This is a genomic window from Clostridium ragsdalei P11, assembly GCF_001675165.1.
In the GTDB taxonomy this organism is placed as follows: Bacteria; Bacillota; Clostridia; order Clostridiales; family Clostridiaceae; genus Clostridium_B; species Clostridium_B ragsdalei.
This window is the reverse complement of sequence record NZ_LROS01000004.1, coordinates 1-57,671: the sequence shown is the minus strand read 5'-3', so window position 1 is coordinate 57,671 and position 57,671 is coordinate 1. Positions and strand designations below refer to the sequence as shown.

Sequence of the window (57,671 nt, the reverse complement as noted above, 5' to 3'; positions counted from 1 at the left end):
TGTTGAAACTAAAAGGTATGGGTAAAACTGTATTTTTAAATAGCCATCTTTTAAGTGAAGTAGAAATGATTTGCGACAGTGCAGCTATTATAAGCAAAGGAAGTATTGTAAAACAAGGAAAAATCGATGATCTTTTAGAAGGAAATACTGTTTTGGACATTCATGTAGAAAATATAAATAATGAAATTTTAAATAAGCTTGAAAAAATTGATGAAGATATGACTTTCGATGGGAAAAACATTAAAATGCATGTTAAGGAAAACTATGAGGTACATGAAGCTGCTTCGTTAATTATATCAGGTGGCGGAAAGTTGTATGGACTTATTCCTCACAGGAATAGTCTGGAAGACATATTTATAAAACTTATTGAAGGAGGTGAAGAATAATGTTTATTATTGCACTTTCTACTTTTAAGGAAATTTATAGAAAGAAAATCTTTCATTTTATAGGCATATTGACCATAGTATATCTTATCCTTTTAACTATTATTTTTAAATTTACAAGTAATAATGTGACTGGTAATAATGGCATGATAGATATGATTGCTAATCTTTCTTCAACTATTTCTATAATTGGGTTTTATTTTTCCAGCATACTTGTAGCATTTTTAACTATAATGCTGTCCATAGGAATGGTTTCTTCTGAAATAGAAAATGGAACTATTTTAACCATTTTAACAAAGCCAATTAAGAGAGAAGAATATATACTTGGGAAATACCTGGGTACAGCTATTCTTATTATTTTATACAGTACTTTTCTTTATATAGCAGTAATTACTATTTCCACTGTAAATAGAATATCTATGGTAGAAACTTTTGGGACAGCAGCACTTGCTAAGGGATTCTTGTTTTTTATTTTGCAGCCTTTGACTATATTATCAATATCTCTTTATGGAAGTACTAAATTCAAAACTTTAAATAATGGGATAGTAGTAGTGGCTTTATATGTACTTGGATTAATTGGTGGAGTAATGGAGCAAGCAGGAGCATATATTGCAAATGATTCCCTTTCTACCATTGGAATAATTTCAAGTTTAATTTCTCCTTTTGAAGTAATTTATAGAAAAATGATTTCTACTATTTTTACTTCTCTAGGGACATTTAATCCTATGTCAGGTTTTGGTTTTGGTATACCAGGGAAGTCTACTACGCCAAGTGTATGGATGATGGTCTATGTATGTGTATATTTAGTATTTTTCATATTTGTGAGTATTAAAGAATTTGCTAAAAAGGATATCGGATAAATATACATGGTAGTAATTTATTTACTGCCATGTATTTATTTGTTTTACGTACATAGTCCTTGAAAAGAAAAAGTAAATTGCCTGAAGTAGAAAATAAATTCCTACTATGATCATTAAATAAAGGCTAAGGCTTGTTTGTAATATATTGCTTAAGGCCTTTATTGCAAAACTAGTATGAATAAAGGATACTGCAAAAGGGAGAAAGAACATTATAAAGCATTGAGTACTTACTATTTTTTTTATTTCATCTGAAGTCATTCCCATTTTTTTAAGAGCTGTAAATTCATGCTTATCATTTTGAATTTCATTAAATAACTTAAAATATATTATACTGCAAGTTGCTATGAAAAATAATACTGAAATAAAGGTTCCTATAAAGAAAAATGTGGACATAACTTCCATCATTTTAGAAAAGCTTAATACTCTTTCGGAAAAACTGCTTTTCATTTCCTTTGGAATTTCACTTTTTATCTTTGATACTGAGTTTATTGCTTTAAATCCATTTTTTATAGTATAACCATAATAAACTTGAAGATTAGCATCCTTAATATCAGCTTTAAGTTTGTTAAACTCATCATCGCTTACTACTGCAGTATTGGAGTTCTTGCTATCCTGATTAATTATTCCACCATTTATTTCATTTTTAAGCTTTAAGTTTATGGAAGTGTTTTCGGTATTTAATTTTAAATAATTTTTATCAGCAAATAAATCCTTATCCTTAGTTGCAATGACATTATGATAGTGAACAATTACTTCACCATTATTTAATTTAATAGATGGTTTTTTTTGCTCACTTGCTAAAGTGTTGTAATCAGTGTTGGACATAATATAGAAATCCTTTTTATTGATGAGTTCTTCAAAATTTGAGTGCTTATTTGAAGATAAGTCATTGTTAGTTGCTTTTATAAGAATAATTTTACTTTTATATTTTATTTCATTTCCATAGGATTTAAAGACTTTTTCTACTTCTTTAGGAGATATTACATTGTGTGTATTTAATCCATTTTCAATAAAACTTATATCCTGTGGGTAGTCTATTATAGTTTGTTTTTGTACAGTTTTTTGAAATGAGTATACACTTGCAGAAGCTGTTAAGGTTACAGCTGAAAGTATTGAAACAGCAAATAATATTTTTGTATTGTCACTAAGTTTATATATTATTTGAGATAATGTTATCATATTGATGCCTTTATAAAAGATTTTATTATTATTTTTAAGTTTACTTGTAACATATATGCTGAATTGAGAGTATAGCATATAGGTGCCAGTTACTACTACAATTAAAATAGGGAACATAGTGAGTACAATAGCCTGACCTGAAAAAACTGCTAAAATGTATCCAAAGCCAATTAATACTATAGATAAAATTGCCTTTTTACTAGAAAATTTAGGTACTGGCTTTGCAACCCGTGAGCCTTTTAAAAGCTCTATTATGTTATTGCTTTTTATTTTATAGCTTGATCTAAAACAAGTTATTTGAAACAATATTAAAAAACATACTGAAGTTAATATTACTGCTTTAATTGATATTGTAAGAGGAATTTCAGCATTTAAAATCAAAATAGCTGAAATTGACATAAAAAATAACTTAGAAAAAAGAGTACCAAGTATAATTCCTGTACTTATAGAAAATAAAGAAACAATTAAGTTTTCAAACATAACATAATTTCTTACTTGGCTTTTTGTCAGTCCAAACATTGATAAAAGCCCAAATTCTTTTTCTCTGGATTTTAAAAAAGTTGATATAGAATAGTTAGTAAATACAACTGTGAATATGAGTATTACAAACTCACAAAGATAAACTGTTTCTGTCATAATTGCGCCGGCTTGCCCCATGTTTTTTAAACTAGAAGCCTTAGGACTTAAAAGAAAATTTGCAAATATGAAAAATACCATAACTACAAAGGTATTACTTAAATAGTACATTATAAATTTATTTAAATTTCCCTTTATGTTTTTAACAGCAATGTTATGCAATGTCATTGTAGCGACCTCCTATTAAAGTAAGTGAATCCATGATTTCTTTGAAGAAAGCTTGACGATTACCTCCTTTTACAATTTCTAAAAAGAATCTTCCATCCTTAATCATTATTATTCTTTTACAAAAGCTGGCTGCAAAAGGATCATGAGTAACCATCATTATAGTTGCTTTTCTTTCATTATTTAAATTAGTCAAAGATTCCATAACATCCTGAGAAGCTTTAGAATCAAGATTTCCAGTGGGTTCATCTGCAAGTATTATAGATGGATTGTGAATTAGTGCTCTTGCACAAGCGGCTCTTTGCTGCTGGCCACCTGAAGTTTCATAAGGTCTTTTACCTAAAATCTTTTTTATATTTAAAAGTGAAGTAATATCATCTACTTTTTTTTCTATTTCATGAGTGTTTGTTTTATTGAGTACTAGTGGAAGTATTATATTTTCCTTTATTGATAGGGAATCTAGTAAATTAAAGTCTTGAAATATAAATCCAAGCTCCTTTCTCCTAAATAGAGCAGCTTTCTTTTCGTCAAGTTTTTCTGGATTAACTCCATTTATGAAAAGCTCTCCTGAGGTTGGAGTATCTATTGTTGCAAGAATATTTAAAAGGGTACTTTTTCCGCTTCCAGAAGGGCCCATAACTCCTACAAATTCGTCTTCATCTATGCTAATATTAAATTTATCAAGGGCTTTTACCTGTAAACTTCCTCTTTTGTCACCATAAATTTTACTTATATTTTCAGCTTTTAATACTGACATGTTATCATTCCTTTCACTTGTTAGTTTCATGGCTGCTGTTCATAACATTTCCATCATTTTAAATGAGAAATGTTAGAACTCATGAACTTTATGTATATATTATAAAAAAATTAGAGAAATCAATGTATCGATTTCTCTTTCAAATACAATTTTAATCTTACAATATTGAAAGATTAAAATTTAAACAAGTTTTTACCCTTGAAAAATACAATAGAAAAGGTGGAACCTTTACCTTCTTCCGATTCTACAAGAATTTCATGACCAAGTTTATCACATATTTTCTTTGTAAGATACATTCCCATGCCTGTAGATTCATCACTTTTTCTTCCATTTTTACCTGTAAAGAAAGCATTGAATACTCTATTTAAATCTTCTTTAGGTATGCCTATACCTTTATCACTTATGGAAAGTATGACTTTAGAATTTTCATCTGTAATTTTAAAGCTAATATACTTACTGGCCTGAATTTTGAGTTTTGAATACTTTATGGCATTTACGACTATTTGATTTATAACAAAGTAAATCCATTTTTTATCCGTTTCTACTGTTATAGCTGTATTATCTGTAAGCTTAGGAAATATGTGATTTCTTATGAGAGATTTTTTATTGTCATTAATAACTTTTCTAACAATAGATACTATATTTAAACTTTCTACATTAAAATCGAAATTAAATTCATTAACTCTTGCATTGTAAAGCATCATGTCAAGGCCATGAGATAACTTTTCATTTTCTTCTAATATACTGTCAAATACAGCTCTATTTTCTTCATTCATTTCATCTTGAAGTATAAGATTGATAACGGACACAGGAGTTTTCATTTGATGTACCCATTTATTTATGAAATTTATGTATTCTTTATGTGTTTCTTCAAATTTTATAGTTTTGTTACTGCAGATTTTATGGGTTTTAAGCAGAAGTTTTTTAAACATTTCCTGTTCGCAAGTTTTACAACTTCCTATGTTAAGTATGTCATCCAAATCTTTTCCTGAATTTAACATTGTATTTAGCTGATTATAAAAATATCTATTTTTACAATAATCGTATATCAAAAATAGTATGAAAAAGATTATTGAAATTAAGAAGGCATAAAGTATGTTATTATTCATAAGTTCAATTTTGTTTATGATTAAAGTAAGATACATTACAAGTATAACTGCAGAAGTAGCTAAAAAATAAACCACTACAAAAGGTATCTTATCCTTAAGAAAATCTTTAAAATTCATTTATTTCACCTGCTTTGTTTTACCAATTAGGTACTATTTTATAACCTTGCCCACGCTTGGTTTCAATAACTTTAGTAATTCCAAGTTCTTCAAGTCTTTTCCTCACTCGGGTCATATTAACGGATAATGTATTGTCATCAACAAAGTCAATATCATTCCATAAAACTTCCAGTAACGTTTCTCTTGAGACAATTTTATTTGCATTTTTAATTAGAGAGTATAAAAGTTGAAATTCTTTTTTGCTAAATTCTATTTTTTTACTTTGGTATTCTACTACGTTTTGATTTATATGTAAAAAAAGTCCATTTGATTCAAATATTTCACTGCTGCTGTTTTCGGAATAACTGCCATAAACTCTTCTTATAACTCCTTTTATCTTTGCAATGAGTACATCATAGGAAAAAGGCTTGGTTATATAATCATCCCCTCCATTTTCAATGGCCATAACTTGATCCATATCAGAATTTCTAGCTGAAAGAAATATTATAGGTACATTTGACACTGTTCTTATATCTCTGCACCAGTAAAAACCATCATATAGAGGCAAGTTGATATCCATAAGAACAAGATGGGGGTTATTTTTAATAAATTCAGTTTTTATATCACAAAAATCATTTACACAGCAAGTTTGATATCCATACTTTTTAAGATGATTTCTTATAAGGCTATTTAATTTTTTATCATCTTCAATTATCATTATGTTATACATTTAATACACCTCTTGAAAGTAATGTTGTGTATTTCCATTTTATCATAATATAATATAATTAATAATTCATTTTTAATTGGAATGAACAAAAATCAGAAAAGGATGTCTAAATAATGATAGAACAAAAAAATGAATGTAAAGTTATTTCCATAACATTAGTTTCTGCAGTACTTTTTTGCTCACTAATAGTTATAAGTTCTCTTTTGCCGCTTGCTAATTCTGGACCTAATGCAAATAAATTTAACTCTTTTGGCATGTGGTTATCTGTGGGTATTGTTTTATTATTGTATATAATACCTTTAATCATTTATATATTAGGAATAAGAGCAGTGAGATTTGTATTGGCATTTGTTTTGGTAATTGGAATATTATCAGACTTTTCGCTAATTGCAGTTGTCTTTATGTCTAATTTATTTGCTAAAAATTCATTATATACACTAATGGGAGTTATTTGTATTGCATCGTTAATTGTAAATGTTATTTGGTTTTTAGTAGTATTTCGTTCATCATCAAAGTAATGCCAAGTATGATTATACAAGGAAGGATAATTTTATGATAATTAATTCAGCAGCAATGATATATTTTTCACCTACGGGAACAACTAAAAAAGTTATTAATTTTATTGTGGCAGGTATGGGTATAGATAATAATAGGTTAATTGATATAACATCACCTAAAATTAGAAATTTAAATAGTTATATAATTAGCGAAGATATAATTCTAATTGGAGTACCTGTTTATGCAACACATATTCCTAAAATAGTAGAGCCTTTTTTAAGAAGTTTAAAAGGCAATAACAAGCCAGTTGTACTTATAACTCTTTATGGAAATATGGATAATGGGGTAGCTTTAAATGAACTTTATTCCATAGCTAAAGATTCTGAATTTAAGGTGGTTGCAGTAGGTTCATTTATAGGGGAACACTCATTTTCTACAGAATAAATACCTATAGCAAAAGGACGACCTGATAACAAAGATTTAAGCAAAGCTGAGGAATTTGGAAGAAATATAATAAAAAAGTTGGAAATGCTAGATAACTTAGTTATAATAAAAACAGTATTGACAAATATGGTATTAAGTAGTATTCTCTGTTTAGTAGATAAACAGGAGGACACTTATGAATAAAGAAATTACAAAAATTATAGAACAGTTTGAGAGGGTTTTTAATGAATATCAGGATCTTCGCAGGCAGCCAATTGAGTTTGATAAAGAAACTACTCTTTATAGAAGTGAGCTTCATATGATAGAGGCAATTGGAAACTATGAAAACATAAATGTCACAAAGTTATCAAAATTGCTTGGAATAACTAAAGGGGCAGTATCTCAATGTCTAGATAAGCTTTTGAAAAAGCAAATGGTATTTAAAAATCCTTCTCCGCTTACTGATAATGAGGTCGTTTTAACTCTTACTGAAAAAGGTAAAGTAGTTTTTGAAGCACACAATACATATCATAAAAAAATGTATGAAGATTTTGACAATATTCTAAAAAAATATTCTAAGGAGGCTCAGCATGCTTTAATAAATCTCTTAGCTCAACTTGAAAATTATCTAAAACAATAAATTTTTTTATTCATTATGTTTAGATACTAAACATATATAAAGAGGTGGAAAATGATGAAAAGAAAATTTGGATTTTTTAAAATAGTTGTAATTTTATTTTTTTATGTTTTACCGTTAATTAGTATTATTATAGATGTATTTATTTTTAAGAATACAATGATTGTACAGGTAGTACTTAAATGGTGTATTTTCTTTGGAGTAGGACTTAGACTTTTTACAGCGGGCTTAAAGCAGTCTTTAAATCCAGCATTTACGGCGAAAGGTATATTTAATATCACGGATGAAAAGGTATTTCCTATTGTAAGGGAACTTGGATTTGCAAATATCTGCTTTGGACTTATTGGAATAACATCACTTTTGGTTTCTAATTTTAGATATACAGCAGCATCTTTAGGAATTTTGTTCTATTTTTTGGCATTTATGCAGCATATGATTCGAAAAAATAAAAATTCTACAGAAGTATTTGTTACCATCACTAATCTTTCAATTGTACTAGAATTACTTATTCCTATGTTTATCATTCTTGTGTAATGAAAAAAAGACTGTTACACTAAAAAATAGTAAAGTTGTTAAAATGATTATAGATAAATTAATAATTTATGAGGTGATGTTGTTGAGATTAATAGCAAATTATATATCACTTTTAAGAATATTTCTTGCAATTATGATGTTATTTGTAAGACCTTTGAGTGGACCATTTTTTATAATTTTTGTTGCTTGTCAAATTACTGATGTTCTTGATGGATATGCAGCAAGAAAAACACATACCACAAGCAAACTAGGTGATAACCTTGATTCTATTGGAGATTTTATAATGATATTGGTATTAATAATTGTACTGTATCCAGTTATTAAACTGACAATTAGAATTATCATCTGGGTTTTCATTATAGCAATAATTAAAATAATATCAATGATAGTGATATTTATAAAGTATAAAACTTTTGAAATGCTTCATACTTATGGAAACAAGTTTACAGGATTTATACTGTTTGCATTTATAATATCACTTGCCTTTGTGCAATCAAATATGATTATGTATATAGTTTGTACTATTGCAAGCATTTCTGCTAGTGAGGAATTATTGATTAATTTGTTTTCAAGTGAATTACAAATAAATAGGAAAAGTATTATTGGAGTGATAAAAATTGAGAGAAAAAATATTAGTAGTAGATGATGAAGAAGATATAATATCTTTTTTAAAAGATTCATTGGAGGAAGATGATTATGAAGTTTTTACTGCCTCTAGTGGTGAAGAAGCCCTGGAAAAAATAAAGCTTTATCCAGATTTAATATTACTTGATATTATGATGCCAGGTAAAAATGGATATGAGGTATGTAATGATATAAGAGATATAGTAAGCTGTCCAATTATTTTTTTAACTGCTAAAGGAGAAGAAAGAGACATAGTTAAGGGGCTTGCTTCTGGTGGAGACGATTATATTCAAAAGCCATTTAGTTTAAGACAATTAAAAGCAAGAATACATGCTCATTTGAGAAGGGAAAAAAGAAACGCAAATAATACTGAAAAGGCCAATTTATACTTTAAAAATGTAAGTATAAACTTAAGAAATAGAGAAGTTTACTGTAATGGCCAGTTAATAATTTTAACTAAAAAGGAATTTGATATAATTGAATTTTTGTCGGTAAATTGTGGACAAGTTTTTTCAAAGGAACAGATATATGAGAAAGTATGGGGTTATGATGCTGAAGGAGATTCAGCATCGGTAGCGGAGCATGTTAAAAAGATAAGACATAAGATTCAAAACTTTGATCCTGAAGAAGAATATATTTCTACTGTCTGGGGAGTAGGGTATAAGTGGGAAAAATAAGACTAAGCCCAAAATCTGGTTTAGTCTATTTTTATGCAATAAATATAAAAAGTTTATAATTATAATTTAAAACTTTAAGAAAACTTTAAAATTGCCTCTTATAATTACCTTGTGTTTAAAAAGTATTAGTAATTAGGAGGCATTAATTTATGTCAAGTGAAAAAATTGCAGTTAAAAATGTGAGCAAAAAAATAGGGGAAAAAACCATATTGGAGAATATTTCCTTCGATGTTTATGAAGGTGATATCTGTGGTTTTATTGGACCTAATGGTGCAGGAAAAACTACTATGATTAGAGTAATAACAAATCTAATTTCACCTACGGAAGGAGAAGTAACTATAGATGGAGCTAATGTAGTCAAAGAAAGAAAAACTGCATTATTAAAACTTGGAGCAATAGTTGAAGAGCCTATATTCTTTCCATATATGTCAGGAAGAAAAAATCTTCAGAACTTAGCTATGTTAAATCCAGCTATGTCAAAGTCTGAACAAAAAGAAAAAGTGGAGGAGGTTTTAAAGATAGTAGATCTTCAAGATAGAGGCTCAGATAAAGTTAAAACTTATTCCTTAGGAATGAAGCAGAGACTTGGTATTGCACAAGCACTTTTAAACAATCCAGAAGTAATTATTTTAGATGAACCTGCAAATGGACTTGATCCAATGGGCATGAGAGATTTAAGAGAACTTATATTTAAGCTCCAAAAAGAAAAGAAAATAACCTTCTTTATATCGAGCCATTTGTTAGATGAACTTCAACAGCTTTGCAATAGATTTGTAGTAATAAACAAAGGAAAACTTGTATGGCAGGGAAGTAAATATGAACTAGAATCCATGGGCAAAAGCGGCAGATTAGAGGATGCCTTTATAAAATTAGTAAGTGGATGTTAGGAGGAAGATGTGATTATGAAACAATTATTTATTAGTGAATGGCAAAGATTGTGGAATAGGAAATCTACTTGGATTTCATTTATGCTAATACCACTGGCAATTATAATTGCTATAAAACACTATATTAAAATAGATGCTTTAATTACTCTAAATAGCCCTAAATATGTTTCTTGCTTAAATTTTCCAAGCGTAATCTTAAGAAACGAAAGCATATTGGTTTTTGATGTTATAGTAATCCTTCTTATTATCATGGCTGTAACCAGTGAGTATAGAGAAGGGCAAATGAGAATGGTAATGCTAAGAAGTTTTTCTTTTAGTGAAATTTTCAAAGTAAAGTATCTAGTTACGTTGAGTACAGTATTTTTACTTTTAATTACGAATTTTATTTTAAGCAGCTTTTTAGGATATTTAGCTTTACCAAAACAGGAAGTTAAGTTTCCTTATTATTCAAATAAATTTACAATAAATGAAAGTATGATTTACAATACAAAATACTATGTTATTTCCTTTTTAGTTTTAGCTGCTGTTATATCAGTTATTATATGTATATCAATGATGTGTAAAACTACTATAGGTGCACTTTCAGCTAGTTTAGCATTTATACTTGTGTCTATAATTTTACCAGAGATATTTTCCTTCCTTATGGATAATACTTCTCAAATATATAACATTTTGTACTTTTCTTTTATTACAAGAATTCAATATATAGGGATAGAAACACTTTTGGCACAAACGCCTCAGCAAGTGGGGATAATATTTACATCCATTGCTTTTCACATAATTGTCTTTTATTTAATTGCACATAGTTTATTTAGTGATCAAGATTGTTATTGTTAGGAGGTAACACGAATATGAAAAGATTAATAGTTTCAGAATTTCAAAGAATTTTTGAGAATAGAAGAAACCAATTACTATTAGCATTTTATTTAGGTATGATAATACTAATGTGTATATTTAGGTATATAAGTCCACAGGGCTCCTATGATGGTGTAGATTATAATGTAGATTTGAACAGACTTAATTTTTCACCTTTTGCATTTTATGAAATAAGAGTAGAACTAATATATTTAATTTTGCCTATTTTATTTATATCTTCAATCAACTATGAGCAATCCATAGGTGCTTTTAGAATGTATGTAACAAGACCGTATAAAAAATATGAATTTATAGTAAGCAAATGGGCAGCCTTAACTGTAACTACCTTTATACTAATGTTCATAGCGTTTATAATAAGTACAATTTTCGGATATCTGTTTATGCCTAATGCATTAAGTGTAAAGTTTTATAAAATACAACAGGAATTTTCAATGTCTGGAGCACTTTTATACACTGCTAAATTTTTCATTATACAATTTATAATAGCTTTATGTGTCTTATCAATATCAAGCATTATTGGATTAGTAATAAGTAATTCTATAATTTCAATTTTAGCTGTTATAGCTGCACTTGTAGGTTTGAGCTTATATATAAAGCCCTTTGAGTTTTTAGATAAAACTACAAAATATGGTTTTCATGTTTTATCAAATACAGCTCCTATGAGTTTTTACATTACTTTAATAAGCACCTTGCTTGGGGGATTACTTGTAAGTATATTTTTATGGCAAAAGAAAGATTATCTTTATTAGGAGGTGATTTTATTGAAAAAAATTGTAATTATAGTGATTTGTGCATTTATATTTATACTAATAGGTATTGGAGTCAATAACCAATATAGTAAATATAAATCAAATAAAGCTGTACAGGCTTTTAAAACTAAAGCGGTAAATTTAAAAACAGTAAAATATAATAGTGGTTTTGAAGATTTAATGCCTTTAAAACCTATATTAAAGGATAAAAGAATTGTTGCTATGGGAGAAGCTACCCATGGAACTAAAGAATTTTTTCAGATGAAACATAGAATGTTTCAGTTCCTTGTGGAAGAAATGGGTTATAATGTTTTTGCTATGGAAGCTTCACAGCCTGACTGTATGGCAGTAAATGACTACATTTTAAATGGTAATGGCGACCCGAGTAAGCTTATAAAAAATTTAGGATTTTGGACCTGGGATACTAAGGAAGTTTTAGATATGGTAGAATGGATGAAGGAATATAATAAAACACATGAAAAGAAAATTAAATTCTATGGTTTTGACATGCAGTCCAGCCATACAGCAGCTCAAAATGTTATAGATTATTTAAGAAAAGTTGATCCATCCTATGAATTAAGTGTACATGAAGTGCTTTCAAAGTTTAATGACAAAACATTAGATTATGGAGTAAAAAAGCAGCTTCCAATTGATGGAATTAAGGAGATAAAAAATGTTTTTGAAAAAAACAAAGATGAATATATAAAAAGGTCTTCAAAAGAACAATATGAGCTTTATATGCAAAATTTAAATGTCATATGTGAGTTTTATGATATGTTCGGCACAGGAGGCAGTGATTTTCAAAAAGAAACTAAAAGAGATAAATATATGGCGGAAAATGTAAAGTGGATTTTAGACCATGAAGGAGAAGACAGCAAGATAATGCTGTGGGCACATAATCTACATGTGTCAAAAGGAATAGACAAGTTTGGCGGTTCAAATTCAGATTATCCAGAAGGAAATGTAAAGAGAATGGGCTCAAATTTATATGATATGTATGGCAACAAAATGTATGTTATTGGCTTTGAGTTTAATAAAGGTGATTTAAGAGCCAACTATACAAATAAGGAAAATGGACAAGCAGTTAATGGAAAATGTACCTTAAAAGCAGTAAAAGAAAATTCAGCAGCATACATCTTCTCTAAGGTAAATCCTATTTTTTCCATTGATTTCAACACTTGTAAGAAAAATAAATATGCAAAAAACATTTTATCAAAACCTCAATATTGTCATGATATAGGTGCTGTTTTTTCTGGAGAAAATGAAAGTTTTGAATCTGAAATTTTAGACCTTCGATATGATGGATTGATATTTGTAGATACTACAAGTAGTGCAGAGCCTAACTAATTATATAGGAGCAGATTACATATGGGGAAATTAAATATAATAAAAAATATAACTTTTAAGAGACAATTTATGATTTCAGTGATTTTGGTGATTATATTAAGCATTTTTTTTGCCATAGTAGGTTTAATATTGGATATTTCTCTTATTAATAAAGGAGTAATATTAAGAGCAGGTTATTATAGTGATTTAGTACCTGGAATAAAACAATATATAAATAAGAATAAGGATAAAATATTAAATAAAGATTTTAAAAATGAACTTGAAAAAGTAATACCTACAGTTGGTATTGAATATGAAGTAGTAGATTCAACTGGTAGGCTTTCTTATGGCTATTTTAAAAAGTCTATTGCATCAGAAGTGCCTATAAGTAAAGAGCAAACAACCAAAATTAATGGACGGATAAATCCAGAAATTATAATGTCTATCCCTATTATAGATAACAAAGACTTAAAAGGAATGGTTATATTAAAATATTATATAAGAAGTAGTGCTAAAAATTCTAACTTTAACTTTATTGCTAGGTATTCAGATACTTTTGTAGTACTTTCTCCATTTGTGTATATCATATTATTTAGCATATTATTTGGTCGTAGATTTAACAAGAAATTAAATGTACCTTTAGAACAGTTAATGGAAGCTGCAGAAAGAATAAGAGTTAGGGATTTGGAGTTTAAGATAAGTTATGAAAATGATAATGAACTTGGAAAACTCTGCAAGTCATTTGAGGATATGAGAGTAGATTTAAAGAAGTCATTAGAAAACCAGTGGAAAATGGAAGAAGAGAGAAGAGAAATAGTAAGTGATGTTGCACATGATTTAAAAACCCCCATTACAATTATAAAAGGGCATGTAGAGGGACTTTTAGAAAGTAAGAAATTAGATAAGGACAAGCTATATAGATATTTAAATTTAATAAACAGAAATATAGATAGAATGTCCAATCAAGTTCAAAGGATAAATTTACTAACTAAGATTGAAAATGAAACTTTTAAACTAAGTGATAGTGAATGTGATTTAATAGCTTATATAAATGAAAAAGGTATGGATTATGATGTACTAGCACAGGGTAAAAAAATAAAGTTTGTATGCAATATTCAAGATTTGAGAAGCTCTAATGATCTAATAAAAGTGGATACTTATGTATTATCAGAAATACTTGATAACTTAGTTTCCAATAGTTTAAGATTTACTAAAGAAGATGGAAGAATAACTTTAAATTTAAAGTTAAATTCAGATAAAGTGATTTTTTCTGTTTGCGATACTGGATGTGGATTTTCAAGAAAAGATTTAGAAAATGTATTTAAAAAGTTTTATGAAGGGGATGAATCCAGGTCAAAGGAAAAAGGACATTCAGGTTTAGGACTTTATATTGTCAAAACTTTGGTAGATAAATTAGGTGGTGCTGTTGAAGTTAAAAATAATGATGAAGGTGGAGCTGAGGTCAAAATTTGTATACCTATAAATTTATCCGATGGCTACCAGCCGTAATACCCCCATCGCACACAGTGAAAGCGACTATCGCCAAATCAAAGATTTGGGATATCTGCTTTTCTTATAAAGTGGGGGATAACGGCTGCTACGCCCCTGGATAACGATTTCTAAGTTTCAGATGGAGAAAAAAACTCCACCTGAAACCAAGAACTCTGTTTATGTAAGGAGGAATTACATTTATGCTAACACACATTGGTACTATACAGATTGAAACGGAAAGGTTAATTTTAAGAAGATTTGAGTATACAGATGACGAAGATATGTTGAAATACTGGGTTAGCAATCCTAAAATTCAATCCATGTACTGTGAGCCAATTTATACAACAAAACAGGAAGTTAAAAAACTTCTTAATAAATATATAAGCTCCTATGAAAAAAAGGATTATTATAGATGGGCTATTATATTAAGAAGAATGGATGAATGTATAGGACAGATTGCATATTTCCTAATGAATACAGACAATCGTTTTGCAGAAATTGAATACTGTATTGGAGAACTATTTCAAAGAAAAGGACTTGCAACTGAAGCTACAAAAGCTGTTATTCAATACGGATTTAATAGGATAAATTTACATAAGGTGCAAATATGTCATAAGTCAATAAATACTGCTTCTCGTAGAGTAATTGAAAAATGTGGATTCGTCTATGAGGGCACATCCCGGGACTTTTTTTACGAGAATGGAAAATATATTGATAGGCTTTATTATTCAATTTTAAAGGATGAATTCAAAAAATTCAAATAAAAGTGCATAGTAAAAGAATTATTTATTTAGCAGTAGGTAGTTATTTTTATCCGATGACTACCGGCTCTAATAATCCCACTTCTCCAAGTGGGATTAAAGAGCAGCTACATCCCTGGATAACGATTTCTAAGCATCAGGTGGAGTCAAAACTCCATCTGATGCCAAGAACTCTGTTTATCATGACAAGAGAAACTAAATTAGAAATGGATGAGAGTCTAAAACCCTTATTTGTAAGGATTTTAGGCTCTCATTTGTTAGTTATTTAAGAAAATATCTTTTGCAACTGAAACAGCATTTAGGACTCTTGGGAAACCAACATAAGGGATGCACTGTAGAAAAACTTCTATAATTTCCTTTTCTGTTATTCCAACATTTAAGGCACCATTAATATGAACTTTTAGTTGTTTTTCACATCCACCTAATGCAGTTAGAGCAGATAAAGTAACAAGTTCTCTCTGTTTTAAGTCAAATGTTGGTCTGGTATAAATGTCTCCAAAAGCAAATTCAATAATGTATTTTCCTAAGTCTGGAGCAATATCCTTAAGAGATTCTACTACTTCTGTTCCACCTGTTCCATCAACTTCATTAAGCTTATTTACTCCTTTTTCATATCTATTTTCCATAATTGAAATACCTCCTAATTTCATGATAGTATTATCATATATGATGGAGTTAACTCCATGTCAATAGGGGGAATCAAATTGAATTATTATATTGGAGAGTTTTCTAAAAAGATTGGTTTAAGTATTGATACATTGAGGTATTACGAGAAACTTGGTTTAATTTATCCTGAGAGGAACAAGATTAATAGAAGAATATATAGTGAAAAAGATGTAGAGTGGTTAAAGTTTATAATTCGTCTAAAAGAAACAAATATGCCAATTAAAGATATACAATATTATTCTAAATTGAGATATGAAGGAGACAAGACACTGGAAGAACGATTAAAATTATTAGAAGAGCAAATGGACAGGTTAACTTTTGAAAAAAGTAAAATAGAAGAGAATATACTGCATCTTGAGAAAAAAATCAATACATATAAGAAAATGATAGCTAAAACTAAGGTTTTAAAGTAAAAGATATTGCAAAGCCCCATTAGTAACTCTTATACCTTCCGTTTAAATAAGATCGGCATAGGATTTCTCAAAGGCATTGCTATTCAAGGTTAGAAAATAATATGCTATAATATACAATATATAATAAAAATTCCATTAAGGAGGTATAAAAATGAGTTCATCTGTAAATAGTATTTCTAGTGGTAATTCTTATGCCTATCCTGCAGTAACAGATAGTAAAGATAACAGTAATGATACAAAGAAATCAAAAAAAAGTAAACAAGTTATATCAGAAAAGGTAGGAAAATATTATTGTACATATGTAGTAGATGAAAGTAATAATAAGCATTTAATAAGTAAAATTCCTATTGATAAAATGGAAAAGCAAAAATCGTCGCAAAATTTAACAGGGTATGATGCGGCACAATACTGCTTATCTGCTTTATCAGGTAAAATTCATATGTCTATCGACCATAAGGTAAAAAAACAAGGTGCTAATGAAACAGACTTATTGCAATTAATGAATGTTTTAAAGGGAGGCACATTTTAAATTAAAGTTATATTTAACTGCTCTATATTTAACATAGTGTAGTTAAATATAACTTTTTATTGAATGACATCATTCATTGTGATATTATATATTTAATGAATGATGTCATTCAACGTGAGGAGAAAAAAATGAGCAGAACAGTTAAAGAACCAGAAGAGAGGAAAAAAGATATATTAAAAGCAGCACAAAGGCTGTTTAGAGAAAAAGGCTATGAAAAGACAGTCATAAGTGACATTGTAAAATTAGCAGGTATAGCTCAAGGTACATTTTATATTTACTATAAGTCCAAAGAGGATGTCTTTCTTGCAGTACTTGAAAATTTATCAGAAGAAAGAGTTGGAAAAATTATTGATATTCAAAAACGAGAAGATCTAAATGCAATTCAAAAGTTAAATTTAATTGCAAAAATTGAATTTAACTTAAATAGAAGACAAGATGATTTGCTTTTAGAGCTTCATACTGAAAAAAATGCTGGAGTTCACCAAAAGTTTATTATAAATTCTATAAATAAACTAATACCTGTTTATGCTTCAATTATAGAACAGGGAGTAATTGAGGGAGCATTTAATACTAAGTATCCAAAAGAAGCTGCAGAGTATATGCTAGTAGCTACTGGATTTATGTTTGATCCTGGAATTTTCCATACAAATCTTGAAGATTTAAAAATAAAGGCTAAAGCTGCTGAAGATATAGCTGAAAGAATATTAGGAGTACATAAAGGAATTTTAAATATACCCGATATTGACCAATTAGTGAAGGGAGAAAATTAATTATGAAGGTAATTTTTAAAGATGACCAATTTTCATTTCAGGTACTGAGACTTCTTGGAGGAGCCACTTCTGGGGCTTCTGATATAGGAGAAGTTATTTCAACTGCAAACAAGATAGTAGAAGGAGATTTTGAAAGCTGGTGCATGGAATGGACTAAACTTGCAAAGAGAATTCATGAATTTGCAGACAAATGCTATTTGGAAGGCCATTTGGTTAGCGCAAAGCAGGCATATCTCAGAGCTTCTAACTATTATAGGACAGCTGAATTTTATTTGCATGAGAATCCAAATGATCCAAGAATAAATGAACTGTATGATTCAGGTATTAAATGTTTTTCCGAGGTTATGAAATTAAGCAAACCTGTTATAGAAGCTGTTAAAATACCATACGAAAATACAACACTTCCAGGACATTTTTATCATGAAGGAGATGAAAAAAAACCTGTTTTAGTTCTTGTGAATGGATTTGATGGAACTAAAGAAGAATTTTATGGAATAGCAATGTCAGCATTAGCAAGGGGTATGAACTTTTTTACTTTTGAAGGTCCTGGACAGGGAGAAGCTGTCAGAAAGCAGCATTTATTCTTTAGATATGATTATGAAAAAGTTGTAACACCTGTAATAGATTATCTAATTTCAAAAAAAGAAATAGATCCAAATCGTATTGTGCTTATGGGGGAAAGTTTTGGAGGATATCTTGCCCCAAGAGCGGCAGCATATGAAAAACGTATAGCAGCTTGCATTGCTAATGGAGGGGTATATGATTTCATGGGGTTCAGGAGACCTTCTAATTTTTCAAGGGAAGGTTTTTTCGAATATGTGCGTAATAATCCAGAAGAAGTTAATAACATTATGTATGAAGAGATGAAAAAAAGTTCAGCTATTAAGTGGTCAATTTCAAATGCAATGTATGTATTTGATGCAAAAACGCCTGCTGAGTGCTTCCTAAAAACAGAAAATTATTACCTTAAAGGAACAGCAGAAAAAATTGAGTGTCCTACACTTGTTATTGATACTGAAAATGAAGGATACTTTAAAGGACAAGCAAAACTTCTCTATGATAATCTCAAGTGTAAAAAGGATTTTATGCTTTTTACTAAAGAAGAAGGTGCTGAAGAACACTGTCAGGTTGGAGCTAAGTTAATTGCAGGTGAACGTATTTTTAACTGGATTGAAACAATCTTAAATAAAAAACATTAGAATATGGAATATATATTTTAAGAAAAGAGTGTACCATGAATGTTCTTATTTTGACATTTATAGGTGCATTTTTATTTTTTGGTAAATCTTCAATTGCAATTAGCAAAATTTACATATTTATCAATTTATGAGTAGTATAATTTAATTACAAAATTTTTTATATTTGTGGATAGAATATGTTAATTGGAGGGGGAGATACTTGTGAACAGTTTAAATCCATTTAAGATTATATCTAATATTGAAAATGAATCATTAGAATTTGAAAAAATGGCTGTTAAGGATGCTGTGGGTGCTGCAATTATTTATGGGATTATACTGTGTCTTATAGGAGGTTTTACAAGAGTTTTTTCTATAAATAACAAATCTCAATTAGAGATGTTTATGCTCAATACAATTATGGCATTAATGATACTTGCTGCAACTACAATTATATTTTACAAACTTTATATAATTAGGTCAGATAAGGATCTTTTTTTAAAAGAAGTTTATAAAAAATTTACTATAAGAAATATTTTTTATGCAACTGTAGCTATAGTGGGATTTAGAATTATTTCCAATAACTTAGTGATTTTTGTGCTTGATCCTTTTAGTAAAATACTAATGCCTAAATCTATGTTGAAATCTATTGGTGAAATTATTCAAATGCCGTTTATCATATATGTTTGCATTGTTGGACCTGCTATGGAGGAATTTGTATTTAGAGGAGTTATACTTGGAGGGCTATTAAAAAAATATTCAGGTAAAAATTCAATAATAGTATCAGCTTTATTATTTGGTATAGTCCATTTAAATGGTATCCAATTTATTAATGGCTTTTTACTAGGCGTTTTACTAGGGTATGTTTATGTGAAAACAAAGTCAATATACCTATGTATGTATTCTCATATGTTATTTAATAGTATTGCGTTTGTACTTGCATATGTACCGTATATGAATAGGACTCAAAATTTATTTGTAGTTATTTCCCTTACAATTTTAGGAGTTGTATTTATAATTTATGGATTAAAAAAAGTAAGTAAATGTAAGGATTTAGATAAGGTACCTAGAATTTGATGAATATTAAAAAATGTATAATAAAGGGTTAGTTTCATAGTGTAATATATATAAATTTTTAATAAAAACTACACATTTGAAAAATAATATTAGAGATTAGAAATTTGATTTAAAAAGGAGAAAATTGATGAAATTTGTAAAAAAAGTATTCCTAATTTTTAGTATTATAATTATTTTTAGCAGCAATATAGGGCATGCCTCAGTACGTTTGAATAGTAAAAATAGAAAAGTTACGTTTGACGAAGCACTTTCTACAAGTAAGAAATATCAATCTTTAGGAAAATTTCACTCTGCAATTAAAGGATATAATTCAATACTAAAAAGTGAGGCACCAAGGCATATTAAAAATGAAATACTTGTCTATAAGAAACTAGCTGAGGTAAAAAAACCAATTTCCACAAAATATAGATATTGTCCAAATTTTATTCAACTAGTTTCTAAATCAAAAGAGGAGTATAAGTTAAATGGATATTCAGTTGAATTAAGTCATTATTATAGTCCCTATAAGTGCTATTTTGATTGTGAAAAGAATAATGATGAAAATTGTGATGATTTTAAGTTAGATGCAAATAATATACCTATGCGTAAATATAATGGTAAGTTTTGTTATAATCCTGTATCAGTGGAATTATATGCATTGTCTATGTATGGCAAATATATAAATGGAAATGATACAAAAAAAAGTTTTTTAAACTGTGCTGATTTTTTAATTAATTATATGGATAAAAGAGGTGCTCTAAAATATAATTTTGCATACAATCACTATGAGGACTTGAAGCCGGGATGGACATCGAGTATGGCTCAAGGTCAGGCTTTAAGTGTATTTGAAAGGGCATTTAAAGTAACGGGAGATAAAAAATATGTAGAAGCCGGAAATAAAGCTCTAAAATATCTTATTACACCTGTTTCAGAAGGAGGTGTAATGGATACATTGGAGGCGCTGGACACAAATTTAAAAAACAAGATATTTTTTCAGGAATATGTAAATACTAATAGTTCCTATACATTAAATGGATATATTTTCACTTTAATGGGATTATATGATTGGTGGCACGTTAAAGAAGCTCAAAACAAGTACTATTCCAATGTTGCCTATGAGTATTTTAATAAGGGAATTGACAGCCTTAAATGTATTTTGCCTTACTACGATATTGGAGGTTTTACAAGTTATGATTTGTACTATATAACAAACAATTCCAACCCCAATAGTGCAGGATACTATCATTCCGTACATGTAAAGCAGCTTGACACAATATATTATATTACCAAAGACAAGTATTTTAAGGATATGAGAGATCTATGGAATAGTTATGTTACACTGATATAAAATAATATTTTTACTGATTTGTGAGTTTCATCTATGATATCTGTAAGTTTACTTTTAGCTTCGATTCCTCTTACGGAAATTCATGTAAGAAAATTATTTTATAAAAATCGAATAAAAAGGATATAAAAGTTGGCTTGAATATAATGGCTTATTATTATAGATAATAAGCCAGAGGTGATACTAATGGTTAATAAGCGTAAAGTTAAAGATAAGCAATATGAAAAGATGGGAATAAGAAAAAATTCACAAGGAGACTTTGAATATATAAATCCTGAAGATAAAACTAAATCCAAATATAATTCTGTTAAAAAGAGTTAAATCTCATAGGAGGAGGTCCACTTAACCAACGGTTTGTTTTTGCTAGTTCAATTATATTGTCACATACACATTCAGCAATGGTTTCACAATTTAATTGTGCAAATACAGACCTATAGGGGTACTTGTATCAAACTGTTCCTTTATGCTTGCATGGTCAAGTCAGTAACATACTAGAGCATCAAATTTATCATTCTTAACATTTTTTATCATTTGCTGAAACTGAGGCATGTCCATATTTCCACAGCTAAAGCCTTCATTATCATAAATTACAAATCCGATTTCTTTATCAAAATTTTTATTGGAGTATTTTCACGTCATATCTTATCATATAGCCTATCATCAATATGTGTTTAATTTAATGTATAAACATTTGATCTGAAATTCATTTTATTACAGAGTTCATATACCAAATATTTACAAAAAGAAAATTAATTTTCTTATTTCTATTTTTTTTTGTAATATATAGCAGGAAAATCTAAATTATTGTAGAATTTATAAATTAAAACATTATAGGAGGTATATGAAAAATGAAAAATTTGAAAAAGAATTTCTTAAACAAAAGTATGAAAATGGTAGGTTATTTGTCTTTGTTTCTGGCAGCATTAGTTATAACTCCAGCATCAGCAGGTTGTGGTCATCAACCCCAATGTCCTGATGAGCTTTTAAAGTAATATACTAATTTATGATTTTTTATAAATGTTGTGATTAAAAATTTTATAAAAATATTAATTTGCAACATTTATAAAAAATTAAATTTAAAAGCAAAGGAGGATAAAATATGATTATTATAAGAGAAATAGTATCAGATACTATAGAAGCTTTACTTATTTTAGGTATTTTTGAAGCGCTATATGATAAGAAAAAATTTATAATTCAAAATAAAATTAGAGCAGAACTATTTTGCACATTGTATATTTTGGGAACTTATTGGAGTACATTTCATATCTCCTTGACTTATCATTCACTCATTCTTGTAATATTTGATATTTTATTACTTGCTTGGGTTACAAAAATAAGAATATTTGATTCTACGGTTATAGTTTGTTTATTTTTTACAGTAATTTTTAGTACAGAATTTTTTATTGAAATTATTGAAATGTTTGCATATAATGTAGATTTAAATCAAGTTATTTTAGATCCTAAATATGCTAAAATCATGATAGCAATTTCTAAAGTATTACAAGTTTTTATTGTAGCTATGATTCTTAAATTTAATTCCTATTTTGTTAAACTCAAAATATTTGAAAAAGAAGGGGTCATTTTTTCTAATTTAATAATTGAATCAGGAGTAGTTACTCTCTTTGCATTTTGTATTAACTTTAGTATTCTTAATATAAAAAATATACAAATCTATAATATCTTAATTTTTACTGTATATTTCATATTTTTAATTTTTAAATTCAAAAACTTAAAAGAAAAACAAACACTTGTAAATATAAATGCTAAGTATAAGGTTAAAGAAAGCCAAATTAAAAACATGGAGGAAATAATTAGCATAATAAGGCAGGAAAAACATGATTTTGGAAATCATATTAATGTTATACAGGGATTATGTTTGTTAAACAAGCCTAATACTGTTGAAAGAATAAATGACTATGTGTTGAAAATCTCAGATACCGTACAATCAACTTTTAAATACTTGGATACGGGAAATGATTACATAGATGGATTGCTATCTATCAAAAACAATTATGCCATGAAAAATAATATAGACTTTGAAGTAATGATTGATGAACCCTTTGATTTGATAAAAATTAGACAGAATGAATTGATAAGTATAATAAGCAACCTGGTAGACAATGCTTTTGAAGCATTTCAATCTAAGTCATATACAGATTATAAGGAGATAGCCGTCAGTACTTTTACAGAACATGAAGATTTTTGTATTGAAGTAGCTGATAATGGGGATGTCATTCCAGAGAACATGAGAAAAAAGATTTTTGATAGAGGATTTTCCACAAAAACCACTAAGAAAAGTGATCACGGCTTTGGATTGTATATTATTAAGCAATTAGTTGAAGAAAATAATGGAAGAATATATGTGGAAAGTAGTCCTGAAATCACTAAGTTTTTAGTGAAATTTAAGATAGGAGGATAAATAAATAATGGAACTATAACATAAGATAGCTCTATTATTTATCTGTGAAAATTATAGATATCGAATTAGTATTTTTTGTTTTCAATTTTTAAATTTCTTATTTTTAGTGAAGACATAAATAATTTTGGTATTTGATAAATACATATGTAAATTATTGTAGCAAGAATAACTCCTCCAACAATATCTATAATTGAATGTTGTTTTATAAACACTGTAGAAGCACATATCAATAGAGTAGCTATAAGTGATAAATTTTTAATTAAAGTTTTATTTTTTAATTTATAACAGTTAATTAATCCTATATGAACTCCAATGGAATTACAAACATGAATGCTTGGAAATACATTGTTTGTGCCATCATGGTCATAAATAAAATTAACTAGCCGAGAAAAAATATCTTTACCTGGTACACTTGGTCTGGGAAATTGAGAATTTGGATATAGTATAAATATTATAAAGGAAATAGTCATGCTTAATGAAAGAAATAGCTCCATTTTATAGAAATCTATTTTTGATACAGAACCAAGATATACAAAACCAATAGACATATAAGCAAACCATAAGGTTAAAAATATAAATATAGTTAACGATAAAAAGTGGTTGTATTTTTTATAAGTACTTTTTGCTAATAACATCATTTTCTTCCCTGTTAATATATCAAAGCTTATTAACACTATAAAGTTGTAATACTAAGATGTTTTATTGTCACTTAAAGCTATACCTAAAGTAGAGCCAAGTGCTATTCCCAAAGCAAGATTATGGAATGATGTTCCAAATAGAATTCCTAAACTTATTCCAAGAGCCAATATTTAAATACATCTTATGTTAAGGTTCAACCTGTGTAAGTTAGACATTAAAAAGGGAGCCCCGGAAATCCGGAGCTTTTTCAATTTCTATATTAATATATAGATTATAATTGTTCTACATATTTTTTGGCATCTCTTAAATTAAGGTGTAAATCATGTTTAGCTTCCTTAATTGCTCTAATTTTTTTGCCCTGAGATAGAAGCAGCCTTAATTTATCATCAATATCAGAATCATCATCTGATATTATAATCATATTTTCTGAGTTAGATTTTTTTCTTACCTTATGAATAACATGAACTAAAGCTCCAGCTGAAAGTAATCCAATTGCAAATAATTTTGTTTTATTTTTCATTATGAACCTCCCCTAAATATGTAATATTTTTTATAGTATATCATATATAAGTTAGAAATTTGTAGATAAAAATAAATTTCTAATTTATATTGTTAAAAAATGATTTTGAAGGAGAGCTAAATTTGCGATAAACAGAGTTCTTGGCATCAGATGGAGTTTTAACTCTACCTGATGCTTAGAAATCGTTATCCAGGGACGTAGCCACTCTTTACTCCCACTTGTAGAAGCGGGAGTATTAGAGTGGTTAGTCATCGGATAAACTAAAAGCAGTTAGAATATTATATACTCTGACTGCTTTCATAATTCTCAGTTTCATATTTAGTCTTTTTATATTTAAAGTGTTCAAAAATAGAACTATATATTTTTGTAATGTTTCCTACAAGTACAGCACAAATTATTGTCCCTTCTCGTACTGCTTTTATTTTTCCAAAAGTAAAAAGTGAAATCACTATTGCAATTATGCATAGGGTGGAGTCAAACATAATTTTTATGTTTCCAAATTTTTTCCCTGTTTTATTAGCAATAACTTTTACAACACCTTCTCCAGGATTTATAATTACATTGGCAATAACCTGTAAATACACTCCTAAAGCAAGAGCAAAACAGCCGCAAAGTAAAACAATTATTTTTTCTATATAAATATTTGGATTTACAAAACGAAATATGCTCATTCCTAAATCAACGAACAAACCAAAGAATGGGCCTACAAACACTTGAAGAAATTGTTCCTTTGGAAAATCTTTTCTTAAAATAATTATCTCTGTAAGTAAAAATAAAATACTCAACAAGAAGGTAAATTGTCCAAGGGTAAGATGAAATATCATGGAAAGTACATATGGGACACTGTTGATGGGTGAAGTTCCCATATTTGATTTTGTGGTTAGACTTATTCCTAAACCCATAAAAAATAAGCCAGTTATAAATATAAAATATCTTATAATTATTTTAAGTTTTGACATTAACAATGCCCCCTAATGAGAAGTTTTATTTATAATAATAGTTTCGTATGCAACTATTATTATAATATTTTGCTAATAGAGTGTCAATATTTAGAACAATTTGTTTCTGTTATTAGAAATTTTATTGACATAATAGTTTGCTTATTTTAAAATTAAAGTTGCATATGAAACTTTAATTAGGAGGACTATTATGAAGGATTTATCAAAATATGTTTCTGTGACACATCGCCGTACGCAAATGTTTTATACAGAGCATCTTGAAAAGTTAGAAATTACTAGTGGACAATTTATGTATATAGTCTGTATTTGTGAAAATGCTGGACAGACACAGGATGAATTATCTCAACGATTGATTATAGATAAGAGCACTGTAGCAAAGGTTTTATCACAACTTGAAACAAAAGGATTTATTACTAAAACAATAAATTCAAGTGATAGACGTGCATTCAATATTTTCCCTACAGATAAAGCTATGGCTATTTACCCACAAATATTAGAAATAAAGGATGAGTGGCATCATAGATTGACTGAAAATTTGAGTGATATAGAATGTGACGTTTTTCAAAAGTTAATGGAAAAGGTTATGGAGAATAGTATTAAAAATTGCAAAAAATTAGTTTAAAGTAACAATTTAAAACAAATATTAGACGAAACCACACAATACTATGGTGTGATTTCGTTTTTTTTCCTCCAGATTCCAGTCCATTTAATAAGTATTCTATCGATACTTTACTAAAGGCTAAATTATCTGGAGGGGGGATGGTTTATGTTTAAACGATATTTCCTAAGTTTTATAACATGTATTCTCTTTATTGCTATGTTTTTAATTGCCTTTACACAAAAAGCTTATGCTTATCAAAACAGTGGTTACTTTAATAATGTAAAGGTGGGACTTCTAAGCATGTCCTCTACCACTATTACTGCTGCATTAAGTGGAGATTATACTTTAAATGGACAATTATATCCATCTGGAACTGTTTTAAATTTTGGAATAAATGGGACAAGTATTACACTAAATGGAGTAGTACAGAGTCAGGTTACTTTAGTTCCCAATAATAACTCTAACGTGGTAACTTTAACTTCTGGTTCAGTATCAAATAAGTATTTAGGTTCTTTTATGATCAAGTTTTATAATGGAAAAGTTTTGCTTATTAATATGATTGATATTGAAAGCTATCTAAAGGGTGTAGTAGGATATGAATTGGATAATAGTTGTCCAATTGAGTCCTTAAAGGCTCAATCAGTGGCAGCAAGAAATTATGCAATATCACGAATAGGATATGCTGCAGCTAATGGCTATGATTTTGATGATACTCCAGCTTATCAGACATATAAAGGTTATGATTCAAGTCTTACCAATGTGATTAGTGCTGTGGATCAAACTAAAGGACAAGTTCTTCTATACAATGATAAATTAGTGGAGACTTTATATTCTGCCTGGCATGGGGGAGTTTCAGAAGATAGTGAAAATGTATGGGGAAATTATGTCCCATATCTACGATCTGTACAAGATCCCTTTGAAAATTTACCCTGGCCTAAGGGCAATATAGTATTGACCAATGCACAGATACAAGCAATTTTGGTAAATAAGAAATATATAGCTTCTACAGATACCTTTGTAAGTTTAGATTTAAGTTCAATAACTAAATTTTCAAGTGGTAGAGTGTCAAACATTAATATTATTTATAAGGATGCAGTAGGGGTGGTACAAACAAAATCTGTAACCAATGATCGTACAAGAATTTTTCTTGGATTGCCAAGTAATCTTTATACTGTAACTTATGATGCAGTAAATGGAGCTTACACCTTTTCAGGAATGGGAAATGGACATGGTCTTGGAATGAGTCAGATTGGAGCTAAAAATAGAGCTAGTGCAGGACAAACTTATGATCAAATTTTAAAATTTTATTATCAAAATGTATATTTACAGAATCTCATTACAAGTGCTATCTTAAATAACTTTACCCAGAATACAAATAGTTTACTCGTTGGAAACACTATTTCCTTTAATGCAGCGGCAACATCTGGCAGTGGAACTTATTTATATAAGTATGTAGTAATGAATGGAACTAATGTTGTATACACAAAAGATTATAATAATATTTCATCACTAGATTATGTACCAAGTACTCAAGGAAATTATACTGTGCAAGTTTATATGAAGGATCAAAATTCTACAGCTGATTATGATGATACAAAGACATCTTCTTTTACGGTTTATGGGAATCCTGTTATAAACAATTTGACTACTAATAAACCACAATATTTAACTGGACAAACTATTAATATAAATACAACTGCTGCGTCAGGTTCTGGAGGTTACCTTTATAAGTATGTAATTTCTTTGAACGGAACAACTTTGTCGACTGTAGACTATAGTAAAAATGCAAGTTTACTATATAAGGTTAATAGTGCAGGAGACTATAATATAACAGTGTATATGAAAGATTCACTTTCAACAAAGGATTATGACGGCATGAAAACTATGGCTGTTAAAGTGTATGATCAACCTACTATGACTTATACTAGTGCACAAAATTGTATCTTTATTGGAGGCACTGTGAATTATACTATAAGTGAAGTAAATGGTTCTGGCAGTGCAAAATATAGGTTTGTAGTTATGAATGGAAGTAGTATAGCAGCCGACAGTGGTTATTTAAGTTCAAATACTTTTAGTTTTAAACCTGCAGCTGCAGGAAGTTATCAAGTAATAGGATACCTTAAGGATTCACTATCTGAAAAGACCTTTGATGTTCAAGGTACCTTGAATTTAAATGTATATAATCCTCAAATCAAAAATGTAAATGTAAGTGGATACTTTTATGTAGGAACTGCATTAAGTTTTTATGCTAACAGCACAGGTGTAAGTCCTTCTGGGATGAGCTACAGGTATGAGGTGTATAATAATGGGAAGATAGTGGCATCCAGTAATTTCAGCACTTCCAGCACATTTTTATTTACACCTGCTGTAAGTGGGACTTACACAGTTAAAGTTTATGGCAAGGATGGATTAAGTACAAAGAACTATGATAGTATAAAGCAGTTTAATATTACAGTGAACAATAAGCCTGTGTATATTGCTACATTGCCTTTAAGTTTAGGAATGACAGGTAGTGATGTAGCAGCATTGCAGAATGCTTTAATAAAATTGGGATACAGTATTTCTAGTGCTACAGGGTATTTTGGAAGCCAAACTAACAGTGCAGTAATAGCTTTTCAAACAAGTGCAGGAATACCAGCAAGCGGAATAGTGGGGAATTGGACGTATAGTTCATTAAATTATGCTCTTATAACAAAATCAGGAATCAGGAATTTAAGCTTTTAATGAAAACAGGAACTTTGATATTTCTTCAAGGTTCCTGTTTTTAAGCATGAATTTTTGCTTTAAGCATATGTATAAAAGTCTTTTCTTTAAAATATAATAGCAGTAGGAGGTGAATTTATGCTTTGTAACGTATTTAAGGTAAATGGAGAAAGGCATATCGGAAAACTTATTATAAGTATTATAATTGCAGAAGGAGTCGGAGCTACTAGTGCTTTTCTAGGAATGTCTAATCAAGAAATGTACAGTCAGCTTGTTAAACCTGTGTTTTCACCACCTGGTTGGATATTTCCTATAGTGTGGATTATTTTATTTTTTCTTATGGGTACAGCTGCATATAGGGTATGGATTAGAGGAAAGCAGGGAGAAGATGTTAAGAGGGCGCTAGTGTTATATGCTATTCAATTGGCATTAAATTTTATGTGGACAATTATATTTTTTAGATTTCAGTTATATGGTTTAGCTTTTCTAGAATTGATGATTTTGTTAGTATTTATTTTAATGACGACTTTTGAGTTTAGTAAAATTGATAAAACAGCAGCTTATTTAATGATACCATACATACTTTGGGTGTCATTTGCAGGCATATTAAATTATGCAATATGGATGTTAAATAAGTGACATATATAATTAGGTATTACTGTGAAAATATTTGAGATTTTGTATATTCACTCTTGAATGTTAAAATTAATTATTTTACGTTCAGAAGTGAATTCTTGTTTTTAAAGATATATATAAGGATTAAACTTTGCTATAATATAACATGTGTTTAAATTTGAGACTCTTTAGCATGTTGACCAATTTTTGTTATTGTAGTAATATAAAAATTGGATAGATAATGTAAAAATTAAATAGATTTAGTATCCCAGGGGGGCTGGTGTTACCGGCTGAGAGTAAGAATATAATTCTTAGACCCTATACCTGATCTGGTTAATGCCAGCGTAGGAAGAGGTTTTTGCGTAATTGATAAATAAAGGTACAAACTTCCTAAGAGGTTTGTACCTTTTATTTTTAATTAATAATGTGTATGTCAGATGAAAAAGGAGAAATTTATTATGAAAACGTCTATGAAATTATATGAAAGCGTAAAAGATATATGGAATTCTTACTATGAACATCCATTTGTAAAGGGAATAGGAGAGGGAAACTTAGAAATAGATAAATTCAAATTTTATATGATTCAAGATTACATATATCTTTTAGATTATGCAAAAGTGTATGCCTTAGGGGTGATAAAATCCAGTGAAGAAAGCATAATGCAGGGGTTCTCAAATATGGTGGACAATATATTAAATGGAGAAATGAATATTCATAGGCATTATATGAAAAAAATAGGCATTAAAAAAGAGGAAATAGAAAATGCTAAAGCTTCTATTGAAAATATTTCGTATACAAGCTATATGCTGTCTGTATCTCAAATGGGAGATTTAATGGATTTAACTACTTCTCTTTTAGCTTGTATGTGGAGTTACTATTTAATTGGTAAAAAGTTGAGTAAAATAGAGGGGTCACTGGACAATGAGTTCTATGGACAGTGGATAAAAGGGTATATATCTAGTGATTATGAAAAGGAGACTAAGTGGGTGATAGATTTGTTAGATTATTTGACAGAAAATATATCGGAAAAGAAATTTAACAGGTTAAAGGAAATATTTATAAATACAAGCAAGTATGAATATATGTTCTGGGATGTGGCTTATAACGAGGGGATGTGAAATCATGCTGGAATTTAAAAATGTAAGTTTCAAATACGAGGAAGATCCTGATTTTATTATAAAAAATCTCAATTTTAATGTGGACAAAGGGGAATTTATAAGTATAGTAGGTCCTAGCGGATGTGGGAAAAGTACTGTATTTAGACTTATTTGCAAGCTGGAAAAAGCTTTTGAAGGAGATATAATTCTAAAAGATAAAAATATAAATGATTTAAAAGGTTATATAGGATACATGCCTCAAAATGATCTTCTTATACCTTGGCGAACTATACTTCAAAATGTATATCTTCCTCTTGAAGTTAAAGGTGAAAATTTAAAAGAGGCACAGGTTCAGGCAGAAAAAATGCTAAAGAATTTTGGACTTGAAAAATATAAAAATAAATATCCCAAGGATTTATCAGGAGGTATGCGGCAGAGGGCATCTTTTGCAAGAACTCTTCTTACAGGAGCAGAAGTGCTGCTTTTGGATGAACCTTTTAGTGCATTGGATGCTATAACAAGGGTTTCTATGCAGGAATGGCTCATTGATAAATGGCTAGCTTTAGATAAAACTATATTATTTATAACTCATGATGTAGAAGAAGCTCTTTTTTTATCAACTAAGATATTTGTTACGTCTGAAACTCCAATAAGAAAATTTAAAGAAATAGAAGTGCCTCTCAACTATCCAAGGACTAGAAGTATGATAGACACCACGCCTATATTAAAGGTAAAAGAGGAACTTATAAAAGAACTAAAAAGGGGGGTTAAGCTGTGAAAAGGTATAGATCTTCCATAGTAGTCGCTGTATTGTTTTTTGCAATATGGCAGGCTCTAGCAATGTATATAGATGCAATGTATATATTGCCTTCTCCTACTGCCATTTTAGAAAAGATATGGGAACTTAAAGACATTTTATTTTTAGTACATCTTCCTGCTACTCTTTTGATTACTATTGAGGGACTTTTAATATCTATAGTGCTTGGGGTAGCGCTTGCTGTGGCTATGAATATAAGTGAAAGAATACAAAGGGCTCTTTATCCAATTGTAATTGTAACTCAAACAGTTCCAATTACTGCACTTGCACCTATATTCATACTTTGGTTTGGATATGGCATATGGAGTAAGGTACTTGTAACGGTACTCATAACATTTTTTCCTATAACAATAAATGTATATGATGGACTTCGTTCTACAAGAAAAGATATGGAAGAACTTTTAATTACTTATGGTGCTAGTAAAAAAGATATATTTATGAAGTTAAAGTTTCCAGCTTCACTTCCTTACTTTTTTTCTGCACTTAAAATGGCAGTACCTTTAAGTGTAGTGGGGGCAGCTGTAAGTGAGTGGCTTGGAGCAGAAGCAGGCCTTGGATATTTTAGTAAGAGAATGATGACACAAATGGATGGGGCAGGAGTGTTTGCACCTATTGTCATATTATCATTAGCTGCTCTAATTTTAGTGGAAATATTAAATGTTTTAGAAAACAAAATAGTAAAATGGAGGAATGAAGTATGAAAAAAAATAAATATTTATCTCTTGTAATGGCATTCTTATTGATAGCTGCTATGTTAGGAGGATGTGGAAATAGTAGTGATTCATCTAAAGGTAAGGATGGCAAGTTAGAAAATGTGGATTTAGTACTTGATTGGTATCCAAATGCAATACACAGTTTTATATATGCTGCTATTAAAAATGGATATTATAAGGAAGAAGGACTTAATGTAAACATTAAATTTCCATCAGATACTACAGATCCCCTTTCGCTTCCAGCAGCAGGAAAAGCTACTATTGGAATATACTATCAACCGGATATTGTAATTGCAAGAGCAAATCAGGGGGTTCCTGTAAAATCTATAGGAGCTATTGTACATACACCGCTTAATGTAATAATAGCTTTAAAGGAAAAGAATATAAATACACCGAAAGATCTTCAAGGAAAGACTGTAGGTTATTCAGGAAATTCTTTAAATGTTCAATATGTAAAAACTATGGTAAAAAAAGAAGGAGGAGATCCAAATTCCGTTAAAATGGTTGATGTAGGATTTGATTTACTATCTTCTATGGTAACTAAAAAAGTAGATGCAACTACGGGAGGACTTATAAATCATGAGGTTCCAGTACTTCAAAATGAAGGACATCCTGTAAATTATTTTGATCCTGCAAAATATGGGGTGCCAAATTATTATGAAGAAGTGTTTGTAACTAGTGACAAAACTCTTAAGGAAAAACCTGAAGTACTTAAAAAGTTTATGAAGGCATCTCAAAAGGGATTCGAATATACTAAGAAAAATCCTAAGGCAGCTTTAAAAATACTTATGGACAATCAGAAAAAAGATAATTTCCCTTTAGTACAAGCAGTAGAGGAAAAAAGTATGAGTATACTTCTTCCTAAGATGGAGTCAAATGGTGAACCTTTCTTAAGTCAGGATAAAAGTGTTTGGCAGAATAATATAGATTGGCTAAAGAAACAAGGGCTTCTAAAGAAAGATATAAAACCAGAAGATCTTTATGTAAATATTCTGGATAACAATAAATAAAGATATATACAATCACAGTTTTAGAAATATAATATCCTAAAACTGTGATTGTATTAACTTGGTTAAGAATACATATGGATTGTTTGTCCTGACATATAGCTTGATTCATTGGAAGCTAAGAATACATAGGCTGGAGCAATTTCAAATGGTTGAGCAGCTCTTCCCATTGGTGTTTTTGAACCCCAAACGGCAACTTTATCTGCAGGTAATCCTGCTGGAATTAAAGGTGTCCAGGTTTCACCTGGAGCTACACCATTTACACGTATTCCTCTTGAAACCAAACTTCGGGCTAAATTTATAGTGAAATTAGCAATGGCACCTTTTGAAGCTTCATAATCTAAAGATATCCCATAAGGAGGATTAAAAGCAACTATTGAAGAAGTATTGATGATAGAACCGCCTGGTTTCATATAAGGTAGAGCTGCTTTAGTTAAGTAGAAATAAGAAAATACATTTATACGAAAAGTCCATTCTAATTGTTTGCTAGATACTTCTTCTATAGAATTATTGTAATAAAGTACTGCAGCATTATTTACAAGAATATCTAATTTACCAAAATGATTCATAACTTCTTGAATTATAATTTTACTATTCTCTTCGACTCCTATGTTAATTGGAATGGTTAAACATCTTCGCCCCAATTTTTTTATTCTAGATTTTGTTCCCTCTGCATCTACATGTTCATTTAGATAGACAATGGCAATATCAGCTCCTTCTTTTGCATAAGCACATGCTACAGCACGCCCAATACCGCTGTCTCCTCCTGTTATTAAAGCTACTTTGTTTAATAATCTTTTTGTCGTTTGATATTGTGCACATAATGGTGGTTCGAAAACTGGTCTAGGTGTCATAATATATTCAATACCAGGTTGATGTGGCTGATGTTGGGGTGGAAAAAAGCGTGGAAATTTGCATCCAATATGATTTGAACACATATAGTAGTTCCTCCAATATTGTAAAGTACTTCTATTTAATATATGAATTTCGAAAATATATGTGATTATAAACTACAATTTTTGAAACCCTGTGAACTAATATAAACAAACTTTAGAAGTATAAGCTGTATAGCATTTTACATGCAAGTATGATAAAATATATTTCGTATTTGTACGACTAAAAAGTTATATATCAACTATAGGATAAAAATAATATATGGAGAAAACAATATGAAAAATGAGGAAACGTTTCAAATAAACGAAATTTCTATGATAATTGGAGGTTTCGCAGTACAAGCTATGATTTATGAAGTCTCTTGTTATCCCAGTCCTGGCCTGGTGTCACCTGTATCATGTGGTGCTCATAAGGATATGGACTTTTTTACTTTTATAGATAGTACTTCTGTTTTAAGCAGATATATGACTATGTTTGTTCAAGAAGGACTTTCAGATAAATCCTATAAAGAAATATTTAATAGCATTAGAAATTTAGGAATAAAAGCTGAAAAAGATATGTTTATTAAGACAAAGGGAGTTAATACCCATAAAGGAATGCTATTTTTGATGGGTGTTACCTGTGCAGCTGTGGGAAAGGTCATTTATGAGAGAAAAAAATTTGACGAAATTAGAAGTATTATAAAACAAATGACAAAGGGTATAGTTTCAAAAGAACTTTTTACTTTAAAAGATAGTACAAATCTAAGTCATGGAGAAAGATTATTTATTAAATATAAAACAGATGGTGTGCGTGGAGAAGTAGAGAGGGGACTGCCTACAATTTTTGATTTTTCTCTGGATTTTTATAAGAAAAATGTGGATTTAAATACTAATGATAGATTGGTACATACCCTTATTGGAGTAATGCAAAAATGTGATGATTCAACTATAATATACAGGCATTCTCCTGAAGTTTTAGAGGAAGTTAAAGAAAAAGCTAGGAAAGTACTTTTAGCTGGAGGAATGAGGACCAGTGAGGGAAGAAAAAGAATAAATGATCTCTGTAATGAATTCATAGATAAAAATATAAGCCCTGGAGGAAGTGCCGATTTGTTAGGCGTAACTGTATTTTTATGCTTAGTGGAAGAATATATGAAAAGTACAAGTAATATTCTTGATGAAATACTTGAAGCTAAAGAAAAAAGGGCGAAAATTCAAAAAGAGTTATTAAATACATTTAAAACCACACTAATTTCATTTACATTAAATATACCAGGAGCAGAAAAAAATAATGAATCCTTTGCTAAACTTCATAAAAAGGGGATTTGCTTGCTGGAAGAAGAGTTAGAAAAGAATAATATAGATATATTTAACAAAATGTTAAATAGTTCTGCTGCTGGTGATGAGGCATTTTTAAATGTAGATGCAGATGCAATTAGTGTAAAAAAAATCACTGTATCCATTGAAGAAAACCATGAGCTTGGAAGAATATTTGACTTTGATGTATTCACTAAAACTGGAGAGCAGATTAGCAGGACAGATTTAGGTGTAAGTGAGAGAAAGTGTCTCTTATGCGGTGAAAATGCCAAAGTATGTGGAAGAAGTAGACGTCATTCTGTGGAAGATCTTTTAAACAAAATTTATTCATTAATGGATAAGTTTTTATAGTGAAGTATACTAAGGTCTTTAAAATAAAGGAGGACAATATGTCTTTCCTTTATTTTGATATAATAAGAATACAAGTATTAATTTTGCCTTTGGGATATAATGTCCTGGAGATTTTTTATAAGTTTTTCTTTTTTCATCATAGAGCCTCTTAAATGTTTAATTTGTTTTTCAAAAGAGGCATTTTTATTTTGCAGGACATTTAATTTGTTTTTTAAATTTTTTACGTCATTCAATTTTTCATCTAATATAGGTTTATATGCAGTATCAATAGTTTTTTTCTTATCAAAAAACAAATTCAAATTTTGCATACCAAAAATAATTGACTTTTCAATTTTTTTTAGATATTTTAATATTAAGGTATATACTTTATCCATTTTAGACACCTCTATATAATTTTATAAAATTATGATTTATAGTGCAATAGCTATATATATTAACTCAACTTTGGCAGTTTAAAAACTTTACGAATCAAAGCTTCGCAAGTTGAGAATTGAAAATTGAGAGTTGAGAGTGAAGGTTGATTTTTAGCTATCGCAAAAAATCTTTAAATTATATAAGTCATCAATGTTTTGCCTTAGCAAAACGAGCCATCAAAATTTAATTAAAGATTTTTCGTAGTGTAACGGAAAAAAATCCACATTAACTCTCCACTTTCCACTCTCAATTCTCAACTAAGCAAATTACTTCGTAATATTTTTATATTATGCCCCAATTTTGTATGTGCCAAAGTTGAGATATTAACAAATGTGAAAAGAGGAATGTATGTGAATGAAAATGAGAATATGTTGCATAAATTTATAAAAAACTATACTGAAAATAAACAAAATAGAGCCGGAAATTTAGAAACAAAAAAAGAAAAATTGGAGATTCAATTAAAGAAGGAAGGAGAAAAATTAGATAAACTTTCAGCTATTAAGGAGAAACTTATTGCAAAGGAAAAATCCTATGATGAAGTTTACTCCCATCTTTTGCAAATATTGAGAACAAGAGGTATACTATTTGATATCCCAAAAGGTGTAGTAGAAATTGAGGAGTGGGATAATTTGTATATAAAAAAGGAACAGGGTGCTTACAGTCTGATAGATAAAAATCAACAGGCTGTATACTCTATAGATAAAAAATACTATGATTCTATAGAACATATAGTTACTAATTACAAGTACAGTGCAATTGTAGTGAGAAAAGATGCTTATTTTTTAAAAGTGCAAATCAGGATATTATAATATCTCTATGCTATAATAAAAATATAGATTATGTTACAGGGGTGAAATCATTGCTTAGTAGTGCTTTGGAAATTCTACATAAATATTATGGGTATAGTGACTTTAGGAAGGATCAAGGAAAGGTAATTGAAAGTATACTAAAGGGGAAGGATACTTTAGCTGTAATGCCCACTGGAGGAGGTAAATCCATATGTTATCAGATACCAGCAGTGTTATTTGAGGGGGTAACAGTTGTAATATCTCCACTTATTTCACTTATGAAAGATCAAGTAGATAACATAAAGGATTTAGGAATAGGAGCAGCTTATATAAACAGTTCTATTTCACACCAGGATATTTTGCATATATGTGAAAGCTTAACTGCAGGAAATATAAAAATGCTGTATGTAGCACCGGAAAGGTTGGAGTCTTCTGAATTCTGCCAGATTATAAAAAGCATAGATGTATCTCAAATAGCAGTAGATGAAGCACATTGTGTTTCCCAATGGGGACATGATTTTAGAACTAGCTATACATATATATGGAGGTTTATAGAAAGCTTTTCTAAAAGACCCGTAGTTACAGCTTTTACAGCTACGGCTACCAGAGAGGTTAGAGAAGATATTGTAAATCAAATAAAGCTGAATAAACCTGAGGTTTTCATATCTGGTTTTGATAGAGAAAATTTGAAAATTGGATGTTTGAAAATTGGAAATAGGTTAGGGTATATGCTAAAATACATAAAAACTAATGAAGAACAATCTGGTATAGTATATGCAGCTACTAGAAAAGAAGTGGATAGCATATATGAAAGACTTAAGGAAAATAATATAGCTGTTACTAGATATCATGCAGGTCTTTCTGATAAAGAAAGAAAAAATAATCAAGAGGATTTCGTATATGACAGGGTAAATGTAATAGTTGCGACAAATGCATTTGGAATGGGTATTGATAAGTCAAATGTAAGATATGTTATTCATTACAATATGCCTAAGAACATAGAAAGCTATTATCAAGAAATAGGTAGAGCAGGTCGTGATGGAGAGAAAAGCGACTGTATTTTAATGTTTGCTCCTCAAGATGTTATTACTCAAAAATATCTTATTGAAACAAGTATTCAATCTCCTGAAAGAAGATTAAATGAATATAAAAAACTTCAACAAATGATAGATTTTGTACATTACAATGGATGTTTACGGAAATATATATTAAATTATTTTGGAGAACAAGTAGATTATGAAGAATGTGGAAACTGCAGCAATTGTATAAGTGAAGGAGAGCTTGTAGATAAAACTATAGATTGCCAAAAAGTACTTTCCTGTATATATAGAATGAAAAGAGAATTTGGAGTAAATATGATAGTAGATGTACTTAGAGGTTCCTCACAGAGAAAAGTGATTCAGTATGGATTTGATAAGTTGTCTACCCATGGCATAATGAAAAATTATTCAAAGGAAGAACTTTCAAATTTCATAAATACACTTATAGCTCATGGGTACATTTCATTAAAAGAAGGAGAATATCCTACTGTGGTATTGAATCCTAGATCCATAAAGGTTCTAAAGGGAGAAGAAAAAGTAACCTTAAAGGAAATTGTTAAAGCTAAAAAGATTATTTTAAATAATGATCTATTTGAAGTTTTGAGAGTTTTAAGGAGGGAGATAGCAGGCGAGGAATCCATACCCCCTTATTTGATATTCCCGGATACTACGCTAAAGGAACTTAGCAGTAGGTGTCCTGTAAATTTTGAGCAGATGCTGGATGTATCTGGTGTAGGCCAATTGAAATTAAAGAAATATGGTGAAAGATTTTTAGAAGCTATAAAAAACTATCTGGATGAAAGTAAAATTAAACCACAGTGGATTTTTAAAAATGAGTTAAAGAACGACAAAAATGATAAAAACGAGAAAGAAAGCAAAAATTTAAAACTAAAAACCCATGAAATAACGGCAGGGATGATTAAAGAGCACAAAGACCTTGAACAAATAGCAAAAGACAGGCAAATTACCGTATCTACGGTACTTTCACATATAACAAAGTATGCAGAGGAAAAGGGTGTTCTAGATTTAAATATAAATTTTGGTGGAATATTTACAGATGAAGAAGAAAATCAAATTTTAAAAGTTACGAAAAAGATAGGAATATCAAAATTAAAACCTATAAAAGAGAAACTTTCTGAAGATATAAGTTATGATAAGATAAAAGCAGTTATATTAAAAGACTATATTTTAATAGATAAAAATGCATAAGGAGGCGAAATGCTGTTTGAAAATAAAATCTTAAGCAGCAATTATATTATGAGTGAACTTTCTAGAAGATTAAATCAGTGTAGAAAACCTGCAGGGGAAGTAGGAAAATTTATAGCCGATTCAATGAATGAAGACCACTTCCAAGTTACTACCTGGGGGCTAGATAAAATTTCTATTAAGCAAGATGATATTATTTTGGATATTGGCTGTGGAGGCGGAAGAACTATAAATAGACTAGCTAACATAGCAAAAAAGGGAAAGGTCATAGGTGTAGATTATTCTATTGATTGTGTTAACTGGTCCAAAGAATTTAATAAAGAGCTTATAGATGAAAAAAGAGTGGAAGTGTACAATGCAAATGTAGAAAAACTTCCTTTTGAAGATGATAAATTTAATGTAGTAACTGCAGTTGAGACTATATATTTTTGGCCTGATTTATTAAAAAGCTTTAAAGAAGTTAAAAGAGTTTTAAAGTCAAATGGAACTTTTACAGTAATAAATGAGATGTACATAAGCGATAAATTTAAAGAAAAAAATGATGAATATATGGATAAAATGACTATGCACACACCGGAACAGTTAAAGCAGCTCTTTGTAGATGCAGGTTATGAAGATGTATCTATACATGTATGTGAGGAAAATAATTGGATGTGCTGCAGCGGAAAGGCATAATATAAGTTCAACTAAGATTGATTTAATATAAGTGGGAGATGTTAATATGAAGTTTTTAACATATCTGTATAAAGAAAAAGAATGCATAGGAATTTTAAAGAACAATTCTGTCATAGATTTTGCTAATGTATTTAAAAATATAGGAGAAAAAAATCCACCTAAAACTATGCTGGAGCTTATAGATTATCTGGATGATTGTAAATTGAATATAATTAAAGAGTGCATAAATAATGAAGGTATAGAAACTATACCAATAAATAATATTAAAATTGAAGCTCCGATACCATATCCAAGGAGAAATGTTTTTTGTCTTGGGAAAAATTATGTAGAACATGCTAGGGAAATAAAAATTACTAGAATAGCTGGAAATGGTATTCCAGAGGTACCAATTTATTTTACAAAGGCAGCATCACCAGCTGTGGGAACGGTCGATAATATTGAATTTTCTAGAGAAGTTACAAATCAGGTAGATTATGAAGTTGAACTTGCAGTTATAATAGGCAAAGATGGTAAGAATATAAAAAAAGAGGATGCTGAAGAGTATATTTTTGGCTATACTATAATAAATGATGTATCTGCAAGGGATCTTCAAGGTAAACATATACAGTGGTTTAAGGGAAAAAGTTTGGATACATTTTGTCCTATGGGACCTTACATAGTTCATAAAAACGAAGTACCATTTCCCGTTAATTTGGATATAAGCTGCACTGTAAATGGAGAGGTAAGGCAAAAATCTAATACAAAGAATCTAATTTTTGATATACCTTATATAATAAGTGATTTGTCGAAAGGTATTACATTAAAAGCTGGTGATATTATATCAACAGGTACACCAAGTGGAGTTGGCATGGGATTTACACCAATTAAGGTGTTAAAACAAGGTGATATAGTTGAATGTAGTATTGAAAAAATAGGAACTTTGGTAAATAAGGTAGTAGAACTTCATTAGTGCATTAAAAATAAAAAAATTGTATGTATACAAAATGTATAAATTACTTTAGATTTAAAAAATCTTCAATAGTTATTTCCTATTGAAGGTTTTTTTAACTTTGTATTTTAAGGTATTTCAAATCAATACAAAATAAAAAATTTTTAAATTTGTATTGAATTATTATTAATATAAATGTATAATTATAAAATATCAACAAATTAATATAAAGATATTTCTAATGTCTAAAGTAAAGTTTAAGGAAATATTTGTTTCCTATTATTTATAAAAAATGATTTTAAGGGGGAAGAAAAATGATAGATTTAAAGGGTAAAAGTTTTTTAACATTAAAAGATTTTACAAAGGAAGAGATAAAGTATTTTATTGATCTTGCAAAGAAGTTAAAGGAAGAAAAATATAGTGGAACGGAAAAAAAGAGATTGCAAGGGAAAAATATTGCCCTTATATTTGAAAAAGATTCCCTGAGAACAAGATGTTCCTTTGAGGTCAGTGCTTATGATGAGGGTGCAAGTGTAGTTTATATAGGTGCCCAGGGAAGTCATATGGGTAAAAAAGAATCTGTGAAAGATACGGCTAGAGTAATGGGTAGAATGTTTCATGGCATAGAATATAGGGGATTTTCTCAAAGAGACATGGAGATACTGGCAGAATATTCAAAAGTACCTGTATGGAATGGGCTTTCGGATGAAGATCATCCAACCCAGGTTTTAGCAGACTTTCTGACTATAGAAGAACATATAGATAAACCATTAAAAGATGTAAATTTTGTTTATATTGGAGATGGAAGAAATAACATGGCAAATGCCCTTATGATAGGTGCTTCAAAAGTTGGAATGAACTTTAAAATAGCGGCTCCTAAAGAGCTTTTCCCAGAGGATGAGCTAGTTAAAGAGTGTAAAAAAGCAGCCGAGGAAAGTGAAGGCACTATTACAATTACAGATGATTTGTATAAAGTTGTAGAAGGAGCAGATGTCCTTTATACTGATGTATGGCTTTCCATGGGAGAAGAAAAAGAACTTTGGAAAAAGAGAATAGAAACTTTAATGCCATATCAAATAAACAGCAAACTTGTAGAGGCTTGTAAAAATGAAAATGTTAAGTTTATGCATTGTCTTCCAGCTTTTCACAATACGGAAACTAAAGTAGGGCAAGAAATATATAAGAAGTTTGGGTATGAAGCACTAGAGGTAACTGAAGAAGTATTTGAAGGATCTCATTCCATAGTGTTTGATGAAGCTGAAAACAGGCTTCATACTATAAAGGCTGTTATGGTGGCAACTTTAAGTAATATTTAGAAAGAAGGAATAAAATGAATTCCATATTGTATTTAGAGGATGGAACTGTATTTATGGGAAAAGCCATAGGACATAAAGCAATAACTGCAGGAGAGTTGGTTTTTAATACTTCCATGACAGGATATCAAGAAATACTTACAGATCCATCCTATAGAGGACAGATAATAACAATGTGTTATCCTTATATTGGCAACTACGGGATTAACTATAATTTTAGCCAATCTGGTGAGATACAGGCTAAAGGTATGGTAATAAAAAATATGTATAATAATACATCACACTATTTGAGTGAAAATAGTTTTGAAAATTTTTTAAAGGAAAATAAAGTCGTAGGTATAAGTGGTATAGATACACGAAGTATAACCAAAAAGATAAGATCAAGTGGAACTATGAAATGTGTAATATGCAGTGAAAATGAATCTATAAGTGAAATAAAAAGAATGCTAAATTCTTATGAAAATAAAAATTTAGTATCTCAGGTAAGTACAAACTCCATAAAGCATATTTCAGGAAATGGACCTAAAGTTGCACTTTTGGATTTTGGAAGCAAAAAGAACATCATTCAAAATTTGAAGAATAGAGACTGTGACATAACAATATTTCCTTATAATGCTTCTTATGAAAGTATAATGGGCGTAAATCCTAAAGGCATACTTTTGAGTAATGGGCCTGGGGATCCTAAGGATTTAGGAGAAATAATGGATACTATAAAAAAGCTAATAGGTAATTTACCTATATTCGGGATATGTCTTGGACATCAATTGTTATCACTTGCACTTGGAGGAGATACCTATAAAATGAAGTTTGGCCATAGAGGTGGAAATCATGGTGTATATGATAAGGACATAGATAAAGCTTTTATTACATCTCAAAATCATGGCTATGCAGTTAAAAGAGAAAGCTTAGATAAAGACAGTATTGAAGTAACTCATTCTAATTTAAATGACCATACAGTAGAGGGGATTAAACATAAAACACTGCCTATATTCTCAGTACAATTTCATCCTGAAGGATCACCGGGACCTACTGATACAGGATATTTATTTGATAAATTTTTGCGATTAATGACTTTAGTATAAATAAGGTATTTTCAAAGAAATAACTAGTCAGTATGCTAGCCTATTTTCTTTCAAATGCCTAACAAGGAGAAGTGATATAATGCCGTTAAGAGAAAACCTGAAAAAGGTTTTAATAATAGGATCGGGTCCTATAATAATAGGTCAGGCTGCGGAATTTGATTATTCGGGAACACAGGCCTGCGAGGCTATAAAAAAAGAGGGAATACAAACTGTTCTGGTAAATAGTAATCCTGCTACTATAATGACTGATAAAAATATTGCAGACAAGACTTATATAGAACCTTTAACTGTTGAATCACTAGAGGCAATAATAGGAAGGGAAAAACCAGATGGAATTTTAACTGGATTTGGTGGACAGACTGCCTTGAATTTGGCCATGGAACTTAATGAGATTGGGGTATTTAAAAAATACAATGTAGAACTTCTTGGAATAAAAACTGAATCCATAAAGAACGCGGAAGATAGAGAAAGTTTTAAAAATCTAATGAATGAGATAGATGAACCTATAGCTGTAAGTGAAATTGCTACAAATCTAGAAGAGTGTAAAGAGTTTTTAAATAAAGTCAGCCTTCCAATTATAATAAGACCTGCATACACCTTAGGAGGAACCGGGGGCGGTATTGCAAGTACTTATGAGGAATATATGGAAATATGTGAAAATGGATTGGAAGAGAGTCCTATAAATCAAATACTTCTTGAGCAAAGTTTAGCTGGGTGGAAAGAGCTAGAATATGAAATAATGAGAGACAAAAAGGACAACTGCATGGTAGTTTGTAATATGGAAAATTTGGACCCTGTGGGAATACACACAGGAGACAGCATAGTAGTAGCCCCATCTCAGACACTTAATGATAGAGAGTACCAGATGCTTAGAAGATCTGCTATAAAGATAATAAGGACCTTAAAAATAGAAGGTGGATGTAATATTCAATTTGCATTGGATCCTAATAGTAATAGGTACATGGTTATAGAAGTAAATCCTAGAGTAAGCAGATCCAGTGCACTGGCTTCAAAAGCAGCAGGATATCCTATAGCTAAAATTGCAGCTAAAATTGCTCTTGGATACACTTTAGATGAACTTAAAAATTATGTTACGGGAAATTCTAGTGCACTGTTTGAACCAGCTCTAGATTATTGTGTAGTTAAAATGCCTAAGTGGCCTTTTGATAAATTTAAAACTGCAAACAGGACTTTAAAAACTCAGATGAAAGCTACAGGAGAAGTTATGGCTATAGATAGAAGTTTTGAAAGCGCTCTTTTAAAAGCAGTTATAAGTTTAGAGGGAAAAATAATAGGGTTGAAATTAGATAAATTTGAAAATATGAGCAAAGATGAAATAATAGAAAAGATAAATAACCAGGATGATGAAAGACTTTTTGCTTTAGCAGAAGCTCTTAGAAAAGGAATGACTATAGATGAGCTTCATGAATTAACTAAAATAGATGAATGGTTCTTAGGCGGAATAGAAAACATAGTGAATATGGAAAATGAATTGACAGGTAATGTGCCAAATGTTGAAACCATTCAAAAAGCTGAAATCATGGGATTTACGGATGAATATATTTGTAAATTGATAGGTATGAAATTAGAAGATTTAAAGAAACTTAGAGAAGTAAATGGCATAAAATCCGTTTATAAAATGGTAGATACCTGCAGCGGAGAATTTGAAGCAAAAACTTCCTACTATTATTCTTGTTATGATTTAGAAAGTGACAATGTTGTTTCAAATAATAAGAAAATACTTGTAATAGGTTCAGGACCTATTAGAATAGGACAGGGAATAGAGTTTGATTACTGCTGTGTTAATGGTGTTTGGGCCATAAAGAAAGCAGGATATGAAGCTATTATTATAAATAATAATCCAGAAACAGTAAGTACTGATTTTGATATTTCAGATAAGCTGTATTTTGAGCCGCTTTATATAGATGACGTTATGAATGTCATAAATGAGGAAAAGGTAGATGGAGTTATAGTACAATTTGGAGGACAGACTGCACTTAATCTATCTAAAAAGTTAAATGACAGAGGAGTAAATTTACTTGGAACATCCTTTGAGTCTATAGATTTGGCAGAAGATAGGGAAAAGTTTAGAGTACTTCTTAAAGAACTTGACATAAATTCACCTGTAGGCGGATCTGTAACAAGCCTTGAAGAAGCAGATAACTTAGTAGCTGAAATAGGCTATCCTGTTATTGTTAGACCATCTTATGTAATAGGTGGTAGAGCAATGAAGGTTGTCTACAATTATGAAGAGTTGTGCAAATATTTAAAGGATGCAGTAAATTTATCTAAGGAACATCCTGTTCTTGTAGACAAATATATAGTTGGAAAAGAAATAGAAGTAGATGCCATATCAGATGGGCAAGATTTAATAATCCCTGGAATAATGGAGCATATAGAAAAAACAGGGGTACATTCTGGGGACAGTATAGCAGTATATCCAGCATCAGATTTACCGGAGAATGTACTTAAAAAAATAGAAGATTATACAGTAAAGATTGCCAAGAAGTTGAATGTTAAAGGACTTTTAAATGTTCAATATGCTTTTGACGGAGATAAGGTATATGTAATAGAAGTAAATCCAAGAGCATCGAGAACTGTACCTATTTTGAGTAAAGTTACTAATATTCCGATGGTAGAGATAGCTGTAGAAGTTATGTTAGGTAAAAAAATAAAAGATTTTCACTATAAACGGGATATGTATAAGTACAGCAATATTTACGCAGTTAAAATGCCTATATTTTCCAATAAAAAGTTATCTGGAGTAGATGTGGCACTAGGCCCTGAAATGAAATCTACAGGAGAAGTCTTAGGAGTGGATTTTGATAAAGATAAAGCCATATATAAAGCATTTAAAGCTTCAGGAGTTAAGATACTGCAAGAAGGAAATCTTTATGTTTCTGTAAATGATATAGATAAAAAGGATTCACTAAATGTAATCAAAAAATATGGAGAACTTGGATTTAGTATAAGTGCATCCAGCGGAACTTATAAGTTCTTAAGTGAAAATGGAGTAAAATGCAGTGAGCTTGATTTAGATACTGCAGTGGAATATATAAAAGATAAGAAAATAGATATAGTTATAAATACAGCCACCCAAGGATATAACACTATAAGGCAAGGTTTTATACTCAGGCATACAGCTTTAGCTCATGATAAAATAGTATTTACATGCTTGGATACAGCAAATGCCTACATTAATGCTATTTTAACGGAAAAAAATGGAGAAAATATAGAATACAGAACTATGGGTGAATATTTGCAGGAACCAGCACTTAGAAGTTAATAATTATATGGGCTTACAGTTAGAGAGTTAACTTATATAATATTATATAATGACAAATTTCATCATCATAAACAGAGTTCTTGGCATCAGATGGAGTTTTAAACTCCATCTGATGCTTAGAAATCGTTATCCAGGGACGTAGTCGCTCTTTACTCACACTTGCACAAGTGGGAGTATTAGAGCGAGTAGTCATCGGATAAAAACTTTTAATGAGTCTAAAGCTTGGTATTTTGAAAACCTAAAGGAACTTAGATAAACTCGTACCTCAGACATATCTAAGTTACTAAGGTTTTCTAAAATACCAAGCTAAGACTTATTTATAAAAGTTTTTAAGTATGATTTCAATTTTGTCATTATATTTCATGTATAAGATTAAATTTCAATTAAAGGCTATATATATGGATATTATAAGTTGATTCTTTGTTTAGAATTTATATAGGGCAATATTTGTCAGCATTATTTTTCTTCGAAGGTAGACTTAACTTGCCTTAAAAGTACCCTGATTGGAAGATGCTGCGGGCAATTATCCTCACATTTTCCGCAGGATATGCAGCAAGATGCTTTTGATTTTTTTGGCATATTATTATACTTATTAAATATAGACTCTTTACTTTTATACATAAAGTAATTATTATACATAGAAAAAATATTTGGAATATCCAAATCCACTTTGCAAGGGGAACAGTATCCACAGCGGGTGCATTTTATTTTCATAAGGGCATTGAATTTTTCTTTTGCCTGTTCTATTAAATCCATGTCTTCCTCAGAAATTGAATTAGGGAGAGATTTTGATGCTATAGATATATTTTCATTCACTTGTGCTAAAGAGTTCATTCCACTTAGTAATATTGACACTTCAGGATGATTTAGTACCCAGCTTAAAGCCCAGTCAACTGAACTTTTTTTTACTTTTGATTTATTGAATATGTTGTTTATATCTTCTGGAAGATTACCGGATAAAAGTCCACCTTTTAAAGGTTCCATCACAACTACAGATAAGCCTTTATCGGCTGCATATTCTAGTCCATCTATACCTGCCTGGTAATCCTCATCTAAATAATTAAATTGGATCTGGCAAAATTCCCAGGGAAATAAATTTATTATATGTTTGAAAGCCATTAAATTGTCATGGAAAGAAAAGCCTACATGATTAATTTTACCGTTTTCTAAGGCTTTATTTAAAAACTTAAAAACACCTAGGTTTTCCATTTTATCCATTCTGTCTTTGGTCATAGCATGGAGCAGGTAATAATCAATATAGTCTACATCAAGCCTTTTTAATTGTTCATTCAAATATTTATCAAAATCTTCATATTTTTCTACTAGCCATACAGGCATTTTAGTTGCAATTCTAACTTTTTTCCTGTAACCATCTTTAAGTACTTTACCTACTAAAACTTCACTATTTCCGCCGTGGTAAGGATATGCTGTATCTAGATAATTTACACCATTATCAATGGCATGCCTTATGATTTTTAGTGCTTCTTTTTCATTAATTTTTGAAGGATCGTTATTTATTATTGGAAGTCTCATGCATCCAAAACCTAAAGTAGATACTTTAAAACCATCTTTACAAAATTTCCTGTATTGCATAAAATATCCTCCTTAAAATATATTTATGGGTATAAATTTAACTTTCGACTATAAACTCTATAATAAGTATAGTACAGTGATAGTTCAGTTCTGTCAACGCAGTAAAATCATGCTATTATATGTTATAATGAATACTATGAACTAAGATATAGTGATATTTTTATACTTTAAAATTAGAATTATTATACAAAGATTTGTAAAAGATGGAGTGATTATTATGAGTTTAAAAACTGTATGTATAGATCCAATAAGAGAGGATTTGCAGGAATTTGATGAAGAGTACCCTACATTAGTAGAAGGGTCTATTTTTAACAGCAAAGGTTCTAAGCTTCTGGGTGTAATACATATTGCACAGGGAAGGGGACCACATCCTACTGTAATCTTATTCCATGGGTTTCCAGGATATGAGCAAAATTTTGATATTGCCCATGTTTTATTGAGAGCAGGATACAATGTGTTTGTATTTCATTATAGAGGAAGTTGGGGAAGTGAAGGATCTTATTCTATAGCTAATGTACTTGAGGATGCGGATTCTGCCATTAATTTTTTAAGATCACCGCATTATGCGAAAGAGTATAGAGTTGACGAAAAAAATATAATTTTGATAGGGCACAGTCTCGGAGGATTTGCTACCCTTATGACTGCAGCAAGACATCCTGAAATCAAATATGCAGCTTGTATAGCAGGATTTAATTTTGGACTTATGGGAGAAACGCTCTTAAAGGATAGTAATTTAAAAAAAGAAACTATTAAAACTTGGAAAGATTGGGTTTTGCCTCTTAATGGTATAACTGCAGAAAAAGTTGTACAAGAAGTTATAGAAAATAGAAAAGATTGGAATCTGATAAATATAGTAGAAAAATTAAAAGGACATTCTATACTTATAATTGGAGGAGCTAGAGATGACATCGCAACTATAGATGAACACTATAAACCACTTATAGGAGCTTTAAAAGAACAAAATGTTTGCTATAAAAGTGTAATTTTAAATACAGATCATGGATTTTGTGACAAAAGAATATCTCTCCAGAAAGAAGTGCTTAGCTGGTTTGAAAAAGAAAGAGTATAAACATTATAGAATTTTAAGTTAAAAAGTTAAAATAGGTTGACAAACTTCTTACAGTTACAAGTCTGTCAGCCTATTTTTTATAGCTTCTATACGAATGCATAATATAAATCTATGAACAACATAATATAAGTAGAGAACCCAAATCTTCGATTTGGTGTGAATCACTTACTCATTTGACTGATAAGGAGAAGGAGTTACACAAATTAGAACCCAAATCTTCGATTTGGAGTGAATCACTTACTTATTGACAAGGAGCCTATAGTATGAAAAAAAAGATAATTATAGTAGCACTATTATTGATTTGTGTATGTGTAAGCCCTGTGAAGGCATTGACAGATGACTATTATACCACAATGAAACAGGATATTTTGTGTCTTATGATGGCCTACCCGGAATATATTACAGATTTGGAAAAAGGTAATGATGGAAAGGTATATGTAGTTGCAAAGTCTGGTAAAAGAATTTTATATGATGATAAGGGTAGTAAAAGTTTTCAGCAAAAAATGTATGATACGGATCTACAGGACATGATGGAACAGTCCTATCCCATAGGTACCATAAATGGAGTAATGGAAAAAGATTTTGATCCTGGAAGAATTAGGACATATTCGCTTTTGAAGGAAGTTTATGGATGCGATAGAAAGGCTATAGAATCTAATCTTAAAATGGCTAATCTAGGATATAGAAGATTTCAGTTTAATGGAAATAACAATGCCTCTAAATCTCTTGAAAATGCAGTAAAAGAGTTGATGCCTATTTCTCAGAGAAATTCAAAGGTTTATAAGGCCTTGTTTCCTAGTAGTGGCACATTTAATTACAGGTGTATTTCGGGAACTAGTTTGCTAAGCCCCCATTCCTTTGGAATAGCCATTGATCTTGCTAGAGATAGAAGAGATTATTGGAAATGGGTGACTAAAGAAGAAGGAGATAAGAGAATACAGGAATACCCAAAAGAAATTGTAGATGCATTTGAAAAAAATGGCTTTGTATGGGGCGGAAAGTGGAGTCATTTTGACATTCTTCATTTTGAATACAGGCCAGAAATAATTTTAAAATCAAGATATTTTGGACAAAAAAATAGTAACAGTAAATTTTGGTATTCACAAGCACCCTACAATGATAAATTGGTAAATGGATATATTCAAAAGATAGATGAAAAATTAAAGTAGTAATAAATATGAAACCTTGGGTGAAATTCACAGAGTGATTATTATTTTAATTGGGAATAATAACTATGCAAAGTATATGATAATTCTACACAGTTAGTAAATTAATTATATGAGGAGTATGGTTATGAAAATTTCTCTAAAAAAAAGGTTTCTCCAAGTCATGGTGATCGCTTTGTTTATATTTCTAATATGCCCGTTTTGTAAGCCTAAAGGTGAAGAAATTAGCACAAAAGAAGAGGTTGCAAATTCTATACAAGATATATTCCAAAACAGGAATAAAGCTATATTAAATGGAGATTTAAAATTAATAGAAGGTAATTATGATAGAAGTACAAAATATGGAAAATGGGCTTATGAGCACGAAGAACAGAAGATGAAATATCTTAAAAATTGGGAAGAAAGGCAAGGAGTAAAGTTTACTGAAATTATGCCAGAGGTAATGATCAAGAGAATTAGAGGTAAGGATGATAAGTATTCTGTAAACTTAATATGTTCCACAAAATATAGTTATATATATGAAGATGATCCAGTAAAAGTTAACAGCTGCAAAATTGGGACGTCTCATGTTTTGAATATTTCAAAAAAAGGGGACAATTGGATAATAAGCAAGGAGTGGTATAAAGATCCTTTTGCTGATTCTCTAAATTTAGGAAATTTAAAAGTTGATGCTATAAATCAATATATAAAATCTCAACAAGCAAGAGATTTTTCTAATATGAACAATAGAAGAAAAGGAGCAGTGGAATATGCAGATAGGTACTGTGGGATAGCATCGGAGAAAGAGTATGGGTATAGCTACAATAGAAAGTATAGAAATTATAATTCCCAGGGAGGAGATTGCGCAAATTTTGCATCACAAATACTTCATGAAGGCGGTAAGTTTAGAAAAAATTCTGGTTGGAACTATGATGGTTCTGGAGCCACTAGATCCTGGCTAAATGCAGACGGATTTAAAAGTTATATGATATACAGTGGAAGAGCATCCCTAGTAGCCCATGGGAGTTATGAAAAGGTATATAAAGCTTCTTATAAACTTTTGCCTGGAGATTTTGTAGCCTATGAAAAGAAAGGAGACATAACTCATATTTCAGTAGTAACTGGAGCGGATTCTAAAGGATATTCTCTAGTAAGCTGCCACAATACAGATAGAAATAGAGTACCTTGGGACCTTGGATGGAGTGATAAAAATATAAAGTTTTGGCTAGTTCATGTGAATTATTAGAAAAGCTGCTGTATAGTGAATAAATATTTATTATACAGCAGCTTCTCTAACTAAGTAATATCATTTCATTGATGCTGTTAATTTAGTTCAAGTTTAATAGTACCTTTGGCTTTTATTGCTATACAATCAAGCTTAATATTTTTAGCATCTTCCTTTGAAATTGTTATAGTTTTGTTTGTTGGGTTTATCTTTTCAAATAATACTTTTTTATCATTGTAAATTTTTATAGATACATTTCCGCTTTTTATATTTGTATTTATTTTTATACTATAGCTAGTTTTATGAGAGGTTATTTTATACGATTCTATTCCATTAAAGAAATCAAAATCAGCTGCAAATATATTATTTTCAAAATTAGAACTCCAATATTTTTGATAGCCATTAAAATCCAATTCTTCAAATTGAAATTCATCTGTACTGTTAAAATTTAGTGAGTTATTGCTTGCAAAATTATTATTTTCACTAGAATTCATGTTGTACACAGAGCTGTGACCTTTGGCAGAATTTATTAAGTAATCCATAATGCTTTCATAGTAAGGTTTGGAATTGTAGTTATCACTATTTGGTTTTGCCTTAGAAATACCACTTGTTAACCCTACTGTTGTAAGAGCAGTGATAACTAAAATTCCACATATTATATTTTTTAAAGAATTTTTTTTATGTTTTGATATCATAGTAATTCTCCTTTTGATTTCGGAATTATTTACAGCCATAGGAGCTGAAGTAATTAGCGAAGGGGTGTCATTTTCTAATTGCAATATTTTTATAATTGTGTTTCCATAATTTATATTTCTATCTATGCCTAAATACCTAAGGGCATAAGCATCACAGGATGTTTCACAATCCTGTTTCATTTTATAAAAACCATATCGTATTATTGGATTGAACCAGTAAACAATATTTAAGATTATTATAATCCAGTTAATAAGTAAATCTTTTCTCTTTAAGTGACAGAGTTCATGTATTATAATATGTTTAAATTCATCTTCTGAAATATTTCCTATAATACTTTGTGAAATAAATATTGTAGGTTTAATTAATCCACATAAGCATGGGCTAATCGGTTTATATGGGTACATTAAAGATACACTTTTATTTATGTTCATTATATTTAGGCAGCTGTTCAATATGATATTAAGATTAGAAGACTTATCACTCATTGCATTTTTCTTTATAAATTGAATTTTCTTTATTTCATATAATGTATTAGCTATAAAAAACACCATTCCTAGTATCCATATATAAAACAGTACTGTTTTATAATTTATTTTCTTATTTAAACTCTCTACATTTTTACCATTATACGAATTATTAGGAGCAATCATATCTTGAGATTTATCTCTACTCATTGATTTAGATATATTATTTGCTTTTAAATAATTACTGGAGATAGTTTTTTCCTTCTCACTTACAGCATCAAATATGTTAAATATGCTTAAATTACTTTCAGGTCCATAGGGTATAATGAGTTTTATTATTAAAAGAAACCATATGAAATAATGGAATTCAGCTCTTAATTTTTTCTTTAACAGCATCTTTATTAAAAGTATTAGCATAACTAGTACGCTTCCGTTAAGTGATGCTATAAAGATAGTTTTTATTAAAGTTGACATATAAGCACCTCTTACTCATGCTTTTTATTTAAAATATCTTTCAGTTCTTTAATTTCACCTTCAGATAATTTTTTGTTCTCAACAAAATTTAATACCATTGAAATGACAGAGCCATTGAATATTTTATTTAAAAAAGAATTGCTTTCTGCATTTATATAATTTTCTTCCTGAACTACAGCATAATAGTAATATTCTTTACCTTCCTTGTTAAAGCCAATTACATTTTTCCTTAATAATCTATTTATTAATGTCTTTACGGTGTTAGGCTTCCACTTAGTTTTATCTGATAGTTGTTTTATAATTTTATTTGCAGTTATATTGGGATTTTCCCATATTATTTTCATAATAGTAAGTTCTGCATCTGAAATGCTTGGTATTTCCTTCATGGATATATACTCCTTCCATTTCTGTTTACACGTGTAATTTATAATTTAATATTACATCTGTAAACGGAAATAGTCAATGCATTTTTCATAACTATCAATTTTACACTGTTTAAAAACATGTATATGTGTTAAAGGGCTTATGTACTAATTAATTAGTGCAACAGCCCTTTAGAAATCTGTTTACATTCTATCCATTAAAGGAATATTTTCAGTAAATTTATTTACCACACTTTTTATATTGTTTTGGACATTTCCTATGGCTTTTGCTTTACCTACAGAAGAGTCTTCTGTGCCTTCTACCAGTATATAGTCAAACTTATTCACTCCTAAGAATTTAAATACATCTCTAAAATAGTCGATGGCATGATTAAACTTGGAATTAAATATTTTAGGATATACTGCTGCTGAAGATTGAATATAGACCATATTCCTCTTTTTATCATCTAAAAGACCTTTTATGTCTTCTTCAGAAATTTTAATTAATCTGTTATTTATTATAATACAATCTAAATAGGATTTAAGCCTTGCTGGGTAACTTACACTCCACATAGGAGCTGCAATAACATAAGTATCTGCACTTAAAAATTGATTGCATAGTTCATTTATCCTGTCTACTATTTTTTTATCTTCATCTGATAGGGTATTGTAATCATTTCCTGAAACTAATTCGGCCCTGCCTTTAAATATTCTATGATTTATTTCAGGAATATTTTCATTGTATAGATCCAGTTCTTCTACCATATAATCTGCATTTTTCGATAAAAATTCTTTTACAAAGCTTCTACCAACAGTTTTGCTGACAGACAAAGTTTCTGGTTTTGTATTTGCAGTTATATATAATAATTTTTTCAATTTATATACCTCCTAATTAAAAATATTTTAAGTGTTGTATATCTTCATTATATTTTTAACCTAATATCTTAATTTATGCTAGATCATAGAAGTGTATAAACTAATAAAATAGGGAAATGATATAAAAAGAATATATTTTACTATTTAAAAGAAAGATATACATGGAAGTGGGGAAAGATGTATGTTATTTAAATTAAGTAAAACTCAACAGATAACTGGTAATATATATGTGGTAAGATCACTCATTTCTAATTTTTTTATATATTCTGATTTCAGAACAACCATATGTTTTGATACAGGATTTATACCTTCCGTTGTAAATCGGGAATTAAAGAAAATAAATATTGAGCCTAAATCTGTATCCCACGTATTTTTAACTTACCCTAGTTTTTATCATGCAGGATGTATTAAATTGTTTAAAAATGCTGATATCTATTTTTCTGCTGAAACTTCTTTAAGAAAATCAGGAAAGGGTATGTTTTCTTGTAAAAGTGATGAAAATGAAAAATACAAAAAACTTAAAGATGGTGATGTAGTAGATGTAGATGGGATAAGAATAAAATCAATTGTATTTCCTAAACATAAATTAGGGTCTATATCATATATGGTTAATGATGATATTATCTTTATATAATACTGTGCTGGAAATTTACCTTTTAGAAATTAAATATTAAATAAAAAACATCCCTAGAGTATTTGTAACAATGCAAAAAATTTAGGGATTATTTTAGTTGTTTAAATATATATATTGACTTTACTACTCGTCTAGTGTATTATTATATCAGTACACTAGATGAACTACTTGTGGAGGTGATAAAATGGATGTTGAATTTGATTCCAATATACCAATATATATGCAGATAATAGACATTGTAAAGAGAAAAATAGTAAAAGAAGAATTGAAGCCAGGAGATAAACTGCTTTCTGTAAGAGAAATGTCCTCAAAACTAAAAGTAAATCCCAATACTATTCAAAGGGCTTATCAAGAATTAGAGAGAAATGATATTGCTTATAAGCAAAGAGGAACGGGTACTTTTATAAAGGAGGATATATCTATGGTAGAAAAATTAAAAGAAGAAATGGCTCAGAATATTATATATAGTTTTATAATAGGAATGAAGGAATTAGGCTTTTCTTCAGATGAGATAATAAAGATTGTAGAAGAAAAAGTACAGGGAGGTAAATAGATATGGAACCGCTGCTTAAAAGCACAGATTTAAAAAAAATTTATTTTAGAAAACAAGCTTTAGATGGGCTTAATTTAGAAATTCAAAAAGGGAAAATAACAGGACTATTAGGTCCTAATGGAAGTGGCAAAACTACTTTTTTAAAGATTGCAGCAGGAATATTAAGGCAGAGTTCAGGCGAAATACTTATAAATGGGAATAAGCCTGGCACAAAGACAAAAGCTGAAGTATCCTATTTGCCAGATAAGGATTATCTTTTTAAATGGATGAGGATACAAGATGCAGTTAATTTTTTTAAAGATATGTACGCAGATTTCGATGAAGATAAAGCTCAGGACATGTTAAAGTTTATGAATTTGGATCCAGATAGTAAAGTTAAGACTTTATCAAAGGGAATGAGCGAGAAATTATATTTAAGTCTAGTACTTTCAAGAAAGGCAAAGCTTTATATACTAGATGAACCTTTAGGGGGAGTGGATCCTACAACTAGAGAGAAAATATTAGATGCAATACTTGAAAATTATACGGAAAATAGTTCTGTGCTTATAACCACACATCTTGTTAGCGATATTGAGAGATTGTTTGACGATGTGGCTTTTATATCTGAAGGAAAAATAGTACTCTTTGGAAATGCAGAAGAACTTAGAAATGAGAGAAAAATGTCAATAGATGAAATATACAGGGAGGTGTTTAAGTAATGTTCAAATTGGTGAAATATGATCTTCAAGGGTATTTTAAAGATTTTTTGATTATGATATCCGCCATAGTAATTTTAAATGTAGCATTATTTACTAGAGTAAATGTTTGGAATTCAGGATCAATATTAGCTTTAAATATGGCTATAGGATTTGCAGCAGAAATTATAGTTGTCATATGGAATATAAAATTATTTAGCCGTGATATACATGAAGATACTTCCATTTTACTTTTTACCCTTCCTAAGAGTGGAAAAAATATATTAATGAATAAAATCGTAACAGCTCTTATACAAATGGCTATAGTACAATTTGTTATATTTATTTTTACAGCTATGTGGATTCAAATATTTAAAGTTGTTCAAGGTGGGGTAATTGATATAAAAATAAGTTTTTTACAATTTATAAAAAGTGTGAGTCCTAAATTTGCATTATTTACTTTTTTGGCCATTTTAGTTATATACGTTACTTTTTTGCTTACAGTATATATTTCTATAACTTTAAGTAAAGTGGCAATAAAGAATAGAAAATTTGGTAAGCTTGGATCTTTCATCATATTTGTAATTTTATGTATAGTACAGGGAAAGATAGCTGAAATTTTTTCTGAGGCGTTTCCTCAGACATTTAAACTAAAAGTATTGAATTTAGATATACCTTCTGTTAATCCAAATAACATAGTAGCTAATGGAATTGACATTAATATAGTCTCAATTTTTGTATCTGTAGCAGTACTTATAGGATTATTCTACGCTACAGCATATCTTATAGAAAATAAATTGGATTTATAGAGTTTGCAGCTTGAAAGTTAACATATACAAATCATGTAATGACAATTGAAAGCACTATAAAAACTTTTGACAAGTCTAAAGCTCGGTATTTTGAAAATCTAAGAATCTTAGCTAAACTCGTGCCTCAAACAATATCTAAGCTCCTAAGATTTTCTAAAATACCTCGCTAAGACTTATGGAAAAGTTTTTAAAAGTGTTTTCAATTTTGTCATTACATTTTATGTATAAGTTTAAATTTCAATTAGAAACTTTATATAGGGTTTCTAAGTGATAATTTAACTTATACTAGGAAACTTCTAGCATAAGCTAATGAATGAATCTTAGCAAAATTAGAATTAAGTTCGTCAAAAAGAATTTTAATATCTGATACTAATTCCCAT

Annotated in this window: 60 protein-coding genes and 1 riboswitch (1 of these 61 running past the window's edge); of the genes, 45 read left to right on the top strand and 15 right to left on the bottom strand. The window is 29.6% G+C overall.

The window, feature by feature from the left end:
- Both CLRAG_RS01970 and CLRAG_RS01965 read left to right on the top strand, forming a co-directional pair.
- Positions 1–386, top strand: the end of a protein-coding gene (locus tag CLRAG_RS01970) for an ABC transporter ATP-binding protein (protein ID WP_065076836.1). Its footprint begins 520 nt before the window's first position; 386 of the gene's 906 nt are visible here — the last part of the coding sequence; its start codon lies off the left edge, out of view; its stop codon occupies positions 384–386.
- Complete coding sequence (locus CLRAG_RS01965; protein ID WP_065076835.1) at positions 386–1,243, top strand: ABC transporter permease; 858 nt, start codon at positions 386–388, stop codon at positions 1,241–1,243. The genes CLRAG_RS01970 and CLRAG_RS01965 overlap by 1 nt, the downstream gene beginning before the upstream one ends.
- 21 nt (positions 1,244–1,264) lie before the next feature.
- Here the strand turns inward: CLRAG_RS01965 and CLRAG_RS01960 are convergent, their stop codons facing one another.
- The 4 genes from CLRAG_RS01960 to CLRAG_RS01945 form a co-directional block, all read right to left on the bottom strand.
- The gene (locus tag CLRAG_RS01960; protein ID WP_065076834.1) at positions 1,265–3,226 is read right to left on the bottom strand and encodes an FtsX-like permease family protein; all 1,962 of its coding nucleotides are present in this window, start codon (positions 3,224–3,226) and stop codon (positions 1,265–1,267) included.
- A complete protein-coding gene (locus tag CLRAG_RS01955) occupies positions 3,213–3,980 on the bottom strand; it encodes an ABC transporter ATP-binding protein (protein ID WP_065076833.1) in 768 nt (255 codons plus the stop codon). The genes CLRAG_RS01960 and CLRAG_RS01955 overlap by 14 nt, the downstream gene beginning before the upstream one ends.
- Before the next feature lie 173 nt (positions 3,981–4,153).
- A complete protein-coding gene (locus tag CLRAG_RS01950) occupies positions 4,154–5,206 on the bottom strand; it encodes a sensor histidine kinase (RefSeq protein ID WP_065076832.1) in 1,053 nt (350 codons plus the stop codon).
- 19 nt (positions 5,207–5,225) lie between these two features.
- Positions 5,226–5,915: a response regulator transcription factor gene (locus CLRAG_RS01945; RefSeq protein ID WP_065076831.1), complete on the bottom strand. Its 690-nt coding sequence runs from the start codon at positions 5,913–5,915 to the stop codon at positions 5,226–5,228.
- Between the two features lie 113 nt (positions 5,916–6,028).
- Between CLRAG_RS01945 and CLRAG_RS01940 the strand changes: the two genes are divergently transcribed.
- From CLRAG_RS01940 to CLRAG_RS01885, 12 genes are all read left to right on the top strand, one after another.
- Positions 6,029–6,433 carry a DUF5391 family protein gene (locus tag CLRAG_RS01940; protein WP_065076830.1) on the top strand — a complete coding sequence of 135 codons (405 nt, stop codon included), beginning with the start codon at positions 6,029–6,031 and terminating at the stop codon, positions 6,431–6,433.
- 34 nt (positions 6,434–6,467) lie between these two features.
- Positions 6,468–6,857, top strand: coding sequence for a flavodoxin family protein (locus CLRAG_RS01935; protein WP_065076829.1), 390 nt, complete (start codon positions 6,468–6,470; stop codon positions 6,855–6,857).
- A gap of 175 nt (positions 6,858–7,032) precedes the next feature.
- Positions 7,033–7,476 carry a MarR family winged helix-turn-helix transcriptional regulator gene (locus CLRAG_RS01930; RefSeq protein WP_065076828.1) on the top strand — a complete coding sequence of 148 codons (444 nt, stop codon included), beginning with the start codon at positions 7,033–7,035 and terminating at the stop codon, positions 7,474–7,476.
- 54 nt (positions 7,477–7,530) lie between these two features.
- Positions 7,531–8,007 carry a DUF6790 family protein gene (locus tag CLRAG_RS01925; protein ID WP_065076827.1) on the top strand — a complete coding sequence of 159 codons (477 nt, stop codon included), beginning with the start codon at positions 7,531–7,533 and terminating at the stop codon, positions 8,005–8,007.
- A 76-nt stretch (positions 8,008–8,083) separates the two neighbouring features.
- Positions 8,084–8,653, top strand: a complete 570-nt coding sequence (locus tag CLRAG_RS01920) for a CDP-alcohol phosphatidyltransferase family protein (protein ID WP_083985505.1) — start codon at positions 8,084–8,086, stop codon at positions 8,651–8,653.
- On the top strand, positions 8,625–9,308 hold the full coding sequence (locus CLRAG_RS01915) for a response regulator transcription factor (protein WP_065076825.1): 684 nt from the start codon (positions 8,625–8,627) through the stop codon (positions 9,306–9,308). The genes CLRAG_RS01920 and CLRAG_RS01915 overlap by 29 nt, the downstream gene beginning before the upstream one ends.
- Positions 9,309–9,457: 149 nt before the next feature.
- Positions 9,458–10,195, top strand: a complete 738-nt coding sequence (locus tag CLRAG_RS01910) for an ABC transporter ATP-binding protein (RefSeq protein WP_065076824.1) — start codon at positions 9,458–9,460, stop codon at positions 10,193–10,195.
- A gap of 15 nt (positions 10,196–10,210) precedes the next feature.
- On the top strand, positions 10,211–11,032 hold the full coding sequence (locus tag CLRAG_RS01905) for an ABC transporter permease (protein ID WP_065076823.1): 822 nt from the start codon (positions 10,211–10,213) through the stop codon (positions 11,030–11,032).
- Between the two features lie 14 nt (positions 11,033–11,046).
- The gene (locus CLRAG_RS01900; protein ID WP_065076822.1) at positions 11,047–11,820 is read left to right on the top strand and encodes an ABC transporter permease; all 774 of its coding nucleotides are present in this window, start codon (positions 11,047–11,049) and stop codon (positions 11,818–11,820) included.
- Positions 11,821–11,823: 3 nt separating this feature from the next.
- Positions 11,824–13,167 carry an erythromycin esterase family protein gene (locus CLRAG_RS01895; protein ID WP_242872074.1) on the top strand — a complete coding sequence of 448 codons (1,344 nt, stop codon included), beginning with the start codon at positions 11,824–11,826 and terminating at the stop codon, positions 13,165–13,167.
- 21 nt (positions 13,168–13,188) lie between these two features.
- Positions 13,189–14,655, top strand: coding sequence for a sensor histidine kinase (locus tag CLRAG_RS01890; protein WP_207644780.1), 1,467 nt, complete (start codon positions 13,189–13,191; stop codon positions 14,653–14,655).
- Between the two features lie 182 nt (positions 14,656–14,837).
- Positions 14,838–15,401, top strand: coding sequence for a GNAT family N-acetyltransferase (locus CLRAG_RS01885; RefSeq protein WP_065076820.1), 564 nt, complete (start codon positions 14,838–14,840; stop codon positions 15,399–15,401).
- Positions 15,402–15,655: 254 nt separating this feature from the next.
- On the opposite strand, the gene CLRAG_RS01875 is transcribed toward CLRAG_RS01885, so the two are convergent.
- The gene (locus CLRAG_RS01875) at positions 15,656–16,024 is read right to left on the bottom strand and encodes a carboxymuconolactone decarboxylase family protein (RefSeq protein WP_065076818.1); all 369 of its coding nucleotides are present in this window, start codon (positions 16,022–16,024) and stop codon (positions 15,656–15,658) included.
- Positions 16,025–16,102: 78 nt separating this feature from the next.
- Between CLRAG_RS01875 and CLRAG_RS01870 the strand changes: the two genes are divergently transcribed.
- The 9 genes from CLRAG_RS01870 to CLRAG_RS01840 all read left to right on the top strand — a co-directional run bounded on the left by CLRAG_RS01870 (position 16,103) and on the right by CLRAG_RS01840 (position 23,771).
- The gene (locus CLRAG_RS01870) at positions 16,103–16,477 is read left to right on the top strand and encodes a MerR family transcriptional regulator (RefSeq protein ID WP_065076817.1); all 375 of its coding nucleotides are present in this window, start codon (positions 16,103–16,105) and stop codon (positions 16,475–16,477) included.
- Between the two features lie 151 nt (positions 16,478–16,628).
- Positions 16,629–17,006 (top strand): hypothetical protein, encoded by a 378-nt coding sequence (locus CLRAG_RS01865; protein ID WP_065076816.1) that lies wholly within the window; start codon positions 16,629–16,631, stop codon positions 17,004–17,006.
- 128 nt (positions 17,007–17,134) lie between these two features.
- Positions 17,135–17,776, top strand: coding sequence for a TetR/AcrR family transcriptional regulator (locus CLRAG_RS01860; RefSeq protein ID WP_065076815.1), 642 nt, complete (start codon positions 17,135–17,137; stop codon positions 17,774–17,776).
- 2 nt (positions 17,777–17,778) lie between these two features.
- Entirely contained in the window at positions 17,779–18,975 is a 1,197-nt protein-coding gene (locus CLRAG_RS01855; protein ID WP_065076814.1) for an alpha/beta hydrolase family protein, read from the top strand.
- 201 nt (positions 18,976–19,176) lie between these two features.
- Positions 19,177–20,028 (top strand): CPBP family intramembrane glutamic endopeptidase, encoded by an 852-nt coding sequence (locus CLRAG_RS01850; protein WP_065076813.1) that lies wholly within the window; start codon positions 19,177–19,179, stop codon positions 20,026–20,028.
- Positions 20,029–20,155: 127 nt separating this feature from the next.
- Positions 20,156–21,355 carry a D-glucuronyl C5-epimerase family protein gene (locus CLRAG_RS01845; protein WP_083985501.1) on the top strand — a complete coding sequence of 400 codons (1,200 nt, stop codon included), beginning with the start codon at positions 20,156–20,158 and terminating at the stop codon, positions 21,353–21,355.
- A gap of 183 nt (positions 21,356–21,538) precedes the next feature.
- Positions 21,539–21,673 (top strand): hypothetical protein, encoded by a 135-nt coding sequence (locus CLRAG_RS21195; RefSeq protein WP_023161902.1) that lies wholly within the window; start codon positions 21,539–21,541, stop codon positions 21,671–21,673.
- 527 nt (positions 21,674–22,200) lie between these two features.
- A complete protein-coding gene (locus CLRAG_RS20090) occupies positions 22,201–22,344 on the top strand; it encodes a cyclic lactone autoinducer peptide (protein ID WP_083985499.1) in 144 nt (47 codons plus the stop codon).
- A gap of 107 nt (positions 22,345–22,451) precedes the next feature.
- Positions 22,452–23,771, top strand: coding sequence for a sensor histidine kinase (locus CLRAG_RS01840; protein WP_065076812.1), 1,320 nt, complete (start codon positions 22,452–22,454; stop codon positions 23,769–23,771).
- A 65-nt stretch (positions 23,772–23,836) separates the two neighbouring features.
- Here the strand turns inward: CLRAG_RS01840 and CLRAG_RS01835 are convergent, their stop codons facing one another.
- The 4 genes from CLRAG_RS01835 to CLRAG_RS01825 form a co-directional block, all read right to left on the bottom strand.
- The gene (locus tag CLRAG_RS01835; protein WP_065076811.1) at positions 23,837–24,406 is read right to left on the bottom strand and encodes a phosphatase PAP2 family protein; all 570 of its coding nucleotides are present in this window, start codon (positions 24,404–24,406) and stop codon (positions 23,837–23,839) included.
- A 54-nt stretch (positions 24,407–24,460) separates the two neighbouring features.
- A complete protein-coding gene (locus CLRAG_RS21435) occupies positions 24,461–24,577 on the bottom strand; it encodes a glycine zipper domain-containing protein (RefSeq protein WP_476695871.1) in 117 nt (38 codons plus the stop codon).
- A gap of 104 nt (positions 24,578–24,681) precedes the next feature.
- A complete protein-coding gene (locus CLRAG_RS01830; protein WP_065076810.1) occupies positions 24,682–24,930 on the bottom strand; it encodes a hypothetical protein in 249 nt (82 codons plus the stop codon).
- A gap of 278 nt (positions 24,931–25,208) precedes the next feature.
- Positions 25,209–25,889, bottom strand: a complete 681-nt coding sequence (locus tag CLRAG_RS01825; RefSeq protein ID WP_065076809.1) for a YczE/YyaS/YitT family protein — start codon at positions 25,887–25,889, stop codon at positions 25,209–25,211.
- 190 nt (positions 25,890–26,079) lie between these two features.
- On the opposite strand from CLRAG_RS01825, the gene CLRAG_RS01820 reads away from it, so the two are divergent.
- From CLRAG_RS01820 to CLRAG_RS01790, 7 genes are all read left to right on the top strand, one after another.
- On the top strand, positions 26,080–26,511 hold the full coding sequence (locus CLRAG_RS01820; RefSeq protein ID WP_065076808.1) for a MarR family winged helix-turn-helix transcriptional regulator: 432 nt from the start codon (positions 26,080–26,082) through the stop codon (positions 26,509–26,511).
- A 144-nt stretch (positions 26,512–26,655) separates the two neighbouring features.
- Positions 26,656–29,214: a SpoIID/LytB domain-containing protein gene (locus CLRAG_RS01815; protein ID WP_065076807.1), complete on the top strand. Its 2,559-nt coding sequence runs from the start codon at positions 26,656–26,658 to the stop codon at positions 29,212–29,214.
- 117 nt (positions 29,215–29,331) lie between these two features.
- Positions 29,332–29,832, top strand: a complete 501-nt coding sequence (locus CLRAG_RS01810; protein ID WP_065076806.1) for a TspO/MBR family protein — start codon at positions 29,332–29,334, stop codon at positions 29,830–29,832.
- Between the two features lie 236 nt (positions 29,833–30,068).
- A riboswitch (TPP riboswitch) is annotated at positions 30,069–30,176 on the top strand.
- 90 nt (positions 30,177–30,266) lie between these two features.
- A complete protein-coding gene (tenA, locus tag CLRAG_RS01805; protein WP_065076805.1) occupies positions 30,267–30,926 on the top strand; it encodes a thiaminase II in 660 nt (219 codons plus the stop codon).
- Positions 30,927–30,930: 4 nt separating this feature from the next.
- Entirely contained in the window at positions 30,931–31,683 is a 753-nt protein-coding gene (locus CLRAG_RS01800) for an ABC transporter ATP-binding protein (protein WP_065076804.1), read from the top strand.
- A complete protein-coding gene (locus CLRAG_RS01795; protein ID WP_065076803.1) occupies positions 31,680–32,423 on the top strand; it encodes an ABC transporter permease in 744 nt (247 codons plus the stop codon). The genes CLRAG_RS01800 and CLRAG_RS01795 overlap by 4 nt, the downstream gene beginning before the upstream one ends.
- Positions 32,420–33,445: an ABC transporter substrate-binding protein gene (locus tag CLRAG_RS01790; protein WP_065076802.1), complete on the top strand. Its 1,026-nt coding sequence runs from the start codon at positions 32,420–32,422 to the stop codon at positions 33,443–33,445. The genes CLRAG_RS01795 and CLRAG_RS01790 overlap by 4 nt, the downstream gene beginning before the upstream one ends.
- A 62-nt stretch (positions 33,446–33,507) precedes the next feature.
- Here CLRAG_RS01790 and CLRAG_RS01785 read toward each other — a convergent pair whose 3' ends face one another.
- Complete coding sequence (locus CLRAG_RS01785; protein ID WP_065076801.1) at positions 33,508–34,380, bottom strand: SDR family oxidoreductase; 873 nt, start codon at positions 34,378–34,380, stop codon at positions 33,508–33,510.
- A 231-nt stretch (positions 34,381–34,611) separates the two neighbouring features.
- Between CLRAG_RS01785 and citG the strand changes: the two genes are divergently transcribed.
- Positions 34,612–35,985, top strand: a complete 1,374-nt coding sequence (citG, locus tag CLRAG_RS21305) for a triphosphoribosyl-dephospho-CoA synthase CitG (RefSeq protein WP_083985495.1) — start codon at positions 34,612–34,614, stop codon at positions 35,983–35,985.
- A 77-nt stretch (positions 35,986–36,062) separates the two neighbouring features.
- On the opposite strand, the gene CLRAG_RS01770 is transcribed toward citG, so the two are convergent.
- A complete protein-coding gene (locus CLRAG_RS01770; protein WP_065076800.1) occupies positions 36,063–36,359 on the bottom strand; it encodes a hypothetical protein in 297 nt (98 codons plus the stop codon).
- Positions 36,360–36,749: 390 nt separating this feature from the next.
- On the opposite strand from CLRAG_RS01770, the gene CLRAG_RS01765 reads away from it, so the two are divergent.
- The 7 genes from CLRAG_RS01765 (at position 36,750) to carB (ending at position 46,717) form a co-directional block, all read left to right on the top strand.
- Positions 36,750–37,208: a hypothetical protein gene (locus CLRAG_RS01765; protein ID WP_065076799.1), complete on the top strand. Its 459-nt coding sequence runs from the start codon at positions 36,750–36,752 to the stop codon at positions 37,206–37,208.
- Positions 37,209–37,258: 50 nt separating this feature from the next.
- On the top strand, positions 37,259–39,436 hold the full coding sequence (recQ, locus tag CLRAG_RS01760) for a DNA helicase RecQ (protein WP_065076798.1): 2,178 nt from the start codon (positions 37,259–37,261) through the stop codon (positions 39,434–39,436).
- A 48-nt stretch (positions 39,437–39,484) separates the two neighbouring features.
- Entirely contained in the window at positions 39,485–40,108 is a 624-nt protein-coding gene (locus tag CLRAG_RS01755; protein ID WP_065076879.1) for a class I SAM-dependent methyltransferase, read from the top strand.
- Positions 40,109–40,154: 46 nt separating this feature from the next.
- Positions 40,155–41,057, top strand: coding sequence for a fumarylacetoacetate hydrolase family protein (locus tag CLRAG_RS01750; RefSeq protein ID WP_065076797.1), 903 nt, complete (start codon positions 40,155–40,157; stop codon positions 41,055–41,057).
- A 293-nt stretch (positions 41,058–41,350) separates the two neighbouring features.
- Positions 41,351–42,352 (top strand): ornithine carbamoyltransferase, encoded by a 1,002-nt coding sequence (gene argF, locus CLRAG_RS01745; RefSeq protein WP_065076796.1) that lies wholly within the window; start codon positions 41,351–41,353, stop codon positions 42,350–42,352.
- 14 nt (positions 42,353–42,366) lie between these two features.
- Positions 42,367–43,431 carry a glutamine-hydrolyzing carbamoyl-phosphate synthase small subunit gene (carA, locus tag CLRAG_RS01740; RefSeq protein WP_065076795.1) on the top strand — a complete coding sequence of 355 codons (1,065 nt, stop codon included), beginning with the start codon at positions 42,367–42,369 and terminating at the stop codon, positions 43,429–43,431.
- A 79-nt stretch (positions 43,432–43,510) separates the two neighbouring features.
- Positions 43,511–46,717, top strand: coding sequence for a carbamoyl-phosphate synthase (glutamine-hydrolyzing) large subunit (gene carB / locus CLRAG_RS01735; RefSeq protein ID WP_065076794.1), 3,207 nt, complete (start codon positions 43,511–43,513; stop codon positions 46,715–46,717).
- Between the two features lie 456 nt (positions 46,718–47,173).
- Here carB and CLRAG_RS01730 read toward each other — a convergent pair whose 3' ends face one another.
- Positions 47,174–48,310, bottom strand: a complete 1,137-nt coding sequence (locus tag CLRAG_RS01730; RefSeq protein WP_065076793.1) for an aldo/keto reductase — start codon at positions 48,308–48,310, stop codon at positions 47,174–47,176.
- A gap of 217 nt (positions 48,311–48,527) precedes the next feature.
- Between CLRAG_RS01730 and CLRAG_RS01725 the strand changes: the two genes are divergently transcribed.
- From CLRAG_RS01725 to CLRAG_RS01715, 3 genes are all read left to right on the top strand, one after another.
- Positions 48,528–49,379, top strand: coding sequence for an alpha/beta hydrolase family protein (locus tag CLRAG_RS01725; RefSeq protein ID WP_065076792.1), 852 nt, complete (start codon positions 48,528–48,530; stop codon positions 49,377–49,379).
- Between the two features lie 263 nt (positions 49,380–49,642).
- Positions 49,643–50,548 (top strand): M15 family metallopeptidase, encoded by a 906-nt coding sequence (locus CLRAG_RS01720; protein WP_065076791.1) that lies wholly within the window; start codon positions 49,643–49,645, stop codon positions 50,546–50,548.
- Positions 50,549–50,672: 124 nt separating this feature from the next.
- Positions 50,673–51,770, top strand: coding sequence for an amidase domain-containing protein (locus CLRAG_RS01715; protein ID WP_154104923.1), 1,098 nt, complete (start codon positions 50,673–50,675; stop codon positions 51,768–51,770).
- 77 nt (positions 51,771–51,847) lie between these two features.
- Here the strand turns inward: CLRAG_RS01715 and CLRAG_RS01710 are convergent, their stop codons facing one another.
- From CLRAG_RS01710 to CLRAG_RS01700, 3 genes are all read right to left on the bottom strand, one after another.
- Positions 51,848–53,383, bottom strand: a complete 1,536-nt coding sequence (locus CLRAG_RS01710; RefSeq protein ID WP_065076789.1) for a M56 family metallopeptidase — start codon at positions 53,381–53,383, stop codon at positions 51,848–51,850.
- A gap of 11 nt (positions 53,384–53,394) precedes the next feature.
- Entirely contained in the window at positions 53,395–53,769 is a 375-nt protein-coding gene (locus tag CLRAG_RS01705) for a BlaI/MecI/CopY family transcriptional regulator (RefSeq protein WP_065076788.1), read from the bottom strand.
- A gap of 180 nt (positions 53,770–53,949) precedes the next feature.
- Complete coding sequence (locus CLRAG_RS01700) at positions 53,950–54,621, bottom strand: FMN-dependent NADH-azoreductase (RefSeq protein ID WP_065076787.1); 672 nt, start codon at positions 54,619–54,621, stop codon at positions 53,950–53,952.
- Positions 54,622–54,802: 181 nt separating this feature from the next.
- Here CLRAG_RS01700 and CLRAG_RS01695 point away from each other — a divergent pair, with 181 nt between their 5' ends.
- The 4 genes from CLRAG_RS01695 (at position 54,803) to CLRAG_RS01680 (ending at position 57,291) form a co-directional block, all read left to right on the top strand.
- Positions 54,803–55,255: an MBL fold metallo-hydrolase gene (locus CLRAG_RS01695; RefSeq protein WP_065076786.1), complete on the top strand. Its 453-nt coding sequence runs from the start codon at positions 54,803–54,805 to the stop codon at positions 55,253–55,255.
- A 184-nt stretch (positions 55,256–55,439) separates the two neighbouring features.
- Positions 55,440–55,808 (top strand): GntR family transcriptional regulator, encoded by a 369-nt coding sequence (locus tag CLRAG_RS01690; RefSeq protein WP_065076785.1) that lies wholly within the window; start codon positions 55,440–55,442, stop codon positions 55,806–55,808.
- A 2-nt stretch (positions 55,809–55,810) separates the two neighbouring features.
- Positions 55,811–56,506 (top strand): ABC transporter ATP-binding protein, encoded by a 696-nt coding sequence (locus CLRAG_RS01685; RefSeq protein WP_065076784.1) that lies wholly within the window; start codon positions 55,811–55,813, stop codon positions 56,504–56,506.
- A complete protein-coding gene (locus tag CLRAG_RS01680; RefSeq protein ID WP_065076783.1) occupies positions 56,506–57,291 on the top strand; it encodes a hypothetical protein in 786 nt (261 codons plus the stop codon). Before CLRAG_RS01685 ends, CLRAG_RS01680 begins: the two co-directional genes overlap by 1 nt.
- The last annotated feature ends 380 nt before the right edge of the window (positions 57,292–57,671 follow it).

Bases quoted from the DNA above. Each gene is read 5' to 3' on its own strand.
- carB (WP_065076794.1), top strand. From the start codon at position 43,511: ATGCCGTTAAGAGAAAACCTGAAAAAGGTTTTAATAATAGGATCGGGT.
- carA (WP_065076795.1), top strand. From the start codon at position 42,367: ATGAATTCCATATTGTATTTAGAGGATGGAACTGTATTTATGGGAAAA.
- CLRAG_RS21195 (WP_023161902.1), top strand. From the start codon at position 21,539: ATGGTTAATAAGCGTAAAGTTAAAGATAAGCAATATGAAAAGATGGGA.
- CLRAG_RS01960 (WP_065076834.1), bottom strand. From the start codon at position 3,226: ATGACATTGCATAACATTGCTGTTAAAAACATAAAGGGAAATTTAAAT.
- CLRAG_RS01860 (WP_065076815.1), top strand. From the start codon at position 17,135: ATGAGCAGAACAGTTAAAGAACCAGAAGAGAGGAAAAAAGATATATTA.
- CLRAG_RS01945 (WP_065076831.1), bottom strand. From the start codon at position 5,915: ATGTATAACATAATGATAATTGAAGATGATAAAAAATTAAATAGCCTT.
- CLRAG_RS01815 (WP_065076807.1), top strand. From the start codon at position 26,656: ATGTTTAAACGATATTTCCTAAGTTTTATAACATGTATTCTCTTTATT.
- CLRAG_RS01790 (WP_065076802.1), top strand. From the start codon at position 32,420: ATGAAAAAAAATAAATATTTATCTCTTGTAATGGCATTCTTATTGATA.
- CLRAG_RS01710 (WP_065076789.1), bottom strand. From the start codon at position 53,383: ATGTCAACTTTAATAAAAACTATCTTTATAGCATCACTTAACGGAAGC.
- CLRAG_RS01925 (WP_065076827.1), top strand. From the start codon at position 7,531: ATGAAAAGAAAATTTGGATTTTTTAAAATAGTTGTAATTTTATTTTTT.
- CLRAG_RS01890 (WP_207644780.1), top strand. From the start codon at position 13,189: ATGGGGAAATTAAATATAATAAAAAATATAACTTTTAAGAGACAATTT.
- CLRAG_RS01825 (WP_065076809.1), bottom strand. From the start codon at position 25,889: ATGTCAAAACTTAAAATAATTATAAGATATTTTATATTTATAACTGGC.
- CLRAG_RS01920 (WP_083985505.1), top strand. From the start codon at position 8,084: ATGTTGTTGAGATTAATAGCAAATTATATATCACTTTTAAGAATATTT.
- citG (WP_083985495.1), top strand. From the start codon at position 34,612: ATGAAAAATGAGGAAACGTTTCAAATAAACGAAATTTCTATGATAATT.
- CLRAG_RS01715 (WP_154104923.1), top strand. From the start codon at position 50,673: ATGAAAATTTCTCTAAAAAAAAGGTTTCTCCAAGTCATGGTGATCGCT.
- CLRAG_RS01910 (WP_065076824.1), top strand. From the start codon at position 9,458: ATGTCAAGTGAAAAAATTGCAGTTAAAAATGTGAGCAAAAAAATAGGG.
- CLRAG_RS01930 (WP_065076828.1), top strand. From the start codon at position 7,033: ATGAATAAAGAAATTACAAAAATTATAGAACAGTTTGAGAGGGTTTTT.
- CLRAG_RS01875 (WP_065076818.1), bottom strand. From the start codon at position 16,024: ATGGAAAATAGATATGAAAAAGGAGTAAATAAGCTTAATGAAGTTGAT.
- CLRAG_RS01755 (WP_065076879.1), top strand. From the start codon at position 39,485: ATGAGTGAACTTTCTAGAAGATTAAATCAGTGTAGAAAACCTGCAGGG.
- CLRAG_RS01940 (WP_065076830.1), top strand. From the start codon at position 6,029: ATGATAGAACAAAAAAATGAATGTAAAGTTATTTCCATAACATTAGTT.
- CLRAG_RS01950 (WP_065076832.1), bottom strand. From the start codon at position 5,206: ATGAATTTTAAAGATTTTCTTAAGGATAAGATACCTTTTGTAGTGGTT.
- CLRAG_RS01690 (WP_065076785.1), top strand. From the start codon at position 55,440: ATGGATGTTGAATTTGATTCCAATATACCAATATATATGCAGATAATA.
- CLRAG_RS01965 (WP_065076835.1), top strand. From the start codon at position 386: ATGTTTATTATTGCACTTTCTACTTTTAAGGAAATTTATAGAAAGAAA.
- CLRAG_RS01855 (WP_065076814.1), top strand. From the start codon at position 17,779: ATGAAGGTAATTTTTAAAGATGACCAATTTTCATTTCAGGTACTGAGA.
- CLRAG_RS01830 (WP_065076810.1), bottom strand. From the start codon at position 24,930: ATGAAAAATAAAACAAAATTATTTGCAATTGGATTACTTTCAGCTGGA.
- CLRAG_RS01695 (WP_065076786.1), top strand. From the start codon at position 54,803: ATGTTATTTAAATTAAGTAAAACTCAACAGATAACTGGTAATATATAT.
- CLRAG_RS01835 (WP_065076811.1), bottom strand. From the start codon at position 24,406: ATGTTATTAGCAAAAAGTACTTATAAAAAATACAACCACTTTTTATCG.
- CLRAG_RS01785 (WP_065076801.1), bottom strand. From the start codon at position 34,380: ATGTGTTCAAATCATATTGGATGCAAATTTCCACGCTTTTTTCCACCC.
- CLRAG_RS01705 (WP_065076788.1), bottom strand. From the start codon at position 53,769: ATGAAGGAAATACCAAGCATTTCAGATGCAGAACTTACTATTATGAAA.
- CLRAG_RS01730 (WP_065076793.1), bottom strand. From the start codon at position 48,310: ATGCAATACAGGAAATTTTGTAAAGATGGTTTTAAAGTATCTACTTTA.
- tenA (WP_065076805.1), top strand. From the start codon at position 30,267: ATGAAAACGTCTATGAAATTATATGAAAGCGTAAAAGATATATGGAAT.
- CLRAG_RS01845 (WP_083985501.1), top strand. From the start codon at position 20,156: ATGAAATTTGTAAAAAAAGTATTCCTAATTTTTAGTATTATAATTATT.
- CLRAG_RS01900 (WP_065076822.1), top strand. From the start codon at position 11,047: ATGAAAAGATTAATAGTTTCAGAATTTCAAAGAATTTTTGAGAATAGA.
- CLRAG_RS01720 (WP_065076791.1), top strand. From the start codon at position 49,643: ATGAAAAAAAAGATAATTATAGTAGCACTATTATTGATTTGTGTATGT.
- CLRAG_RS01935 (WP_065076829.1), top strand. From the start codon at position 6,468: ATGATAATTAATTCAGCAGCAATGATATATTTTTCACCTACGGGAACA.
- CLRAG_RS01840 (WP_065076812.1), top strand. From the start codon at position 22,452: ATGATTATTATAAGAGAAATAGTATCAGATACTATAGAAGCTTTACTT.
- CLRAG_RS01800 (WP_065076804.1), top strand. From the start codon at position 30,931: ATGCTGGAATTTAAAAATGTAAGTTTCAAATACGAGGAAGATCCTGAT.
- CLRAG_RS01750 (WP_065076797.1), top strand. From the start codon at position 40,155: ATGAAGTTTTTAACATATCTGTATAAAGAAAAAGAATGCATAGGAATT.
- CLRAG_RS01685 (WP_065076784.1), top strand. From the start codon at position 55,811: ATGGAACCGCTGCTTAAAAGCACAGATTTAAAAAAAATTTATTTTAGA.
- CLRAG_RS01905 (WP_065076823.1), top strand. From the start codon at position 10,211: ATGAAACAATTATTTATTAGTGAATGGCAAAGATTGTGGAATAGGAAA.
- CLRAG_RS01885 (WP_065076820.1), top strand. From the start codon at position 14,838: ATGCTAACACACATTGGTACTATACAGATTGAAACGGAAAGGTTAATT.
- CLRAG_RS01770 (WP_065076800.1), bottom strand. From the start codon at position 36,359: ATGGATAAAGTATATACCTTAATATTAAAATATCTAAAAAAAATTGAA.
- CLRAG_RS01680 (WP_065076783.1), top strand. From the start codon at position 56,506: ATGTTCAAATTGGTGAAATATGATCTTCAAGGGTATTTTAAAGATTTT.
- CLRAG_RS01820 (WP_065076808.1), top strand. From the start codon at position 26,080: ATGAAGGATTTATCAAAATATGTTTCTGTGACACATCGCCGTACGCAA.
- CLRAG_RS01725 (WP_065076792.1), top strand. From the start codon at position 48,528: ATGAGTTTAAAAACTGTATGTATAGATCCAATAAGAGAGGATTTGCAG.
- CLRAG_RS01955 (WP_065076833.1), bottom strand. From the start codon at position 3,980: ATGTCAGTATTAAAAGCTGAAAATATAAGTAAAATTTATGGTGACAAA.
- CLRAG_RS01810 (WP_065076806.1), top strand. From the start codon at position 29,332: ATGCTTTGTAACGTATTTAAGGTAAATGGAGAAAGGCATATCGGAAAA.
- CLRAG_RS20090 (WP_083985499.1), top strand. From the start codon at position 22,201: ATGAAAAATTTGAAAAAGAATTTCTTAAACAAAAGTATGAAAATGGTA.
- argF (WP_065076796.1), top strand. From the start codon at position 41,351: ATGATAGATTTAAAGGGTAAAAGTTTTTTAACATTAAAAGATTTTACA.
- CLRAG_RS01865 (WP_065076816.1), top strand. From the start codon at position 16,629: ATGAGTTCATCTGTAAATAGTATTTCTAGTGGTAATTCTTATGCCTAT.